Annotated in this window: 46 protein-coding genes and 1 riboswitch (1 of these 47 running past the window's edge); of the genes, 13 read left to right on the top strand and 33 right to left on the bottom strand. The window is 50.1% G+C overall.

Annotation, left to right across the window (positions count from 1 at the left end):
* Nucleotides 1-358, bottom strand: the 5' end (the start) of a protein-coding gene (locus ACFVYJ_RS02495; RefSeq protein WP_419415478.1) for a xanthine dehydrogenase family protein molybdopterin-binding subunit. The gene continues 1850 nt to the left of window position 1, outside the view; the window shows 358 of its 2208 coding nt (coding positions 1-358); its start codon is at nucleotides 356-358; its stop codon lies beyond the left edge, outside the window.
* Between the two features lie 21 nt (nucleotides 359-379).
* Nucleotides 380-841, bottom strand: coding sequence for a (2Fe-2S)-binding protein (locus ACFVYJ_RS02490; protein WP_463254958.1), 462 nt, complete (start codon nucleotides 839-841; stop codon nucleotides 380-382).
* Nucleotides 842-1045: 204 nt separating this feature from the next.
* Here ACFVYJ_RS02490 and ACFVYJ_RS02485 point away from each other — a divergent pair, with 204 nt between their 5' ends.
* Complete coding sequence (locus tag ACFVYJ_RS02485) at nucleotides 1046-1924, top strand: AraC family transcriptional regulator (RefSeq protein ID WP_419415480.1); 879 nt, start codon at nucleotides 1046-1048, stop codon at nucleotides 1922-1924.
* A 40-nt stretch (nucleotides 1925-1964) separates the two neighbouring features.
* Here the strand turns inward: ACFVYJ_RS02485 and ACFVYJ_RS02480 are convergent, their stop codons facing one another.
* Nucleotides 1965-2813, bottom strand: a complete 849-nt coding sequence (locus ACFVYJ_RS02480; RefSeq protein ID WP_419415481.1) for a class I SAM-dependent methyltransferase — start codon at nucleotides 2811-2813, stop codon at nucleotides 1965-1967.
* A 138-nt stretch (nucleotides 2814-2951) separates the two neighbouring features.
* Here ACFVYJ_RS02480 and modA point away from each other — a divergent pair, with 138 nt between their 5' ends.
* Genes modA through modC form a run of 3 tightly spaced genes read left to right on the top strand, consistent with a single transcriptional unit; the run spans nucleotide 2952 to nucleotide 5485 of the window.
* Complete coding sequence (modA, locus tag ACFVYJ_RS02475; RefSeq protein ID WP_419415482.1) at nucleotides 2952-3701, top strand: molybdate ABC transporter substrate-binding protein; 750 nt, start codon at nucleotides 2952-2954, stop codon at nucleotides 3699-3701.
* Nucleotides 3702-3710: 9 nt separating this feature from the next.
* Nucleotides 3711-4412 (top strand): molybdate ABC transporter permease subunit, encoded by a 702-nt coding sequence (gene modB, locus ACFVYJ_RS02470; RefSeq protein WP_419415483.1) that lies wholly within the window; start codon nucleotides 3711-3713, stop codon nucleotides 4410-4412.
* Nucleotides 4409-5485: a molybdenum ABC transporter ATP-binding protein gene (gene modC, locus ACFVYJ_RS02465; RefSeq protein ID WP_419415484.1), complete on the top strand. Its 1077-nt coding sequence runs from the start codon at nucleotides 4409-4411 to the stop codon at nucleotides 5483-5485. Before modB ends, modC begins: the two co-directional genes overlap by 4 nt.
* A gap of 85 nt (nucleotides 5486-5570) precedes the next feature.
* Here the strand turns inward: modC and ACFVYJ_RS02460 are convergent, their stop codons facing one another.
* From ACFVYJ_RS02460 to ACFVYJ_RS02430, 7 genes are all read right to left on the bottom strand, one after another.
* Complete coding sequence (locus tag ACFVYJ_RS02460) at nucleotides 5571-6140, bottom strand: hypothetical protein (RefSeq protein WP_419415485.1); 570 nt, start codon at nucleotides 6138-6140, stop codon at nucleotides 5571-5573.
* Between the two features lie 7 nt (nucleotides 6141-6147).
* A complete protein-coding gene (locus ACFVYJ_RS02455) occupies nucleotides 6148-6861 on the bottom strand; it encodes a HupE/UreJ family protein (RefSeq protein WP_419415486.1) in 714 nt (237 codons plus the stop codon).
* A gap of 163 nt (nucleotides 6862-7024) precedes the next feature.
* Entirely contained in the window at nucleotides 7025-8098 is a 1074-nt protein-coding gene (locus tag ACFVYJ_RS02450; protein WP_419415487.1) for an AraC family transcriptional regulator, read from the bottom strand.
* A gap of 222 nt (nucleotides 8099-8320) precedes the next feature.
* Nucleotides 8321-9496 carry an acetyl-CoA C-acyltransferase FadA gene (fadA, locus tag ACFVYJ_RS02445; protein WP_419415488.1) on the bottom strand — a complete coding sequence of 392 codons (1176 nt, stop codon included), beginning with the start codon at nucleotides 9494-9496 and terminating at the stop codon, nucleotides 8321-8323.
* The gene (fadB, locus tag ACFVYJ_RS02440; protein WP_419415489.1) at nucleotides 9493-11655 is read right to left on the bottom strand and encodes a fatty acid oxidation complex subunit alpha FadB; all 2163 of its coding nucleotides are present in this window, start codon (nucleotides 11653-11655) and stop codon (nucleotides 9493-9495) included. Before fadB ends, fadA begins: the two co-directional genes overlap by 4 nt.
* 243 nt (nucleotides 11656-11898) lie before the next feature.
* Nucleotides 11899-12645 (bottom strand): general secretion pathway protein GspB, encoded by a 747-nt coding sequence (locus ACFVYJ_RS02435; RefSeq protein WP_419415490.1) that lies wholly within the window; start codon nucleotides 12643-12645, stop codon nucleotides 11899-11901.
* A 2-nt stretch (nucleotides 12646-12647) separates the two neighbouring features.
* Nucleotides 12648-14345 (bottom strand): ExeA family protein, encoded by a 1698-nt coding sequence (locus tag ACFVYJ_RS02430; protein ID WP_419415491.1) that lies wholly within the window; start codon nucleotides 14343-14345, stop codon nucleotides 12648-12650.
* Nucleotides 14346-14604: 259 nt separating this feature from the next.
* Between ACFVYJ_RS02430 and ACFVYJ_RS02425 the strand changes: the two genes are divergently transcribed.
* The 3 genes from ACFVYJ_RS02425 to ACFVYJ_RS02415 all read left to right on the top strand — a co-directional run bounded on the left by ACFVYJ_RS02425 (nucleotide 14605) and on the right by ACFVYJ_RS02415 (nucleotide 19104).
* Entirely contained in the window at nucleotides 14605-15981 is a 1377-nt protein-coding gene (locus ACFVYJ_RS02425) for a sigma-54 dependent transcriptional regulator (RefSeq protein WP_419415492.1), read from the top strand.
* A 177-nt stretch (nucleotides 15982-16158) separates the two neighbouring features.
* Complete coding sequence (locus ACFVYJ_RS02420; protein WP_419415493.1) at nucleotides 16159-16350, top strand: hypothetical protein; 192 nt, start codon at nucleotides 16159-16161, stop codon at nucleotides 16348-16350.
* Between the two features lie 341 nt (nucleotides 16351-16691).
* Nucleotides 16692-16770, top strand: a riboswitch (cyclic di-GMP riboswitch).
* Nucleotides 16771-16833: 63 nt separating this feature from the next.
* Entirely contained in the window at nucleotides 16834-19104 is a 2271-nt protein-coding gene (locus ACFVYJ_RS02415; protein ID WP_419415494.1) for an Ig-like domain-containing protein, read from the top strand.
* Nucleotides 19105-19156: 52 nt separating this feature from the next.
* On the opposite strand, the gene ACFVYJ_RS02410 is transcribed toward ACFVYJ_RS02415, so the two are convergent.
* Nucleotides 19157-20467, bottom strand: a complete 1311-nt coding sequence (locus ACFVYJ_RS02410) for a COG1470 family protein (protein WP_419415495.1) — start codon at nucleotides 20465-20467, stop codon at nucleotides 19157-19159.
* A 359-nt stretch (nucleotides 20468-20826) separates the two neighbouring features.
* A complete protein-coding gene (locus tag ACFVYJ_RS02405) occupies nucleotides 20827-21708 on the bottom strand; it encodes a DUF808 domain-containing protein (protein WP_419415496.1) in 882 nt (293 codons plus the stop codon).
* 117 nt (nucleotides 21709-21825) lie between these two features.
* Here ACFVYJ_RS02405 and ACFVYJ_RS02400 point away from each other — a divergent pair, with 117 nt between their 5' ends.
* A complete protein-coding gene (locus tag ACFVYJ_RS02400; protein ID WP_419415497.1) occupies nucleotides 21826-22041 on the top strand; it encodes a dodecin in 216 nt (71 codons plus the stop codon).
* A gap of 34 nt (nucleotides 22042-22075) precedes the next feature.
* Here the strand turns inward: ACFVYJ_RS02400 and ACFVYJ_RS02395 are convergent, their stop codons facing one another.
* From ACFVYJ_RS02395 to ACFVYJ_RS02380, 4 genes are all read right to left on the bottom strand, one after another.
* Entirely contained in the window at nucleotides 22076-24631 is a 2556-nt protein-coding gene (locus ACFVYJ_RS02395) for a sensor domain-containing protein (RefSeq protein WP_419415498.1), read from the bottom strand.
* Nucleotides 24632-25084: 453 nt separating this feature from the next.
* Nucleotides 25085-27865: an EAL domain-containing protein gene (locus ACFVYJ_RS02390; RefSeq protein ID WP_419415499.1), complete on the bottom strand. Its 2781-nt coding sequence runs from the start codon at nucleotides 27863-27865 to the stop codon at nucleotides 25085-25087.
* Nucleotides 27862-30834 carry a PAS domain-containing protein gene (locus ACFVYJ_RS02385; RefSeq protein ID WP_419415500.1) on the bottom strand — a complete coding sequence of 991 codons (2973 nt, stop codon included), beginning with the start codon at nucleotides 30832-30834 and terminating at the stop codon, nucleotides 27862-27864. Before ACFVYJ_RS02385 ends, ACFVYJ_RS02390 begins: the two co-directional genes overlap by 4 nt.
* Nucleotides 30827-31753, bottom strand: a complete 927-nt coding sequence (locus ACFVYJ_RS02380; protein ID WP_419415501.1) for a substrate-binding domain-containing protein — start codon at nucleotides 31751-31753, stop codon at nucleotides 30827-30829. The genes ACFVYJ_RS02385 and ACFVYJ_RS02380 overlap by 8 nt, the downstream gene beginning before the upstream one ends.
* A 208-nt stretch (nucleotides 31754-31961) precedes the next feature.
* Here ACFVYJ_RS02380 and ACFVYJ_RS02375 point away from each other — a divergent pair, with 208 nt between their 5' ends.
* The 3 genes from ACFVYJ_RS02375 to ACFVYJ_RS02365 all read left to right on the top strand — a co-directional run bounded on the left by ACFVYJ_RS02375 (nucleotide 31962) and on the right by ACFVYJ_RS02365 (nucleotide 35975).
* A complete protein-coding gene (locus ACFVYJ_RS02375) occupies nucleotides 31962-32930 on the top strand; it encodes a GGDEF domain-containing protein (RefSeq protein ID WP_419415502.1) in 969 nt (322 codons plus the stop codon).
* A gap of 160 nt (nucleotides 32931-33090) precedes the next feature.
* Nucleotides 33091-34605 carry a hypothetical protein gene (locus ACFVYJ_RS02370; RefSeq protein WP_419415503.1) on the top strand — a complete coding sequence of 505 codons (1515 nt, stop codon included), beginning with the start codon at nucleotides 33091-33093 and terminating at the stop codon, nucleotides 34603-34605.
* A gap of 182 nt (nucleotides 34606-34787) precedes the next feature.
* On the top strand, nucleotides 34788-35975 hold the full coding sequence (locus ACFVYJ_RS02365) for an acetyl-CoA C-acyltransferase family protein (RefSeq protein WP_419415504.1): 1188 nt from the start codon (nucleotides 34788-34790) through the stop codon (nucleotides 35973-35975).
* A 64-nt stretch (nucleotides 35976-36039) separates the two neighbouring features.
* Here the strand turns inward: ACFVYJ_RS02365 and ACFVYJ_RS02360 are convergent, their stop codons facing one another.
* The 4 genes from ACFVYJ_RS02360 to ACFVYJ_RS02345 all read right to left on the bottom strand — a co-directional run bounded on the left by ACFVYJ_RS02360 (nucleotide 36040) and on the right by ACFVYJ_RS02345 (nucleotide 39813).
* Nucleotides 36040-36657, bottom strand: a complete 618-nt coding sequence (locus ACFVYJ_RS02360) for a methylamine utilization protein (RefSeq protein WP_419415505.1) — start codon at nucleotides 36655-36657, stop codon at nucleotides 36040-36042.
* Nucleotides 36654-37544 (bottom strand): DUF4394 domain-containing protein, encoded by an 891-nt coding sequence (locus ACFVYJ_RS02355; protein WP_419415506.1) that lies wholly within the window; start codon nucleotides 37542-37544, stop codon nucleotides 36654-36656. Before ACFVYJ_RS02355 ends, ACFVYJ_RS02360 begins: the two co-directional genes overlap by 4 nt.
* Nucleotides 37545-37614: 70 nt before the next feature.
* On the bottom strand, nucleotides 37615-38136 hold the full coding sequence (locus ACFVYJ_RS02350; RefSeq protein ID WP_419415507.1) for a hypothetical protein: 522 nt from the start codon (nucleotides 38134-38136) through the stop codon (nucleotides 37615-37617).
* Nucleotides 38137-38736: 600 nt separating this feature from the next.
* Complete coding sequence (locus ACFVYJ_RS02345; protein WP_419415508.1) at nucleotides 38737-39813, bottom strand: META domain-containing protein; 1077 nt, start codon at nucleotides 39811-39813, stop codon at nucleotides 38737-38739.
* Nucleotides 39814-39973: 160 nt separating this feature from the next.
* Between ACFVYJ_RS02345 and ACFVYJ_RS02340 the strand changes: the two genes are divergently transcribed.
* The gene (locus ACFVYJ_RS02340) at nucleotides 39974-41227 is read left to right on the top strand and encodes an LssY C-terminal domain-containing protein (RefSeq protein WP_419415509.1); all 1254 of its coding nucleotides are present in this window, start codon (nucleotides 39974-39976) and stop codon (nucleotides 41225-41227) included.
* Between the two features lie 90 nt (nucleotides 41228-41317).
* On the opposite strand, the gene ACFVYJ_RS02335 is transcribed toward ACFVYJ_RS02340, so the two are convergent.
* The 12 genes from ACFVYJ_RS02335 to ACFVYJ_RS02280 all read right to left on the bottom strand — a co-directional run bounded on the left by ACFVYJ_RS02335 (nucleotide 41318) and on the right by ACFVYJ_RS02280 (nucleotide 55696).
* A complete protein-coding gene (locus ACFVYJ_RS02335) occupies nucleotides 41318-41824 on the bottom strand; it encodes a GNAT family N-acetyltransferase (protein WP_419415510.1) in 507 nt (168 codons plus the stop codon).
* 187 nt (nucleotides 41825-42011) lie between these two features.
* Nucleotides 42012-47075 carry a diguanylate cyclase gene (locus ACFVYJ_RS02330; RefSeq protein WP_419415511.1) on the bottom strand — a complete coding sequence of 1688 codons (5064 nt, stop codon included), beginning with the start codon at nucleotides 47073-47075 and terminating at the stop codon, nucleotides 42012-42014.
* 23 nt (nucleotides 47076-47098) lie between these two features.
* The gene (locus tag ACFVYJ_RS02325; RefSeq protein WP_419415512.1) at nucleotides 47099-47815 is read right to left on the bottom strand and encodes an MBL fold metallo-hydrolase; all 717 of its coding nucleotides are present in this window, start codon (nucleotides 47813-47815) and stop codon (nucleotides 47099-47101) included.
* An 11-nt stretch (nucleotides 47816-47826) separates the two neighbouring features.
* On the bottom strand, nucleotides 47827-48621 hold the full coding sequence (locus tag ACFVYJ_RS02320; RefSeq protein WP_419415513.1) for a gamma-glutamylcyclotransferase family protein: 795 nt from the start codon (nucleotides 48619-48621) through the stop codon (nucleotides 47827-47829).
* Nucleotides 48622-49076: 455 nt separating this feature from the next.
* A complete protein-coding gene (locus ACFVYJ_RS02315; protein ID WP_419415514.1) occupies nucleotides 49077-50471 on the bottom strand; it encodes a hypothetical protein in 1395 nt (464 codons plus the stop codon).
* A gap of 177 nt (nucleotides 50472-50648) precedes the next feature.
* On the bottom strand, nucleotides 50649-51386 hold the full coding sequence (locus ACFVYJ_RS02310; RefSeq protein ID WP_419415515.1) for an SDR family NAD(P)-dependent oxidoreductase: 738 nt from the start codon (nucleotides 51384-51386) through the stop codon (nucleotides 50649-50651).
* A gap of 99 nt (nucleotides 51387-51485) precedes the next feature.
* Nucleotides 51486-51803, bottom strand: a complete 318-nt coding sequence (gene sugE, locus ACFVYJ_RS02305; protein WP_419415516.1) for a quaternary ammonium compound efflux SMR transporter SugE — start codon at nucleotides 51801-51803, stop codon at nucleotides 51486-51488.
* A gap of 161 nt (nucleotides 51804-51964) precedes the next feature.
* A complete protein-coding gene (locus ACFVYJ_RS02300) occupies nucleotides 51965-52585 on the bottom strand; it encodes a LysE family translocator (protein ID WP_419415517.1) in 621 nt (206 codons plus the stop codon).
* Between the two features lie 136 nt (nucleotides 52586-52721).
* The gene (gene bla / locus ACFVYJ_RS02295) at nucleotides 52722-53477 is read right to left on the bottom strand and encodes a subclass B1 metallo-beta-lactamase (protein ID WP_419415518.1); all 756 of its coding nucleotides are present in this window, start codon (nucleotides 53475-53477) and stop codon (nucleotides 52722-52724) included.
* Nucleotides 53478-53575: 98 nt separating this feature from the next.
* Nucleotides 53576-54406, bottom strand: coding sequence for a methyltransferase domain-containing protein (locus tag ACFVYJ_RS02290; RefSeq protein WP_419415519.1), 831 nt, complete (start codon nucleotides 54404-54406; stop codon nucleotides 53576-53578).
* Nucleotides 54407-54502: 96 nt separating this feature from the next.
* A complete protein-coding gene (locus ACFVYJ_RS02285; RefSeq protein WP_419415520.1) occupies nucleotides 54503-54901 on the bottom strand; it encodes a VOC family protein in 399 nt (132 codons plus the stop codon).
* A 369-nt stretch (nucleotides 54902-55270) separates the two neighbouring features.
* Nucleotides 55271-55696, bottom strand: a complete 426-nt coding sequence (locus tag ACFVYJ_RS02280) for an N-acetyltransferase (RefSeq protein WP_419415521.1) — start codon at nucleotides 55694-55696, stop codon at nucleotides 55271-55273.
* 179 nt (nucleotides 55697-55875) lie between these two features.
* Between ACFVYJ_RS02280 and ACFVYJ_RS02275 the strand changes: the two genes are divergently transcribed.
* A complete protein-coding gene (locus ACFVYJ_RS02275) occupies nucleotides 55876-56886 on the top strand; it encodes a DNA cytosine methyltransferase (RefSeq protein ID WP_419415522.1) in 1011 nt (336 codons plus the stop codon).
* Here the strand turns inward: ACFVYJ_RS02275 and ACFVYJ_RS02270 are convergent, their stop codons facing one another.
* Entirely contained in the window at nucleotides 56887-57561 is a 675-nt protein-coding gene (locus tag ACFVYJ_RS02270; protein WP_419415523.1) for an HNH endonuclease, read from the bottom strand.
* Between the last annotated feature and the right edge of the window lie 110 nt (nucleotides 57562-57671).

The following is a 57671-nucleotide window of genomic DNA, read 5'->3' as shown; positions in this document are numbered from 1 at the left end:
CCCACAGTAGGTTGTTAAAGCGTTTGGGATCGGCGGGCGCCGGTATTGGATTGATCTGCTCCCAAGCAGCATCCAGCTCTTCTGCTACCAACGAGGCCAAGCCGGTAAACGTACCTTGGCCCATTTCAAGGTGCTTCATAAGCACATTAACCTGGCTGTCGCTACCGATCTGCAGAAAGGCATTCGGGGTAAACTCACCCGCTGCATTGAGATGACGGGAGGCAGGCGTAGCCGCCGCCAGAGCATTCGGGGTGGAAAAGCCAAGCGTTAGACCAGCACCCATACCCCCCATCAGTTTCAAAAAGTCACGGCGGTTAGTGTGCAACAATGGCTGCTCTTGAAAATACATACGACGCATTGAAAATTCCTCTTATCCGGCTTAACCAATCAGTTCAGCAGCATGTTTGATGGCACTGCGAATACGGACATACGTATTGCAACGACAAATATTGCCCGACATGGCCGCATCAATCGCGGCGTCATCCGGTTGAGGTGTTTTTTCCAGCAACGCGATCGCTGACATAATCTGACCAGACTGACAGTAACCACACTGGGGAACCTGATGGTCGTTCCAGGCAGTCTGGACCGCCTGCGCCACCGGCGAGTCCAGCCCCTCAATTGTGGTGATCTTTTTGCCTTCAGCAAGCTGAGCCGGCGTAGAGCAAGAGCGAACCGGCTGGCCATCCAGATGCACCGTACAGGCACCACACATCGCCATGCCGCAACCAAATTTAGTACCTGTCATCTTCAGGCCATCGCGGATCACCCATAGCAAAGGCGTATCTGGTGTAACATCAACTGTTTGATCAACACCATTAATGTTTAACGTCACCGGCATAATTAACTCCCTATCTATGTCTGGCGCAGGGTAAGAGCAAAGAAAAATAATTCAGATTAAAATAGTGGCTCTAAAACCCCTGTACCGTTATCGCGATCATCCTTTTTGTTTGCATAAAACTCCGCACGTTTTCGATTTATCTGTTCCAGAAGTTGTACTAATGACATAATTCTCTGCATATACCACCGCCTATGCTGGAGATATTTAATGCTGCTTCGGTCGCACCTGGCACAATCCATCGCCACCTTCGCGGCAGAAGAAGGTGTCAACATCACCAGCATCGAAGGCCTTCGCCTGTACCGTGCCAAAAAGGATGTGCCGCGCAAACCGGTGGTCTACAAACCCTCCATCTGCGCAGTAATCCAGGGACATAAACAGGTGTTTCTGGGTGATCAGAGTTTTACCTATGATCCCAATCATTACCTGATCAACTCTCTCACCCTTCCCATCGAGGCAGAGGTCAACGACACCTCACCGGAACACCCCTATTTGGGACTCAGTCTGGAAGTGGAACCGAATCTTGTCAGCCAGTTGATCTTGCAGATGGAGGACTTTCCCGCCATTGATAACCAAAACCACAGTGCAGACATTCTGGCATCAGCACCATTGACAGATCGGCTCATCAACGGACTGGATCGACTAGTAAAGCTGCTGAACAACCCTATGGATTATCAGATTCTGGGGGAAAGCATTAAGCGGGAAATTTTCTATGAGGTGTTGAAAGGACCACATGGTGCGCTATTGCGTAACTGTGTTACCAACCATGGCGGTGCGGTGCGTATTGCATCGGTCATCCATTATCTGGAAGAGAACTTTCATCAATCGCTGGATATCAACACCATTGCCGGGGTGGCACAGATGAGCCCTTCTGTACTGCACGAACAGTTCAAAAACTATACCTCGTTTTCGCCAATGCAGTTTGTGAAGAACCTGCGCCTGCATCAGGCTCGCAGCCTGCTCTGCAGTGGCACCAATGCCAGTGATGCCTGCTACCGGGTGGGTTATAACAGCCCCTCGCAGTTCAGTCGTGAATTCAAGCGACTGTTTGGCCACTCACCGCGTGAGATTCAGCATTTTCTGGACTAACTAAGCGGTTCACCCGGTGAACGTGGGCCTGAATGCTGGTTCAGTCCGGTTTGGTAAATTTCAACGTCATACGGTCACTTTCACCAATCGCCAGGAAACGCTCTCGGCCCTTTTCGCCACCGCGTAAAGTCGGCGGCAAGCTCCATACCCCGTTGGGGTGCAGCGTGTTATCTGCTGAATTGGCATTAACTTCACTCTGTGCCTGCAGTGTAAAACCCGCCTTTTCAGCGACGCTGATAACAAATGAAGTATGCATATAACCACTGGATTCCATATCAGCGGCAGGTCGGGATTCCGGCAGGCGATGTTCTACAACACCCAGCACCCCCCCCGGTTTCAGTGCAGCATAAAATGCCTTAAACGCTGCCAATACTCTTGTTTCACCGCCGCCACGCATATACCAGTTATGCACATTACGAAACGTCAGTACCATGTCGACACTGGCCTTTGGCGCAATATCAACATATTGCGGTGGATTAAAAGTGGTTACCTCTACCGCACTGTAGTGGAGCGGGTCAGCCGCCAGCTTATCGATAAAGTGCTGCCGGGCATTGCGGTAAAACGCAGCCGAAGAATCAGCATTAAACTGTGCAGCATAAAACTGTCCGCTGTGCTTTAGATACGGTGCCAGGATTTCGCTGTACCAGCCTTGACTACCCGGCCATATTTCAACGACAGTTTGCGCCGGTTGCAGGCCAAAAAAAGTCAGAGTTTCGTTGGGATGCCGATATTGATCACGCTCGCTGGACACGCCTCTGTGCTCACTGGCGAGCACGCCTGCCAAGGTGGCTTGGTCAGCCAACACAGGTGCTGACTGCAACGCCAGGATACAGATTGCAGACGATAGCGTACGCGCCAATAGTCCTGTTGATAGTGTGTTATTTAGCACCTTAGGTATTCCTCTATTACGCTGGTGTAAGAGTGTTTTACGAACCTTTAAATCGACCTAACAGTTTGTTTGAACTGAATATATGAGATTATAGACTGTGTCTTCCCTCCATCAGATCAACACACTGACAAAACGCTTATGCCGAAAAGCCGCTGGTTATCACTCGCTTTAATGTTGCTCTCACCGCTATCTGTGGCGGAGGAGATCTATATTGCGGTAGCAGCCAATTTTGCCGCACCAATGAAAGCAATCGCCTGGCAGTATGAGCAGCAAACCGGGCATCAGGTTCATCTTTCTTTTGGCGCATCCGGTAAATTCTATGCCCAGCTGTTGCAGGGTGCACCGTTCCATCTGTTTTTGTCAGCCGATCAGGAGAAACCTGCCGCTCTGGAGCAGCAAGGGCTGACCGTTGCAGGCTCGCGTTTCACTTATGCCGTGGGAAGCCTGGCATTATGGACTCCCCGCACGGGCATGACACTGAATGCGGATACGCTGAAAACAACAAACTTCAACCACCTGGCATTGGCTAACCCCAAGCTGGCCCCCTATGGTGCCGCTGCTATCCTGACGATGGAACACCATAATCTGATTACGGCAACTCAGAATCGCTGGGTTATGGGTGAAAATATTGCCCAGACTTATCAGTTTGTCAGTACCGGCAATGCCGATTTTGGTTTTGTCGCCATGTCACAGATTTTTTATCAAGGTCAACTCAAGACAGGTTCTGCCTGGATTGTGCCAACAAACCTATACCCCCCCATTCGTCAGGATGCGGTATTATTAAAACACGCTGCAGATTCAGTCGCGGCTATTGGCTTTCTTGACTTTATGCGCAGTAAAAGCGCAACGCACCTGATGCAACAGTATGGTTACAGCACTCCGGAGTAACAGCCTGACATGACCCTTACGGCAGCGGACTTAGCAACCCTGTGGTTAACCTGCAAACTGGCGATCACAGTAACGCTGATCTTGCTGCTTATCGGTACCCCGTTGGCCTGGTGGTTATCGCAGTCCCGCTCCTGGCTAAAAGCCCCTGTCAGTGCAATTGTCAGTCTGCCACTGGTATTACCTCCTACAGTGATTGGTTTTTATTTATTGTTAGCCATGGGACCGCAGGGCTGGATTGGTGAACTGACCCAACAGCTTGGCCTGGGTACCCTGCCCTTCACCTTCTGGGGGTTGGTGGTCGGCTCAGTTATCTATTCCATGCCGTTTGTCGTACAACCCATTCAAAATGCCATGGAAGCAATGGGGCAGCGGCCTATGGAAGTCGCCGCGACCTTACGGGCCAGCCCCTGGGATCGTTTTTTTACCGTGGTATTACCACTGGCCAGACCCGGCTTCCTCACCGCCAGCGTACTTGGCTTTGCTCATACCATTGGCGAATTCGGTGTGGTGCTGATGTTGGGCGGCAATATACCCAATCAGACCCGGGTGGTTTCAGTGCAGATTTATGACCATGTCGAAGCAATCAATTACCCGCAAGCACATAGCCTTGCCGGGCTGATGGTACTGACTTCATTCCTGATCTTACTGGCACTTTATCTGTTACAGCGGCGCTATGGCCGAGCCACCATGACTTCAGGGTTAAGCCAATGACAGCCGAGCGCATCTCACTGGCATTGCAGCTACAACGTGACGCATTCAAGCTCGACGTTAATCTGTCACTCCCGGGCCAGGGTATCAGTGTGATTTTCGGTCCCTCGGGTTGTGGTAAAACGACCCTGCTACGCTGCATCGCAGGGCTGGAAACCAGCGCCCAAGGGCAGGTGCAGATGAAGTCACAGCAGTGGCAGGATACTGCTCACTTTATGCCTGTACACCAACGCCCGCTGGGATACGTGTTTCAGGAAGCCAGCCTGCTGCCCCACCTTTCAGCAGAAAAAAACCTGCGCTATGCATTCAAACGTAGCGCCAAACAGCAGAGTGGCCTGTGGCCTAGAGTTATTCAGCTGCTAGCGTTAGAGCCTTTGCTGTGCCGAATGCCCGCTCAGCTTTCTGGCGGGGAACGTCAACGGGTGGCTATTGGTCGCGCCTTGCTTACCCAACCCGACCTATTACTGATGGATGAACCCCTGTCCTCACTGGATCTGCCGCTGAAACAGGAGATTCTGCCCTATCTCGAGCAACTTCAGGCAGAGTTTAATCTGCCGGTTATTTATGTCACCCATGCCATGGATGAAGTCGCACGCCTGGCGGACTATCTGGTGGTCATGGATCAAGGCAAGGTCAAGGCGCAGGGGCCGCTTGCTGACATTCTGAGTCAGCCAGAACACAGCCGCTATTTTGGCGAAGAAACGGGAGTGGTTATTCCTGCCAACATCAAACGACGAGAGCCTGAATGGCACCTGATGCAAGCCGAGTTTTCCGGTGGTCGAATCTGGATGGCCGATACCGGACAAGCCTTAGGTGAAGCCGTACGATTAAGAATTCTGGCGCGTGATGTCAGCTTGAGCTGCACTGCCGAACATAGCAGTACCATTCAAAACCGGGTGGAAGTAGAACTGGTTGAGATCAACCCGACTCAGGACCCTGCCACGGCGCTCATCACTCTGGCATGCGGTGATAGCCAGCTGCTGGCACGCATTACACACCGAGCCATTGCAGGGCTCGGACTAGAGCCCGGCCAGAGACTGTGGGCACAGATAAAGTCAGCCGCACTGGCCTACTAAAACTATATTTTTCAAGTATATAGATTATTTTTTTAATGTAATTTAATGACTAATTTACACATGCTTTAATCGCGCATTATCCTATTCATGGCATGTATACCGAGTCATAGTAGCCCTGCAAACTCAGGGTAATGGTGACCGGCTGCTGGCTACGATTTTCCCAGTACCAACCATGCTCTCCGGCAAAACTTGCCTGAAACACGCCCTGTGCATCACTCCAGTTATCTTCTAACCAATAACGGGTGAAATCATTGGCAGCAGCGCCCGGTTTTTGACCATGCATATCAAAATGCACCATACCGCCTTCGGCGTGCCACTGATAGATAAAGCCATCACCCGGCTGCATAATCGCTTTCAATTCAGCGCCCTGCCCCGGCATCAGAACCAGCTGATTGCGATCTTCACGCCAGCTATTAACAACCGGCATATGCAGTTCAATTGCAGTCGCTGTAACCGGCTCAGATTCAGCATCTGTAGTTTGATTTAACGCCAGCATGCCCAATCTTTCACCCATGCCAGTTGGGTCCACCCCGTATTCCGCTGGTAATATTGCGACCACTAACAGGGTGGCAGCAACGCCTGCAGCGGCGATGGTACTGAACACCAGCTGACGGAAAGATGGCAGCTGTTTATTGAGATCCGTAATATCGTGCATAACAACCTCACAAAGTGAGCGAATAACCGGTTAACTGATAACCTACCAACATAAACCCGGCAGTCAGTAGTAACATATTGGCGGCATAGGCGTGGCGGATAAATGCTGGGCGTTTACGCCAGAAATCCATCAGTAGGACAATCCAGACTAACGCCAGTAGCTGGCCAATCTCGACGCCGGTATTAAAGGCCACCAGATTCCATAACAGTCCATCTGCCGGCAATTGAAAGTCCTGAAGTTTGGTTGCCAAGCCAAAACCATGGAATAGACCAAAAAACAGTACCGCAGCTTTCTGATTAGGCGACACCCCAAACCAACGCTGAAACGCCCCCAGGTTATCCAGCGCTTTATACGCCACAGACAAACCAATAATGGCATCGATCAAATAGGCGTTTAGCGAAATATTGGCGAGCACCCCAGTCAACAGGGTGAGGCTGTGCCCCAACGCAAACAACGTGACATAGATACCAACATCGCGCAGGCGGTAGAGGAAAAATACCACCCCAGCCAGAAACAGCAGGTGATCATACCCCGTCACCATATGCTTGGCCCCGAGGTAGATAAAGGGCATCACCGCTATGCCATCAACAGACTGCAGATACTGAGCATCACTGCCTGCCACTCCATGGGCATAAACCTGCCCGACTGATAGCAGACAAAAGATGACGAATAGGCCAGGTAGCCAGATTCTGGGAACAATATTCAATGAACAAACCGCCATTACAGGTACATTTACTGGTGACTGGACATACGCTCTACGTGTTGTCAGCAGACTTGGATGGGGTTGGAGCTAAATTGTGTATCAAAGCAAAAAACTGTACCTGATTTCCATGCCAGCATAAAGGCAACTTCTGCCGCAAACATTTACGCTGTTTCGCTTGCGACTATCGGCGCAGACGAGGCTCAACCAGAGTGCCTTTCTGATAGGCATCACTCTGCCTGTATTCACTGGGCGTCATGCCACTCCATTTTTTAAAAGAACGGAAAAACGCTGATGGTTCCCTGAAGCCCATCAATTCGGCTATGTCATTCAGACTCAGCTGAGGCGCATTCAGATAGGATATTGCCGTTCTTAAGCGGCTCTCATCTTTGATCTGCTGATACGAACTCTGCTCTTGCAACAGACGCCGCCGCAGGGTTGAAGTGGACATATGCAATCGCGTAGCCACCTCTTCTATGCTGGGTATCGCACCTTGCTGGGATTTTGCCAACAGCGCGGTTACCCGTGATTGCAGCGAACTGTCCTGAGCGACTCTGGCGAACAATGGATAGGGGGCCGTTTTAAGAAAAGTACGCAGAGAGGCTTCAGTCTGGACTAACGGCAAGTCAAGAAACCGGGCCGGAAACACCAGGGCATTATCATGCTGCGCGAAGTGAATACTGGCCTGAAATAATACGCCGTATTCTTCACTATCATGCGGTCGGTCAAAGCTAAAATAAACTGCCTTAAGTGACACCGGATAATCGACTAACCAGCAGATAAAACTGTGCCACATGGCCAACGAGTTACGAATGGTTACCGGTGCCGCTTTACTCAGTAGCTCCTGCAGTGGTTGTTCGGCCACTTCAACGGCAGCAAAACTTAGGTGAGCATAACGCCCCTGCCGCACCAATTTCGGTTTTACCTGCACCCCCCTGCAGATGTCATGAAAGGCACTGGCGCGGTAGATCGCCTTTTCCAGAGTTGCGCAGTGCAAGATGGCATGGCACATCATGCGAAATGTGCCCAGCGGCACTTTGCCTCCGCTGAGCATGCCAAAAAATTCATCCTGAGCCAGGTACATTACGCGCTGATACAGATCGCCAAACTGAGCAGCGGGTAGGCGTTGTTTGCGCTCCAGCGTGGCTAAATCCAGACCCGCCTCGGCCAATAACTGCTGCGTATCTATACCCTGCTGCGCAACCTGCTCCAGCAGTTGCCGGACAAAGCTAACCGGGACAGAAAAACGTCGCGACATATACTGCCTCACAACTTACACAGTAATAGGACACCGGGCATATCCGGCTACCCAATACTCTAGTTGTGAATAAAGATGTTAGCGAATTACAGACAATTTAACGCAACATAAAAGACGGCATGTAAATAACAATATGACTATAAACTCATGTTTTTATGTATTTTATTTTTACCACCAAAGTAATTAATTAATTCAGCCGATTTTTATGTCACTGAAAAAACATTAAATCCGTTCGATCAATGTTGCGACCCCCTGCCCCATGCCGACGCATAATGTAGCCACACCCAAGGTGGCATCTTTCGCCTCCATAAGATTTAACAGCGTCGTACAGATCCGGGTGCCACTACAGCCCAAGGGGTGCCCTAAAGCAATCGCCCCGCCGTTCAGATTGACCTTGGCATCATACTGGTCCTGTAACTGTAATTGTTGTAATACCGCCAAGACCTGTACAGCAAAGGCTTCATTGATCTCCAGCAGCTCAATCTGGTTCAAGGCCAGTCCAGTCTGTTGTAATAATTTCTGTACCGCAAATACCGGCCCAAGGCCCATCACTGCCGGATCACAGCCGGCAACAGCCATGCCAGCAACCCGTGCCCGAGGTTTCAGGCTCAGCGCATCTGCCTTGGCGGCACTCATCAGCAGCATGGCGCTGGCACCATCCGACATCGCTGAAGCATTACCTGCAGTGACACTGCCATGTTTCGGCATAAAGGCCGGCGGCAGGTGTCCCAAAGCGGCCAAATTGGCATCGCTACGGATTACCTCATCTTGCTGCAGCAAACAGAGAAAACCCTCTTCATTATGCGCCTCAATTGGGGCAATCTCGCCCTGCCATAACCCCTGCTCCTGCGCAGCATAAGCGCGCTGGTGTGATCTAAGGGCAAAACGGTCTTGTTCTTCGCGGCTGATCTGATGCATTTTGGCAAGCATCTCGGCGGTAACCCCCATCATCATCGAGGCCTTGGCAGTCTGGTGGGCCAGCGCGGGGTTAATGTCGATACCGTGAGTCATGGGAACATGCCCCATATGCTCTACCCCACCAACCAGATATTGATGACCACAACCGGATTGAATTGCCTGTACTGCGCTATGCAGTGCGGTCATGGAAGAGCCACATAAACGGTTCACCGTCTGCGCCGGTATCGTGGCCGGTAAACCCGCAATCAAGGCCGCCATACGCGCAATATTAAAACCCTGTTCAAGGGTCTGATTAACACAGCCCCAGATAACGTCATCAGTTTCAACAGCTTTCACTTCAGGCTGGCGAACAAGCAGTTGCTGCATCAGGTGAGCTGACAGATTCTCCGCACGAACATATTTGAAAGCGCCCGCTTTGGAGCGCGCCATTGGTGTCCGCAGGGCATCAACAATCACCGCATCAGTTGGCTGTAATTTCATGACCGCACCTCAGCTGTAGGAAAAAAGCACCTGCCCTCAGCGGCCATCTGCTGCAAACCTGGCGGTGGCCGGTATAACTCACCCCAAGTTGAAAGCGCTGCTGCCTGGTCGCAGATTTTTTTCGCGCCCAACGTATCGATGGTGTGTAGCGGTCCACCACGAAATGGTGGGTACCCCAATCCCATCACCACGGCCATGTCGGCTTCCACCGGACTGGTGACTACCCGCTCTTCCAGGCAACGCACCGTTTCCAGTAGTAGCGGTAACATCAGGCAAGATACGATCTGATCATCGCTAATGCTGATTGCCTGACCGTCAGAAGTCGGCAACAGTGCTGTCAGATCAGGATCCGGCGCAACCTGTCTGTGGCCTTTTTTATCCACCCCATGACGGTAGAAACCCACGCCATTTTTCTCACCAAGCCGCTCTTGCTGATACAAGCGGTCAATTACACTGTCGCTGAACGCCATCCGCTCCGGATAACCTGCTGCCATAATATGACCGGCATGACTGGCTGTATCGAGACCTACGGCATCCAGCAGTGCTGCTGGCCCCATTGGCCAGCCATAAGCATGCATGACTTTATCGATATGATACGGCGACACACCCTGCCGCAGCAGTTGCTCAAACCCCAGTAAATACGCCATAAGAATGCGATTAACCAGAAATCCCGGGCAGTCGTTGACCACCACCGGAGTTTTGCCGATTGCCAAGGCAAATTGCACCGCCTGGCTGACACAATGATCACTGGTTTGCGGCCCTCGTATCACCTCAACCAATGGCATACGATGTACTGGATTAAAAAAATGCAAGCCGCAGAAACGGTCAGGCCGCTGCAGTGATTTAGCCAACAGGCCAATCGACAGGGTTGACGTATTCGTCGTCAGAATCGTCTGATCCCCCAGACGCGGTTCAACATCTGCCAGTACCTGTTGCTTAATCGCCAGCTTTTCGGTGACAGCTTCGACCACCACATCCAGCTGTCTAAAACCGGCAAATCCCTGGGTAGGCGTAATGCGATGCAGAGTATCGATCATGGCAACCGGTGACATGCGGCCACGTTCAACCCGGCGGCGCAGTCGGCTGTCAGCTGTTGCTAACCCGGTGTTTAATGCTTTGACAGAAATATCGCGTAACAATACAGACACCCCCTTCAGCGCCGCCTGGCAGGCAATCCCACCGCCCATGATACCGGCCCCCAGAACAGCGGCTTGAGTGGTCGAGGACTCCGAGATGATGTAACGCCCTGTGAGCTTACGTAACAAGTGTTCTTTTACGAACAGGCTAATCAACGCTGCGCTGACCTCGCCCTGAGCCAGTGGGATAAAACCCTGCTGCTCAACTTGCTGCGCGGCATCGCGTGGCATAAGCGCATGCTGCTGCATAGTCATCAGTGCTGCCAGAGGTGCCGGATAGTGCCGGCCCGCCTTTTTTTTCACCAATGCTTTAGCCGATTCGAACGCCATTAATTGCTCAGCCGCAGGCAAAGCGATTGATTGTTGTTTCCGCTGGCGCCGAGGTTGAGAGTTCAGTTCTCCTGCGGCGCAGCGCTGTAACAGGTCAACACCTGCCTCCTCCAACCGGTCAGCAGCGACAATCGCATCGGCGGCACCCTGAGCTAGCGCCTCGGCTGCAGTTTTCTCCTCGCCACCACAGATCCAGTCATTGGCATTATCGATACCAATCAACCGCGGCAGACGCACGGTCCCCCCCCAAGCGGGATACAACCCCAGTTTCACCTCAGGTAAGCCAACCCTGGCATTGGCTGCCATCACCCGGAAATCGGTCGCCAGTGCCAGTTCAAATCCACCACCAAGGGCCAGACCAGAGATGGCAGATACGGTAGGACAAGGCAGGTCTTCAAGCCGGTTGAATAACTGATTCATTTGCACCAGTAACTCGCTGACGCGCTCTGCTGGCAACGCAAAAACTTGACTGAATTCAGCGATATCCGCGCCAACGATGAAGGCGGGTTTGCCACTGATAATTAACAGACCAGAGAGCGTTTTGCTGCTTTCCAGCAGATCCAGCACCGCTTCAAGCTCGGCTAAAGCTCGCTGGCTGAGTTTATTCAGCGCCTGCGTTTGGTCATCAATACACAACCGGTATAGCCCGGCAGGCTGTTCGGATAACTGAAGGACCTGACCCTGATAAAGCATGCTGCGGATACCTCCAAGTTGTTCCGTTTAAGTTTAGTGCCTAAGTCAGCGAAACACCCGGATGGGGAGATAAGATAACAGCGTTGATAAAGAGAGTATTTTTGATAGGCACGCTACAGCCCAACCGCTTACCCGATCAACAGACCAAGGCGTGGGTGTTAAACCCTAGACTCGCTGATAAGCCTAGTTGAGGGCATTAGCCGGCAAAATGACATTTAGCTGCGCAATTGATAACAAAAACAATCAGCGGTTGCGGCGCCAGAAACGGTTATTGCGGATCGACATAATCACACCATCCGGCGTAATCTCATCCAGTGTTAACTGGCGATCAACCTGGTCACCTTCACGATAGGTCGTGTTATTGATTCTGACCAGGCGGGAAGCGGGGCTCTCTGAGTAGATATGCACGCTGATCGCCAGATCAGGCAATGAGCGTTGCAGGTCGGATGATAACTGCCGCTGGTGCGGTATACCCTGATAGGGGTCTGGCTTAGGCGTGGGTTGTGGCCGACTTGGCGTTGTTTTGGCCAGCGATCGCGGGGTCTGATCCTGTACAAGATCTGTGTGTTGTTGCGATGCTGCTGGACCGGGCTGCTCAGTTGGTTGTTCGTTGATAGCCATCGGCGCGGCTTCTGCCGGTGCCAGATCGAGCTGCACCCCTTTCAGTTGCTCCAGGGTTTGTTCATTACTGTTCGCCTTAACGGGTTCCAGCTTTGCGGTATCAACCGGCGCTGCTGCCTGAGTCGGTTCAGCAACAGCCTCTAGAGTTGCAGGTTTAAGACCCTGCTGTGGAAACTGCGGTATGCCAAACCAGAGCACAGCCGCCAACAGCACAATAACCATGGCCCAGAATAGCAAGCGTCCAACACCCGTATTACGGGCTGGTGGATGGACGAAAACCGGCGGTTCAGGCTGTGTCTGCAGATCTGGCGTACTCCCTTTGAGCCGATCCTGATCAGAGCGTTTTAAGGCATCCAGAATATAAGACATGCTTACTCCTCGACAGCCGTATACAACAACGGCAGATTATTCTGAGTGGCAGAGTTCAGTTGTATCACGGTGTGTGGCCCGACAGCACCGTCTGGGCTTAAGCCTTGGCTCAATTGAAAACGGCGAACCTGGCGCACTAAACTGTCATCATAAATAGCCGGTGCCTGATTCAGTGGTGAGCGACCCTGAATTAGCGCCAATTGCTCATCCAGCCAGGCCAACATCGGGCCGGTGCCCCCTGGCTGCAAAATCCCCGTGTAAGCTTCAGGTGTATGCCACAAAACGGCGAACTCGCCATCCAGCCAAAGTTGCAAGTCAGCCAATTTTACCCAATGTGTTTTGCCCACCAGCCTGACCTTGGCCCGGTCCTTATGTACCGATTCCAAGGTGACAAAATATTTCTGTCCCTGGGGGTTAAACAGGCTTAGCACTGCCGGGCGGTTAAGCCGGACTAAGTCATCCAGCCGCGAAACAGTAAACATACAACGCAATCCCTGGCTTTCGGCAAACCGACAAACACCGGGATTATCCCGTGGGTTGTAATCAATATTCCATAGTTTAAGCAGGTCCTGATAAGCCAATACCTGTGTCAGTGCAGCATGTTCGTTATCCTGCCAGGTCCAGTTGGACGGGTTGGATAATTCAGGTATAGCCGGTTCGGACTGTGCCGTTTGATGGTCAGAAACTCCGGCGCTGGCGGCGGAGGCAACAGGCATCTGCTGCGCCTCAGCAACCGGTTTATGCTGCACCGGGGCTACGGTCGATGCGGGGGTTAACTGATCCAGTAATGCCTGGCCCTGAGGGGTAAAGGCAACGCCAACCAGAAGCAGCAGACCGAGTGCCAGCCCTGCAACCTTACCCACCCTGCCAGACTTAACTGCATGTGCCTTGCTGCCTTCTCCAAACACTTCATGAGCCGCTTTGCCCAGCGTTTCGGATCGTACCTTATTCTCTCGCTGCACATAGGTGCCGAGCAGAGCCCGGTCACATACGATATTAACCAGCCGTGGGATACCCTTAGTAAGCTGATACAGGCGCTTAATGGATGCTGCAGGAAACAACTGGCACTCAACACCGGCAATGGACAAACGATGAGAGATATAGCCTGCCAATTCATCCTGCCGCAATGCCCTTAAATGGTAACGCGCCGTGATTCGCTGATTTAACTGCCGTAGTTCCGGACGCTGCAATAAGTCCAATAGCTCTGGCTGGCCAATCAAAATGATCTGCAATAATTTTTGCGTATTAGTTTCAAGATTGGTGAGCAAGCGGATAGTTTCCAGTACATCCACCGACAAGTTCTGTGCTTCATCGATAATTAATACGGTGTGCCGGTTACTGCGATAATTTTCCAGCAAATGCTGATTAAGTGCATCAACATATTCCTTCATCTCACTGGAGCCGCTGTAACTGATCGCCAAATCATCGCAGATGGCGGACAGCAGTTCTTTAACGGTGTATTTCGGGTTCAGCACCAGAGCAATTTCCGTCTGCTCCGGCATCTGCTCCAGCAAGCAGCGGCAGACGGTGGTTTTGCCGGTGCCCACTTCTCCGGTCAGCAAGATAAAACCACCATTACTACCGACCCCATATAGCAGGTGCGCCAGCGCCTCTCGGTGCTGTTCACTCATATATAGGAAGCGAGGATCCGGTGCGATGGAAAAAGGCGCTTCTGTCAGACCAAAATAGTTGTTGTACATCGAGGCCCCGGTGCTGAGAAATACTGCATAGACTTAATGACAGTTTACATCCTAATTGTTAATTCGTTGTGTATTAATATACACAGCACCGGGCACCTGTAAGTTTTTATTAAAGTTTTCATTAAATTTTGTTCAGCTTGTGTACAGTTTACATGCGAAGGTTTCAGTCATAATGACCATCCTGTAACTACAATTAGATACATAAGGACATACCGCGACGGAATTACCCGCTGCACCAGCCCCCCCTAATGGTGACGTCATGAATACGGAATTCTCACTTGCGAACCCAAGTGATACGACGGTTCGTAAAGCGCTCTATCTAGATTTGGCTGAGTATCACCAAAACGACATTGATACCTTTGAGTTTTCAAACTGGGCGATCGACCGGGTGACGAACCTGCATCAGGCTAAATCCCATATGGAGCATTACCCCTATCTTGTCGGCATGGTATACCTCAGTAACCTGACACCTGAACAGCACGAGCAGATTATTACCATCATTAATTCCGACTACACCCGTAGCTGGATTGCTCTGATTGAACATCGCGATCTGCTGGATAGCCAATTCCGGCGTCTGATCTATGAGAACTTCTATGACTACTTCACCCTGCCACTAAAAGACAACTTCCGGTTTTTGAAAACCGTACTGGGGCATGCCTATGGCATCGCCTATTTACGCGCAATAGAGCATGATGCTGCAGAGGAATACACCGAATACTCTGAAATGGTGGGTGCCAGCAACAAAATTCGCCAAGTGTTCGATGGTATTCGTAAAGTCGCCGGTGTCGATGCCCCGGTATTAATCAGCGGAGATACCGGTACCGGCAAAGAAATGGTGGCGCGGGCGATTCATCAACGCTCCGACCGGGCCGAGGGACCTTTTATCGCAGTTAATTGTGGTGCCCTGCCAGATACCTTGATTCACGCAGAGTTGTTTGGCTTTGAAAAAGGTGCCTTTACCGGTGCCTATAAACAGAAGATTGGTAAGATTGAAGCCGCTCAGGGTGGCACGATATTCCTCGATGAAATTGGTGATTTGCCGCTAGAACTTCAGGTTTATCTACTGCGGTTTCTGGAAGAGTCCACCATCGAGCGTCTGGGTGGCAACGACAGTCATCATGTGAATGCCCGCATCATCGCCGCCAGCCATGTCAACTTAGAAGAAGCGGTCGATCAGGGGCATTTTCGCGAAGATCTGTTTTATCGCCTGAATGTACTGAATATCCATGTCCCCTCTCTGGCAGAGCGATTTGAAGATATTGAGCTACTGGCGTATTACTTCTTTCGCAAGTTTTCCGATGAATATGGCTTGAACGCTCAAGGCTTTACCCGCAAGGCATTAATGGCGATGAACAGCCATCCCTGGCCCGGTAATATCCGTGAGATGATCAACCGTATTCGCCGTGCATTAGTCATGACTGAAAACCGTTTGATTACCCCCGCTGACCTTGGCCTTGATCTTGGTTATACACCGGTAGATGTTGTGTCATTGGATGAGGCACGGCAAAAAGCCGAAGAGGTAGCGATCAAAAGCACCTTGCACTACGCCCATAACAATATTTCCAAAACCGCCAAGATGCTGGGCATCTCACGCGTTACCCTATACCGACTCATTGACAAATACGGACTGAAATAAAGCAGGCTGGCCAAAAGCCGCTTTTTGTTTCACTGGCTTTACATTTTCAACCGGCCACAAACCTGCATTAAATTTTATGCAATTGTTTTCATTGCATTTTTTTTATATGGCTCAATCTTTGCGATATTCCTTGCACCATCATTGAATATCGCCCATAGCGGGGCTACCGGTTTGAATATGAAAGAATTGCTACCCAGTACCGAGCATCAGGCTGAAGACGAAGAGTCCGGCACTGTAGTTGCCGCGCAGTTCCGTCCTGTTGCCGGCCGCCACCTGCGGCGTACTAACCACAAAAAATCCAACCCGTCTGAAGTCTTCATTGTCCTTTGGGACGAACTGGACAGTGTCCATCCACACGATCATTTCTGAACTTCGCGTCTCCTTCCCTATTTTCTCCCTGCGTTAACAACTGCCCTCCCACTGCATCCCCCGTGCTGTTTACATGTTGTTAATCTATATCAAACAAACGCTTGTTTTATTCCACAATTGTATAAGACTTGTACAGTTGTAAATGCTAGGATGCACCTAAGTTCACAGATGTGACATGTTGTACAGTCGTTGAACAGGTTTGACGCTGGTAGCAGGCGCCCACCGAGCGGAACGGGTTAGGGGAACACATCAAGGCTGATTATGCGGCTACGGCTGTAACAAAATTCAATACAAAACTTATGTAAGGCGGGTGGGAAAACAGTACCACCTTGAAAGATCCTCTTCCGAAAGGGCACAACCCGAGTAATTGGGTGTCGCAAAGCTCCGGATCCTCCTTGTGAGGATGGCCGAACTACCGAAGGAGAGCGTTTCCGACAGATTTTGCGCGTTGGGGATCTTAGCTTAAATGTTGCGGAGATTCCCATGAAAAAGCGGCTTTCCCTTGTTGCTGTCCTTGGCATGTGTGCCACTGTATATTCTGCAGGCTATCTGCAAACGAGCACCCAATCTTCAGTGCCCGCATTGTCTACTGTTGAAGGACAATTGATCCGAATCGTCGAAGACTTTGCCTCCGGTGATTATCGTGAGCACAACTTCGTACAAACCAGCACGGGTGAACGTATCTCCCTACAAGGACTCGAGTTGCCTGAACATCTTTTAACAGGCCAACCAGTCATCCTGAATAACATCACTGCTGATGCCGGACATAAAGCCGTTGCTGCTGACACCAGCCTGATAGTCATGGGCGCTAATGGTGCCGAGTCCGCCGGCAGCGAAGGCATTCTGAGCGGTAGTTTAGGCGAACGTAAAGTCGCAGTACTGATGGTGAATTTTCAGGATCAACCCAGTGACAAACCCTGGTCCGCTGCACAGGTTGATAACAATGTATTCACTCAGGTGAACGACTTTATTCAGGAAAACTCCTATAACCAAACCTGGTTAAGCGGCAATGTGTTTGGCTGGTATACCGTACCCGTTGATGGTTATGCCGGTAGCTGTCCCTCCAACTGGGATGACCTGGCGATGAATATGGCAACAGGTGCCGGCGTTAACCTAAGTGGTTATGATCACCTGATCTTTATGTTGCCACCGGGCAGCAACTGTAGCACCAATGCTGGCACCATTGGCGGCTCCCCCTCCCGGGCCTGGATCAGCTCGGCGCTGGACACCCGTGTTGTCGCACATGAGTTCAGCCATAATCTGGGGTTGTACCATGCACATGCCATGGACTGCGTAGGCGATACTGAAACCACCAGTTGTACCAATCTAATCTACGGTGACTTCCTGGATATCATGGGTAGCCAGATTGGCCATATGAATGCATTTAACAAAACCCGCCTGGGTTGGCTGGACTATGGTGTATCGCCCGATATTACAACTGTGACCAGCTCTGGCACCTACCAAATTTCGCCGATCGCCAGTAATACCAATGAGGTTAAAGCACTGCGTATCCCACGTGGCACTGACGCCTCCGGCGCACAACGCTGGTACTACCTTGAGTACCGTCAGCCTATCGGTTGGGACAGTGAGCCGTTTGAACCAGGACTGTACAAATACCCTGAAAACATTGCCAATGGTGTCATTATCCACACCGCAACTGAAGGCGATGGCAACAGTAGTTACCTGTTAGATATGACCCCGGAAACCGTCACTGTATTGCCTGGTTTTGACCTTTATGATGCGGCACTGGAAGTCGGTCAGAGCTTTACCGATTCAGACGCGGGCATTACCGTCAATGTCGTCACCAATGACAGCAATGGCATCACCGTTGCCATTGCCATGGATGACCAGCCAGCACCCAGCAATACCGCACCTGTTGCGCAAAATGACAGTGCCACCACCAGCGAAAGTGCTGCAGTAAGCATTGCCGTACTGGCTAATGACAACGATGCCGATGGTGACAATCTGAGCATTACCGGTACCAGTGGTGTGAATGGCAGTGTCAGCATCAGTGGTGGCAATTTGATATTCACCCCCAATACCGGCTTTAGTGGCGTTGAAACCTTCAGCTACAGCATCAGTGATGGTAACGGCGGCAGCGACTCTGCCAATGTCAGTGTTAATGTAACCGCCAGTAACAACGCGCCGGTGGCAGTCAATGACAGCGCCTCAACCCAGGCCAATACCAGTGTTTCGATTGCAGTACTGGCCAATGACTATGATGCGGATGGTGACGCCCTGAGTATTACCGGCACCAGCGGAGTAAATGGCGGCGTCACCATCAGTGGTGGCAACCTGGTGTTTACCCCGGCAAACGGTTTTAGCGGCACTGAAATATTTAACTACAGCGTTACTGATGGCCAGGGCGGTTATGCTACCGGGTCTGTTTCCGTCACTGTCAGTGCCTCAGCCAACAACGCCCCGCTGGCACAGAACGACTTGGTAACCATCAGCAGTAAAACCAGTGTCATCATTGCGGTACTATCCAATGACAGTGACCCAGAGGGTGACAGCCTGAGCCTGGTCAGCTTTGATCAAGGCCGCTATGGCAGCGTGTCCCGCAATGGTAACCAGTTGATTTACACCCCAGGTAAACGCTTTAAAAGCAGTGATACCTTCAGTTATACCATCAGTGATGGCAACCTGAGCGCCAACGCCAGTGTGACCATCCAACTGTCTGACAGCGGTAGCGATGGCACCACCAGCGGCGGCAGTAAAGGCGGCGGTAAAGGTGGCAAGGGCCCCAACAAATAATTGCACAACAAAAAGGGCACCTTACGGTGCCCTTTCTTATTGCAGCAGACCTTTAAGGTAAAGGCAGCAGGTATGGGTTGTCATCGGGATGCGGACAAGCCGATGGCAAGCCTGGGGTGCTTGAGTAACAGATTGAGCAATCTGCATCATCAGATGCAAACACACCTGTACCCGAGAACACACCCTGCGCAGTGACACCTGCGGTGTTACTGAACAATGCTTCTGGTGTATCTAACAGGTCAGCCAGTACGGTGTAGACCGAATGGGTACCCGGATCCCACATCATGGTGTCGCCGGTAGGTGCAGCCGGGAAGTAACACAGTGATAGTGGGTAACTTTCACCTGCCAGCAGATTTGGCAGTGGCATTGGGCTATCCAACGCGACTGTATCTGTCAGCATGACATTGGTGAGCGTTTCATCAGCACCTGTATTGGTGACTGTGATATCAACACAGGCTTCAACACCAAGGATAGTGCCACCGTCATGAGGGACCTCAACCAGACGAATCATTGGGTCACCACAAGATTTCACGATGTCGATAGAAGGCGGCGCAAAATCCGGACAGGTAGTATTGCCGTCATCGCTAACTGATGGCTCGTGCGCAAACTCAGTATCCGCACTGACAGTCACTTCGTTATAACCCGAAGCTGGCAGCGGGCTTGGCACCGTACAGGCCACGTTAATGACCGCAGAAGCGCCTTCAGCCAAAGACACCGGTACATTACTGATATTACAACCCGCAATGGACTCATTGACCTGGAAGTTACTTAAAATACCGTCACCGGTATTGGTTACGGTAACTTCATAGTTATAGGTTGCACCATCAGCACCACCGTTAACTAACACCGGTGCTGCAGGACAGTCTTTGACAACATCGATATCAGGGTCACCCGGAAAATAGCAGAATGAGATATGGCTTAAGCCACTGTTTTTGCCATTTTGGGGGTTAACTGGTGAGTGCAGGTTACCATCCGCATTGATGCCGGAACCGTCATAGTCATACAGGTTACCGCCGATCGGACCACCCTTAACAAAAATACCGTGTATCGTGCCCTGAAAGTTCGACCAGGAAAACGTATTGTTACTGCCCAATACGATAGTTACCCAATCATTATTCAGGTATTGGTCCGGGCTAAGTTTTACCTCCAATAACCCGGGTACATCACCGTAGAGATCTAAACAAGTTAGATTACCCTCATGTACCATAGGCGTAATGCCACCCGGAACCGTAGCCGTTCCGGCGTAGTCCTGAAGGTCCGCATACGCAGTCATACTCCACATCAAAGCCAATACGGCACCGGCAAATCCCAGGCCGCACCGCTTAATGTAAGCAGCTATTGCGTGTTTATTAAGCAGGGACATACCGCTACCCTCCTTTCGCTTTGATTGCTTGTACCAGCGACTTTGGCTGGTACAGACGACCGTTTTCGAAATGCCGCCTTGCGGCGTATCTGCTAGCAGGGAGGCATTCCGCTCCCGCTCTCGTGATCAGGGTCCTTAGACAAAGGCCACAAGGAGCTCAGAAATAGCAATGCATAACTCACACCAGACTGGTATGTACATGAAATACCAAGGTTTTATAAAAGACTAAAATCGGCAAATGACAATAACTGTCAGGAAGGTGTTACATATCCCGAGATAACACCACTTTAGTGTTCAGAATATGTAACGGATAGTACGGCAAGTCACTGAAACAACTTGCCAACCAAACGGTATAACCCTCAGGCGGGTTTTAATTTTTGTAATACACTGTAACAGCCAACCAATATGAGTCCAGCCGCTAATCCTGCCATACCCTCTAACACAATGGTGACAACACTATGCACCCCACCAGACAGGTTAAGCTGAAGTAACATAGCCTCCAGCACATGATGTACCAGAGGTACGGTATGGGTAAGGATGCCACCGCCCACCAGAAACATCGCCAGGGTGCCCACGATGGCAAGCAACTTCATGAGTAGCGGTGCAAAAGTAAGAATAAAGCGACCCAAATGGCGGGTAACTGTCAGCGCGCCGGGTTTCTGGTAAAGGTACAGACCGAGATCGTCCAGTTTGACAATCGCGGCCACCAAACCGTACACCCCGACGGTAATAAGCAGCGCCACAACAATTAACACACTGATCTGCGTGGGCAGAGGTGTAGCAGCCACCACACCCAGCGTAATTACGATAATCTCTGCAGAGAGTATAAAATCGGTGCGAATAGCGCCTTTGATTTTACTCGCCTCATCCAGTGGCTGTGGCGGATGGGCAGTTTTATGTTGACGGTGAAACAGCTTCTCAAGCACTTTTTCAGCACCCTCAAAACACAGAAACAACCCGCCCAGCAATAACAGAATACTCACCGCCCAAGGCAGGAAATAACTGATCAATAGTGCCGCGGGTACCAGAATGGCTTTATTCAGCAGCGAGCCTTTGGCCACGGCCCATACCACTGGCAGTTCACGGTCCGCTTTCACCCCGGATACCTGTTGAGCATTCAGTGCCAGGTCGTCACCCAATACCCCTGAGGTCTTTTTCGCTGCGACTTTACTCATAGCCGCAACATCATCCAGTACGCTGGCTACATCATCCAGCAAGGTAAGCAGTGAAGCGATAGCCATAATTACTCCTTCAGCCCTGTAAACACAGGGGTACACATCAGATCTGTCCGCTGGCGACGGTCAGTCATCCCTGCCCTGAACTATACTGGTTCAACGTTACCACGCAAGGAGATAACCATGTCTGATCATCATACCTATAAGAAACTTGAACTGGTGGGTTCATCCCGCACCAGTATTGAGGATGCCATTCAAAATGCGATCACAGAATGTGGCAAGTCAGTCAAGAATCTCGACTGGTTCGAAGTTGTGGAGACCCGGGGGCATATAGTCAATGGGCAGGTTGGACATTTTCAGGTCACACTGAAAATCGGTTTCCGTATTGAAAGTAGCTAAAGCGTAAATAAACACGACTGTGGCAGCGCCCGGTTTACAGGCAAGGATCAAAACCGGGCATCAAGGCTGAAGTAGCAGAAAACTCCTGCATAAAGGTTTCAAACTCAGCAATCGGCAACGGCTTACTGAACAGGTAACCCTGGTAACAGTCAGTTTCTATCAAGTTTAACAATTGCATCTGGTCGCGGGTTTCCACCCCCTCGGCCACAATTTTCATATCCAACTCATGGGCAATCATGGCAATACCCTTGCAGAGTTGGAAGTCGCGTTTCGATTCGGTTATGCCGTTGATGAATGTGCGGTCAATTTTCAGATAACTGAATGAGTAACGGTTCAAATAAGCCAATGACGAGTAGCCGGTACCGAAATCATCAATGGCAATCTCAACCCCCATCTCCTGATACGCATTCAGTATTTTGTCGGTTATTTCCGAGTGATCCAACAAGAAACTTTCGGTCACCTCAACAATCAGGTTACGCCCTCTGACATCAAAGCTGCGCAAGCTGTTATACAGATGGTTGATGCTTTCATGATAATCGAGAAACTGCAGCGGCGATTTATTAATCGAGATCTGGAAATCATCACCGTATTTACGGGTCCATAGTTTCAGCACCCGTAGGGCTTCTGACACTACCCAGCGACCAATGCTTTTAATCAGACCGTACCTTTCTGCCAACGGAATAAAGACATCGGGCGGGATCATACCCAGTTTAGGGTGGGTCCAGCGTAACAGGGCCTCTGCTTTACCGATGCGCACTGTACCGGCATCAATAATCGGTTGAAAATGCAGTGAAAACTCGTTGCGTTCTAACGCCATACCCAATTCAGTCAGCAACTCATGGTCATCAACGTTTGTGCTCTTTTGAATATTACGGAAAAACATACACTGATTTCGGCCATGGTACTTAGCCTGATACATCGCCTGATCAGCCTGCTGCAGTAATACCTTAGAGTCTTTACCATCATCAGGGTATACCGACACACCAATACTGGCTGACAGTGACAACTCAATCTCATCAATACGAACAGGCGCTTTAAGGTTGCGCAAAATATTTTCAGCAATACGTTCAAGGCCAGAATTGTCCAAGACGCCCGGCAACATGATGACAAATTCATCACCGCCAAGCCGCGCGACGGTATCCGTTGCACGGGTACAGCGATCAAATACTTCGGAAACATGACTAAGAATTTGATCACCAAAATCATGTCCGTAGGTATCGTTGAAAATTTTGAAGTTATCCAGATCTATAAAAAATAGCGCGAAGCGGTGTTTGCTCATTTGCGAGCTATTGATCTGCTGCGCCATTAATTTAAGGAAGTGACGGCGGTTAGGCAGCCCCGTCAGCTGATCCATATAAGCCTGCTTCCAAATCTGCTCCTGGGTAAACACTTCCTGCGTAATATCCCGGGCGATTTTTGAAATACCTACTACCCTGTCATCTTCATATATTGGCGACAGGCTAACCGAGACATGAATCGAACGGCCAGATTTATGCAATCGAAGGGTTCTGAAGTGGTTGATTTTTCGACCCTGGATGATCTGACCAAGAAACACCGCCTCCTCTTCGAGTTTGTCATCGGGAAACAACGTAATAATTGACTGCCCCACCATCTCCTCAGTCTTGTAACCAAACATACGCTCAGCACCGGGATTCCAGCTTTGCACGATGCCATCCAGAGATTTGCTGATGATGGCATCATCAGACGACTCAACGATCACCTCAAACTGCCGCGTAATACGTTCCTGTGTCACCAGTTTAGTGACATCACGGGCGATGGTAGATACCCCGACAATACCGCCATCTTCATTGAACACTGGGGAGATAGTAACGGACACTTCAACCAGGTGACCTGACTTATGCTGCCGTTGGGTTCTAAAGTGCTCAACGCGTTTACCTGCCGCCAGCTTAGCGAGAATTTCCGCTTCTTCATGAGCCCTTTCCGGCGGAAAGATCTTCAGCATTGGCTGGCCAATCATCTCTTCGGCCTTATAACCAAACATGCGCTCTGCTGCCTGGTTCCAGCTCTGCACTATGCCATCAATGGACTTGCTGATAATGGCATCTTCGGAGGTTTCGATAATCGACTGAAAATGACTCTGCAACGCTTCGGCCGCTACCTGCTGACTAATATCCTGGGCAATGTAAGATGCCCCTACAATCAAACCATGGGGGTTAACAATGGGCGACAGGGTGATCGCAACCTGTAGTTGCGAGCCATCCTTATGCTGACGGCGAGTCCGATGGTGCACCAGACGCTTACCCAACAACATATTCTGTAATAATTCTTGATGCTCTGAAATCAGGTCGGCAGGAATAATTTTACGCAGGCTTTGCCCAGTCATCTCAGCAGAGACGTAACCAAACAGCTCAGCCGCAGCGGGGTTCCAACTGCTGACTACACTATCCAGAGACGTAACCATGATGGCATCGTTGGCGGACGCGACAACAGCATCAAACAGCTGCGATTCTGCAGCTTGATCAATATTGGGCGTGTGGACATCCATCCTTGAATGGTTCTGATCTATATCCCTATTGTGTGCTTCACTTTGCCCATTTTCATTGTTTTTATTGCGGTCAAAGGTCGTCATATATCGCCACAGATATTTAGGGAATCTACGCACAAGTCCAAGACTTTCTCTGCGTTACCGAGTTTCGACAGGCAACCAGCATGTCTGTAACCGCTGCCTTGATCTCAAATTGTTCTGAAAGCCAGAGGCGTTTTGGGTTTATTCGTAGGTTCTTTAGCAAAAGAATGATCTAAAGCCTAGCGAGATAACAATTTTGTAGCGTGAAAAAATACACATTTAAATTAAGGTTAAACCAATTTATACGTTATGCAACAATAAGATAGACATTTATTTAATGTAAAAAACAGGTTAAATTTAGGCAAAATTTGAACTAAGTGAATAGTAAAAATTCCATGGGAACACCGGCGCCATTACAGCATAGTTAAGTTAACACTTATATAAGGTAGGTCAACTACAGACACTGTGTAAACGTAACCTGAGAAAAGTTGATCTGGTGCAGATGTAATCGTGCAATCAATCTGTAACCCAATTACGGATCCGCTCTAGCACCAGGTCACGACCACTGCGCAGCGAGGCCAACTCATCATCAGGCAGTGGAACACCGGATTCAGCTTTACGCTTCAACAGTCCGGCCGCCCGACGTGACAACTGCTCAAATGCGGGGAGTACCGCTGCGGGCATCACAGCAAGCGCATCCTCATGCCCCAATACGTGCTGCTGCCAGTCATGAAGGGGATCAAGCGGAGGAAGAATATCCTGATCACTACACAGGTATTTATCGATTGCCTGTAACCAGGATCGGTACTCGACCAGACCAAACAGCGCTGGCATCAACTGCCGATCCAATGACTTCTGTCCCAACCAATTCGACTCGGGTTGCCAGGATTTAGTCCAGGCTATAATGTGCTCTGCAGGCATCGGACGGGCAATGCCAAAACCCTGCGCCTGTTCACACCCCAGCCACAGCAACATTTCGCCTTGTTCCGCCGTTTCGACGCCTTCTGCAATCACCTGCCGACGGAAGGCGCGTGATAACCCCATGACCCCTTCCAGAATTGCCAGATCTTCTGGATCATCCAACATGTCCCGGACAAAACTACGGTCGATTTTCAGTATTTCAGCAGGTAACAGTTTTAAATAAGACAGTGACGAATAGCCGGTACCAAAATCATCCAGGGAGACTAATATGCCCAAGCGACGGCAATCACGTATCACCTGTGACGCATGACTAATATTCTCCAGCGCGCTAGTCTCCAGAACCTCAAGTTCGAGCATGGCAGGACAGACATCAGAGAACTCGGCCATTAAGGTGCGGAGCTGTTCGACAAAATTTGACTGCTGCAGGTGGTAAGCCGCGATATTGACACTGACTGGCAGGTTGAGTTGCTGGCTTTGCCAGGTTCTCACTTGTTGCAGTGCCTGTTTCAGCGTCCACTCACCCAGTTCAATAATCGCCAGATGATCCTCTATATCAGGCAGAAAACTGTCTGGTGAAAGTATTCCGAGTTCTGGGTGCTGCCAACGCAGCAACGCTTCAACACCAATCACTTCACCCGTGCGCATATTCACTTTCGGTTGGTAATAAAGCTGAAATTCAGCCGCGGCAATCCCCTGCCGGATACGTTCAATATTGCGGTGCCGGCCGCGAAGGTGTCGGTCCTGCTCGGCGTCAAATAGACAGTAGCGGTTTTTACCTGACAGTTCTGCCTGATACATGGCCTGATCGGCCTGGCGCAGCAGCTGGTCGGCATCCACTTCTTCTGCTTGCGGATAAAAAGTAACCCCAATACTGGCAGATACCTGGAGGGTATTACCGCCAATATTAATATTTTCAGACACGGCATTGAGTAACCGCTGCAGCAGAGGTAAGCAACTGTCGGGCTCGGGCAGATCCATCATGACAGCAACAAACTCATCACCCCCGAGCCGGGCAATGGTATCGCTGTCGCGCAGAACATTTTTCATCCGATAGGCCAGGCTCATCAAGAGTAAATCACCCACCTTGTGACCGTAAGTATCGTTGACCTCTTTAAAACCATCCAGGTCGAGGAACAGCACGGCAACATGCTCGCCACGGCGGGCATCCTGAATCATAGCGTGGCGTAAACGGTCATTGAGCAGTACCCGGTTTGGCAATCCGGTCAGGGCATCATAATGCGCAATATGCTCCAGTTGTTGCTGCTGTTTTTTCAGCTGGGTGATATCAGTGAACAACGAGACATAGTTATCTACCTCCCCCTGCGCGTTATGTATCGCGCTGATGGTGCGCAGTTCAGCATATATTTCACCATTGCTGCGCCGGTTCCAAATCTCGCCGGACCAGTGTCCATCCTGCAGCAAGGTTTGCCATAGCTGCTCATAAAACTCTTTGCCATGCTCACCGGATCTCAACAGCCGACTGCTTTGACCCACGGCTTCGTCATGACGGTAACCGGTGATGTAGGTAAAGGCATCGTTGACATCAAGGATGACACCGGCAGCATCAAAAATCATGATGCCTTCCCGGGCATGGTCAAAAACACTGGCGGCCAGTTTGAGCTTAGCCGCAGCCTGTTGCTTTTCGGTAATGTCATGCACGATGGTAAAGATCAGTGTACGCCCTTGCATCTCCACCGGTGTGGTATATAGCTCAACATCACGTACTGCGCCATCATGCAGGCGTTGCTGAACCGTGCTTCGGCGCTGCTCACTCAGCATGGCAAGCAAAGCGGCCTGTTCAGAATCTTTAGTAAATACCGTCAAGCCGATAAGACTTAGACCTGTCATGCGTTCTGTGTCATAGCCATAAAACAGCTGCGCAGAATGGTTAGAGGCCACAACCTGACCCGTATCAGGATCGAGCAGTAACATCACCGAATTATTTTGCTCAAAAAAGCTTCTGAATTGAGCTTCGCTGCTGGCAACGTCCTTGCGTAAACGCTCCATCTGCACCAGGTTATGGATCCGGCTCCGTGCGATATTCACATTGACCGGTTTGGTCAGGTAATCCACAGCCCCCAGTTCAAGCCCTTTTGCTTCTTCCTGAATATCACTCAGCGCGGTCACAAACACCACAGGTATATGCTTCAGGCTGTCATCCGCCTTAAGTCGACGGCATACTTCATAACCATCCAGCTCAGGCATCATGATATCCAGCAGAATGATATCCGGTTCCATTTCAGCCGCGAGCAGCAGGCCTTTTAAGCCAGAATTAGCAATATACAGATCGAACTCATTGGCCAGAGCCCGACCCAACATGCGCAGATTGGTCGGATTATCATCAACCATCAGGACTTTTGATCGGGTTTGGCTCATGCGCGATCAACCTCAGACAGCAATAACTGACGCACTGTTTGTAAACGTTCCAACGCATCTTCGAACCGAAATGCATCCACCAGCTTGCCCGTTTCAGTTAATACCTCAGCAGCGGCATATCCTTCAGCCATCTGTTTCAGGGTTGCAAAGGAATCTAACGCGATAAAAGCTCCCTGCTCCAACTGCGCGATTAACAGATCGATGGCAGGCAACAACTCATCCGGCGAACATTTCACAACATCAGCCGGCATGGCTGTTGCTGATGACGCGTTTTCAGCAGTCGGCAGCCAAGTGGCCAGAACACTGTATAAATCCTGTAGCATGACCGGTTTGGTAATGATGTTGTTCATACCCGCAGCATAACAAGCCCGTTGTTCTTCTGGAAAAACATCTGCCGTCATTGCCAGTATCGGGATGGCTGGAAGATCGTTCGTTTGTTCCCAAGCGCGTATCGCCTTAGTCGCTTCGATACCGTCCAATTCAGGCATATGCAGGTCCATCAGCACCAGATCAAACCTCGCGTCAGTTTCAGTTATCTGCTGCACAGCCAGTCGTCCGTTACCAACCCACTGACACTGCAAGCCAATTCTGTCCAGCAGCGCGGCGGCAATATCGCGGTTTACCTCAACATCTTCAACAATCAGCACCTGCCCCTGTAAAGGCTGATCAGCGATATTGACAGGGTCTAGACCAGAAGATTTGGGCAGTGTTTGATCTGACAAGCGAGCCTGCACCCGAAACCAGAAACGGGAGCCTTTGTTCTCTTCACTCTCGACACCGACTTCACCCTGCATCAGTTCAGCCAGGCTGCTGACAATAGACAACCCCAAACCTGAACCACCAAACAGCCGGGTGGTTGAATCATCCGCCTGAATAAAGGGGTTGAAAATATTGCGCTGTTTCTCAGTCGGTATACCGATACCGGTGTCCTTAACCGCAAACTCAAGCACCGCAACATTTTCATCCCGGCTAACCTCAGCACAGCTCAGTTCAACTCCACCCTGCCGGGTAAATTTAATGGCATTGTTTACCAGGTTAGTCAGCATCTGACGTAAGCGATGCGCGTCACCCAAGTAGGCTTGCTGCGCGGGTATCTGATTAAACACGTTTAGGGTTAAACCTTTATCATGTGCAGACTCTAAAAACAGCCGCTGACACTCCTCCATAATTTCTGCCGGCAATAACGCACCCTGTTCAAGCTGCATTTTGCCTGCTTCAACCTTAGACAGATCGAGGATGTCATTTAAGAGTGCGAGTAAGGATTGACCCGAGTGAATGATGGTTCTGGCATAATCAGCTCGTTGCTGGGGCTGTAGGTTGTTATCCTGTAGTAATTGCGCCATGCCCAGAATACCGTTTAATGGCGTGCGCAACTCATGAGACATGGTTGCCAAAAAACGGCTTTTGGCAATATTGGCAGCTTCAGCCTGCTGGCTGGCAAGCTCAAGCTGCGAAGCGGTGCGCTTTAGCGCCGTAATATCGGTAATGGTGCCGATCCAGCCAGTAACAACACCCTCCATATCCATTTCAGGATTAGCCAGGCAGATGACCCACACCGGCATCGCTTCAGGTTCTGCAAAACGAAATTCAGCACGGAAAAAAGCACATGTCTGCTGAGCGGTCAGCCAAGCCTTCATCACCGCCGGACGGTCTTCAGGATGAATCAGCGCGGCCCAGTCAGTACCCAGTTTATCGCGGCGATAACCACTGATCTGCATCCAGCGCGGGCTAAGGTAGATAAATTTACCATCTGCATCAATTTGCCAAACGCCGGACGGTGACGATTCAGACAGCCGTTGATAACGTGACAAACTGTCCGTTAGCGCCTGCGAGGCCTGTTTGCGACGGGTAACATCTTGATGCGTACCCTGCATTAACAGAGGCTTGCCATCCTCAGTCCAGGAGGTAACTTTGCCTCGATCCAGCACCCATACCCAATGGCCAGCACGGTGTTTCATACGGGCCTCTATTTCATAATACGGTGCATCACCAGAGAAGTGTCGCTCCAATGCGGCAGTGGATTCTGCCAGATCATCGGGGTGAGCAAGGTTCAACCATGTATCGATGTTGATCGGCTCCAACTCCTGCAGCCGGTAACCGATAATTTCTGCCCAGCGTTCATTAAAATACGTGGCGCCAGTTTGTATATTCCATTCCCAGATACCCACCCGGGTGGCTTCTAAGACATTTTCAAAGCGCTCAGCTTCACGCTCCAGTTTGAGCCGGGAATCACTCACCAGGGATATCATGCGATTCAGGGTCGCACTAAGTAATGAGGTTTCTTGATAGCGGAAGTCGGGTAACGGTGACAGTGGTATACCGTCGTTATCCTGCTCACCTAAGTGATGAGCAAGCTGGTTAACCGGTTCGACCAATATTCGGCTAACCAGACCCAGCAACATCGAAATAAGAAATAATGCAGCCAGGCCGCTGATCAACAGCGTGCTATACAACGCCGTGCTCAACTGGCTTTTCATCTGGGCATCACTGTTGTAAATAATTATCTGGCCTAGAGACTGGCCATGCTCACCCACCAGAGGCTGGCTTGTTTGCATGAACGCCGTTTGTAACAACGTCTGATGCAGCAGGCTCTCAGGGTCATAATCAACCACCGACTGGTCTGGCAAGCGCAACTTGCCGGTCACGAATTCATCCTGCCCCGTGATTTCTGCCATCAGGTTATCTTTTACAACAAGTGCTTGATGGAACTTACTACCCGTCTCGGTTAGCAACAGTTTCTGGTAGTCATTGACCGCATATGCCGATACCAATGGACTGATATTAATCACCAGACGGTTTAATGCCTCGGCCGTTGCTTCTGTCATCTGCTCTATAATTGCTTCGCGTTGCAAAGAGTATTGCAGCACGCTATGCAGGGCAAAAACCAGGATGACAGTAGCCGCCGTAAAGAGACCAAGGTGGGATAGTAGTGACGGCCGCTTGTGCATACGTTCACGCTGTTTAGTCATGATCTACGCTCGGCGCATTTTCCAACAAGTTATCCTTTATCTGATTGAGGTTGTCAGTGGTGATCGTCAACACCGGGACTTCAATTTCAGCTGACACTGGCACGCCGCGCAAATAATCATCAATCACTCTGACGGCTGTTTCGCCCATTAGCTTAGGCTGTTGCAATGCGCTAGCCAGTAGCGTTCCGTCCGCGATCAATGGCAGAAACTCCGGCAGCGCATCAAAACAGATTAACAGGATTTTCTCTCTGCGACCGCTCTCTTCTACTGCCTGCAAGACTGCCTTGTAATGTTTTCCGCCCTGTAGCCACAGGGCACGCAAATCAGCAAAATTCCGTATTAATTCTTTGGCATAACGGTATGTTTCATTGTAAGAAAATGTTTTCTGCTGGCGGATGCCTGCCATTTTAATATCGGCATATTTCAAAGCCTGAACAAATCCTGCGGTACGTTCTCTGCCGTTGAGTCGAGTTTGCGGAATCGCAATCACCCCCACCCGCCCTGCAGCAATATTGCTTGCATGCATGGCATCCGCCAGAATCGTGCCTAAAGTATAACCGCCCTGATAATTGCCTGATTTAATGAAACTCAGGTATTCACCCTGTTCAGTGCCAATATCGGCAATGACAACCGGTACCCCTGCATTTTTTGCCAGCCTGAGTAATGTCACAGCGGTAGAAGACGTGGTGGGGGAAATCACTAATGCGGCCAGTTCCGACCTGAGCGCCTGAACCGTATTTTCCAGCTCCAGCCTGGCACTGTTTTGTGAGTCGAACAGCAAGACCTCATGGCCACTTGCCTGCGCCTGCAATTGCAGACCTTCGGCCATAGACTGCCAGAATGGGATTGATAGATCCGGCGAGATATAGGCAATTCTTGCGGCATAAGACGTGTTGGCAATAACACAAGTTATGATCATCGCAAAAATCCGCATGAGCAGTTTTGACGTCGATGTATAGGCTTTATCAGGCAAACGCAGTACCAGTCGTTGTGGAAAAAGAACAGAATCAATAAAAACGTAAAAGTTTTAGTAAAAATCCTAGCAGTTAGTTAGAGTGACTGACGGAACAGTTAAGTTAAAATAACAACAAAGCCTTGCAGTCGTATATCTCCACCAGAGCTTATATATGAAGTTCAAAGACTTACATACCGCATTCTCGTTATCGGCATCTCTGCTTGAGTCTCAAACCTATTATGACCTGACCAAAGGCTTGGTCGAGCTGTTGCTGCAATTTGATGGCGTCAATTCTGTCCACTCGTATGAGATTCTAGCGCGGAAAGAAAAACGGAATACCGATCCAGATCTTTTAATCCGCCGCTTTCCAATGTCTTTGGATGAACACTATGTTGATCATAACCAAAGCATTATCAACACCATCGCGTTTCAGGGCAGCCACGGGGTTTCGTTTGCCTGTTTTGCAAACAAACCCTTCATCATTATTTACCTGCATGAAGATACCGCGCCAGAAAAGCTGGTGCTGGCTCAGGGTGAGGTCAGTGAGTTTGATGCTGAGGTGATTCGTGGCCTCGGGCTTATTTTTGACCGCCAGGTCAGGTTATTTGATGCTAAAGAGCGAGACCCCCTGACATTGCTGCACAACCGGCAAACACTGGATCACACTCTGCGCCAGGTGATCGACTTTTATAAAACTAAACCATCCAGCACACTGAGCTCTTGGCTGGTATTGTTTGATATCGACCACTTTAAAAAGGTCAATGACACCTACGGCCATCTGTATGGCGATGAAGTGTTAATTCATTTCGCCAACCTGATGAAGCAGCAATTCAGACATTCAGATTTCCTGTTCAGATATGGTGGCGAAGAGTTCTTGGCCATCATCAACCAAACCGACCGAAATGGTTTACTGCTGGCACTGGAACGATTCAGATCGTGCGTTGAACAGTATGATTTCCCCTCCGGGAAAGTGACTGTCTCTCTTGGCTGTACTGAAGTTACCACCCATGCTGCCATCAACAATATGATCGAAATTGCGGATGAAGCGCTATATAAATCGAAGAGCAACGGCCGTAATCAAGTCACCTTTCTTGCGTACAGCGAGAAAATACAGGCCGACTCAGATGTCGAGCTGTTTTAGCCATTACGGCCCCCATATGACCCAGATAATCCGCAGCGTATAGCAGCCGATAGCGCCAACGTTTCGTCTTCAGTCGTTACTATTGTTCAAATTTTAAACATCCTGTCGAAATACTGTTAATCACGCTAAAATAAAAACACATTAACCTACGGACCTGGTCATGACCCCTGACACGCTAGTTCGCTCTATGCTGCTTACGGTTACACTGACAAGCAGCACGCTGGTTTCACTTCCCGCCGCTGCAACACCGAGTGTTCATCCCGACAAAGCTCAGGTAATGAAACACTGGACCCAGGAACGCCGCGCACAGGCCATTCCCCGTGACCTGGTGATTGGTCAAAACGGCCAGGGGTTCCTAAGAAAACCCGACGGCCGTCTGCACCCTTATGGTCAGCCACTGGATATTAGTGCCATGGGGAAACCCTCCGGCACACAAGATACCGAAGCACCTGATATCTCTGAGATGTCTCCATCCGAGGGTTCCGTCATTGGCGGCGAGTCAGTTTTTACCGCCAAGGTGACCGATAATGCAGGGATCAGATCCGTTGCCTTTATCATCAATTATCCAAACGGCACCCAAAGCCAATCTTTTACGCCGACTTTCACCGGGAACGATACCTGGTCACTGCCACTTTCCGGCTTTGCTGACGGTGCATGGAGCTGGCAGGTAACAGCCAAAGACACCGCGTCTCGTGGTGGTAACACCTACACCACTGCTGCAGTGCCATTCACAGTCGATACCAATGGTGGCGGCACTGGCGGTGATACCGGGGGTGACACTGGTGGCGATACCGGCGGCACAGGTTCTGATGTTGTGGTCAATGCCGGCTGGGATGGTGGCACTGTTGTTAAGGAAGCCGCCGGCCGGATCTACTTTGAGATGCCAACCAATCGCAAATTGCGCCGTTGGGCAGGTTATGTCTGCTCAGGCACAGTAGTCGATGATGCCACCAGCGGTCGTAGTATTGTGATTACCGCTGCACACTGTGTCTATGACGACGCCAATAAGGCTTTTGCCCGAAACGTACTGTTTATACCCAATCAAAATGACACCACCGGGTCGGGTACCGACAGAGATTGTAGTAACGACCCTATCGGTTGCTGGGCGCCAAGCTTCGGCGTGGTCGATGAAGAGTGGACTAACAGAACCTTCCCAGACAACATCCCATGGGATTACGCCTACTACGTGATCGATGATAGCGGCGCGCACCAAGGTAGCAGCGCATCAAGTGATGCGCTGGATACTGCAGTCATCGCGCTACCTGTCCAATTTACTGCACCGGTCATAGATGATGGTACAGCGGGTGCCGAGACAACAGACTACACTCATGCACTGGGTTACTCTTACAGTGATGACCCCTTCTTTATGTACTGCGCAGAGGATATGACGACTGAAGGTACAGCCAACTGGTGGCTGCCTTCATGCGGCCTGTCCGGCGGCGCGTCCGGCGGTCCCTGGGTACAACCAATCGATGCCTCTGGCTTTGGCCCCATCATTTCTGTCAATTCCTGGGGTTACTCCACCACACCGGGTATGGCAGGACCAAAGCTGAGTGGCACCACTGCCGCTTGCCTGTTCAATATGGCCAAATCTGCACCACTAAACCAGCCCGGTTACACCACGGATGGTCTTGCTGGCGTGACGGTTTACCCAACAGATTGCCCCGCGCCATAACCGCAATCAGATGAAACAGGCCCCGCTAATAGCGGGGCTTTTTTATTTATAACGATTTATTACCCATATATGGCGAAAAACATGGTTTTTTGCAGGGTTATTAACCATTTTGCTGATTGCCAGCTGTGCCATATAGGTTAATGATTACTATCTTTGACGACCGAACAACCCAGGAGCAACAGATGCAAAACGTTAATGATGTAGTAGTACTCAGCGCCGGCCGCTCGCCTATTGGTTCTTTTGGCGGCGGTTTGAGCCAGGTAGAGCCATCTGAACTGGCCGGACAGGTCATGAAATCCGTTATTGAACGTAGTGGTGTAAACCCAGAACTGATTCGTTTTGTCACCTCTGGTCACTGTATTCCTACCGATTCCCGCTTTGCGTATGTTGCCCGTGTTGCTTCAATCCAGGCAGGCCTGCCGCTGGATTCTGTTGCTATGGCTGTAAACCGCCTGTGTAGTTCTGGCCTGCAAGCTGTCGTCTCTACTGCTCAAACCATCATGCTGGGTGATTATGAATATGGTATCGGTGGCGGTGTAGAAGTGATGTCACGTGCCGGTTACATGTCACCGGCAATGCGCAGTGGCGCTCGTATGGGTGACAGCAATATGGTTGATATGATGGTCGCCACCCTTACCGACCCATTCGGTGTGGGCCATATGGGTGTAACTGCCGAAAATCTAGCAGAGAAGTGGGACATCAGTCGTGACGAACAGGATGCCCTGGCCGCTGAATCTCACCGTCGTGCTACCGTGGCAATGGAAGAAGGCCGCTTTAAAGAACAGATTGTGCCAATCTCAATCAAATCCCGTAAAGGCGAGAAGATTGTTGATACAGACGAGCATGTGAAACCTGAAACCACTGTCGATACGCTCGGCAAAATGCGTCCTGCATTTAAAAAGGATGGCACCGTAACTGCGGGTAACGCCTCTGGTATTAACGATGGTGCAGCTTACCTAGTGCTTGCCTCAGCAGAAGCCGCGAAACGTGATGGCCATAAACCCATTGCCCGTATTGTGTCTTATGCGCTGGCCGGTGTACCTAATGAGATTATGGGTGAAGGCCCTATCCCGGCCTCGAAAGCCGCACTGGAGCGCGCGGGCCTCAGCATTGCTGATATGGACGTGGTTGAATCAAACGAAGCATTTGCTGCACAGGCGATTGCGGTTGCCAAAGGCCTGGGCCTGGATATGGCAAAAACCAACCCTAACGGTGGCGCGATTGCACTGGGTCATCCTGTTGGTTGTAGCGGTGCATTCATTGCGACCAAAGCACTTTACGAACTGCAGCGGATTGAAGGCAAATATGCACTGGTCACCATGTGTATCGGTGGTGGTCAGGGTATCGCCGTGATCTTTGAGCGCCTGTAATCAGGCACTCAAACCAAAAAAAGCGCTCTTAAGAGCGCTTTTTTATTGCCAAATGAAGCCTTTTTTATTCATTCATAATCAACGTCACTTTCTGATTTTGCTGTTCCAGCTGCATCTTAAGCTGGAACGTCGACCTGCCAAAAAGCTGATCCTGATGCCATACATGCAAGGAATACTCACCGGGCTTTAGGTCCTTAAATTGGGCTAACCCGTTTTCATCAGAGCGTGTAAATATTGGCGTATCCAGCACGACAACCCAGCCAATCATGTGATCATGAATATTGCACCCTAAGACCACCACACCCGGTTTATCGAACACAATAGGCGCTTTGGGCTTACCAACGTAGAGCTTTAGTTCAAAGGGCTTTGGCGCTGAAAAAGAATATACATGGTGTCGGAACGAATCCCGATTGGGAAACTCGATGGCAGTGCCCGTGGTCACAACCTGCATTTGCGGGACAAATTGCTTACCCTGCTGGCTAATCGCAACCTGCTGCATCGGCTTTAACAACGGTGCATTCTTGGCTTTAAGATAAACCACGGCACCACTTAACGGGAGCCGTGCAGTGTCCTTGACCTCTACATCAAGGTTGGCACTAAAAGCAGCAGCGCTAATACAGCCAAGAAGCGTACCGAGTAACCCGTTACTCAGTCGTGTACAAAACTTATCAGCCTGCATCATGGCTCAATGGCGAATGCCTTCACCGAGCTGACTGAGCCTATATTACCCATGGCTGTCGCCTCACCGGTTGCCAGATCAAACTGAACCAGCACAGGCGCTGCGCCATTGCTTAACGTCAGAGTACCCAGTGCAACGTTATCAATATCTGAAATATCCATGGTGGCATCGATAACATCACCCTGCCCCAATGCACCGATGGTATACAACACACCCAGGTTCGGTGATACCGAGGGCTTAACCCCTTCTTTAGTGCCTTGCATCACCAGCACATCACGGGTGCGATCAATGGCGAAATTGGTAGTGAGTTTTTCATCATCAGAATTATAGGTGTATGCCGCCGCTACGATATCTGGCATCTGTCCTGCATTGGCATCTTGCGCATCGAAAGCCAGTTTAGGATCGGTTTGCAGGCCATCGGTTTTTTTATCAAAGTCGATAATTGCACCGGTATCAGGGTGCAGCCGCAAGTTCAGATTACCTGCACCGACAACACGCAACTTATCAGCCGCCGGGTTGAAATCAAAACCATACAGACCACCGGAAAGATAACTCACCGGACTGGAACCCTCGATTAAGCTCGCAACACCGCTTTGCGTATCAATCATGTAGATACGGCCTGTATTGGCCAACGCATACATATCACCTCGGGCCACGCGATAATCAATACCAACAATCTCATCGCCTGACACCAGACCAGTTAACGCCACTGTGTGTTTTACATCAGCAGGCATTGCCGGATTAACATTCACCAGGGTGTCATCACCCGTTAACGCCCAGACTGAAGTAGGCATTTTCATTTCTGCAACAGCTGAACCGGATAACACTAACGCACCGACTGAAATAACACTGCGCAAACCACGGCACGTCAAAGCTTCGATTAAGTTCATGGTTTAACCCCTATTATTATTTAGAGAAAAATTGTGCAAAGTATCGTTTGTGCAGGCATTGTTAGCCGTTTCACTCGTATGCCTTAAGCGTATGTTCCCCCACCCGTTCAGATACTTTTGTCAACACATAGTCTGCCAATTGCTGGGTGAGAATATTCTCACCACCATAGGTGGTCAGAGCATAGAAAATAGCACGGACTTCTGGTGCATCGGTTTCCGCTTGCAAGTACATTTTTTGCAGCAATGCGGCAACCTGAGACGAATCATTTACAGAGAGATGCGACTTATACCAATCAGCAACAAACGAGGAAGGCTGATATTCACGCCCAAACAATCGCAATTTAACCCGGTTAATCACCCCTGACATTTCCGGCTCACTCAAATCCATCAGCTGGCCAATTTCAGCATTGGTAAATTTAAAAAAGTTCATCAGCAGAATCAGCAGATCACGGTCAAAATTCTTATCGTTTTTAAGCCATGCCTGAAAATTAGGTCGGGCATATTGGTCGGGCCAGCGGGTTTGTGGAACCATTTTGAGTCCACTGCGAGATTTGCGTAACGTAGCTGAACCGACAATCTGTAATTTTGACATAGTCTCTAAATCTAGGAATTTTTCTTAAATCTAAAGTATAAGCAATCCGCGCGAAACCCTACTTAAGCACTGATTTTAAATGCGCCTATCCGAAAGCTCAAACCGCTAGACAACCTAACACTGAATCTATTGGTCGATATTGCCAGATGCTCAACCGCAAGGGGTTGCTAGTCACCAACCCGGATGCAAACTACAACCTGCTAACGACCAAGTCTGGCAACGAATCTGAACTACCGTTCACTTACGCTGGCTGCCCAAAGAAGGTGCGAATAAGTCCTGTGCTCCCTCGGGTTTTCAGTCCGATGTGGAATCAAGACACTTGTTTGCAGGCATGCTTGTTACCTGTCGAAAATCGGTCACACAGAGATCAGATTGCTCTGAAAGCCCCATGGGGCGGATTCTAAAACAGCCTTCTGCTTTGTCAGGCCACTTGGAAAGGACTTGTCATTCCACTGCGCTGTTTTTCGCGCATAAGGCTGATTTATCGCCCGCAGAGAAAGTCTTAGACTTGTTCGCAGGTTCCCTCAGGGCAGTCCGTTAAGCTCACATCTGCAGGCTTAACGATGCGCTGCGAAGTTATCGGACTTATTCGCACCTTCCTTAACCACCAAAAATAACCGCCGCCGGTATCTCATACCTTTCGGTGCCTAGCCGGATAAAATGCAGGTCATTTTCCACGCGGGTAGAGAACCCCTCCCAGCGATCAGCCTCACTCATATCAGCGCCAATTGCCTGTCCCATGCGAAAGTACACCGCCCGCTTCAGGCCAGAGGGGCGATCGATAACAACGGTAGCATATCCACCGCCACTCCTAGCCACACCAAATAGGCAAGCAGTCGTCGGCTGGCCCGGTTGCTCGGCACAGGGAAGCGTCCCGGTGGCATCGAACTGCTGCTGCCCGGCACGCAGCGCTGAATCATCATATCCATATGCAATACTGCCATCGGGAGAAACGGCTGGCTCAAGGTAATCGGCTGCAACATAACCACGCAAACCACCCCCCAGCGTTTGTACATCGCACCAGAACCGGCCTTCAGCGGTTTTACAGCCTAAATTATCGAGGATAGTGCCTGTCGGATAGGCAGCGATAACCTTGGCGCGGGTCGTAGCAAATTGTCTAAGATTCACGCCACTTGACCCTGCGGCCACCTGCCAGTTACGCGGCCCACCCTGATCTGGCCCCTTGGGCGCGTTCACGTCATGCGCCTCCGGTGCTGTTTGCCGCTGCCAGGTTAACACACCTCCATCGGCCATCAGGCTGAGATGAAGCATGTCCCCCTCTAGCAAGTACGAGCGTACAAACGACACCTGAGACATGATGAATTGATCAAGATGCGGAGGGCGGCATAAAGCGCGGGTGCCTGCAAGCGGCCCGAAAGTAAAGCGCCCTGACGTGCCTGAAGCGCCAGTTTCGGTCTCATAGGCGCCAGTGGCCCTATTACAGTCGAGCTTCATGTTTACACGTCCGTCAGCATTCAGCACCATAGTAAACGCGTTAGGATCTTTAGGGCGTTTAATCCCTATCTGATCACTGGACGAAGTAAACTTGATAAATACCCAGTCGCTACCAGCGAGACTTTGCGCTGCGGCGTTAGAAACACAGGCAGCAACAGCGATGATTGTCAGCTTTGCAACGTTGCGGACATGATTAAAATAACGATATGTCAGTAATATCAAATTGCTACTCTCTTAAATAAGCGGCCTTGTTTATCTCTACACTCTCGACTGTAAAGTGACTGAATTCAATACAGAGACTAGCAGAACGCAGTTAAATCCGATGAAATCATGTTCAATAGTTAAGATTAACCTGCGGCAGCTACACGAAGGAGACCGGTTGGTGAAGAGGTTGCAAACAGCATTTATCATACTGTGGTCGATAGCTCTGCTCTCAGGCTGTGCTTCTATACCTGACAGCAACTCACCTGTAGCAAGCTATAAAGAGCGGCTTGAATCACGTGAAAAAGATGGCCTGAAAGTATCCGTAGCTGCATTGGGTAGAGAAGAATCAATCCGAGTATTCGGTGCGCCACTGAACGATATTGGCATTCAACCCATCTGGCTCGAAATAGAAAACCAATCAACTGTCATGCAATGGCTCCTGCCCATCGGGATCGATGATAACTATTTTCCACCCTATGAGGCATCACGACGTGCCAGTAACGTCTCCTCACGCAATGAACGGGAGCTTTACGCAGCACTTTCTCAGCAGGCCATAAAATATGTTGTCAGACCAGGCGAGAAAACCACAGGGTTTGTCTATGCACATGCCGATGAAGGCATGAAAGCCCTCAATGTACGTCTGCATGGTGAAACCGCTGAGCACAACTTTCATTTTGTGGTGCCAGTGCCCGGCATACCAAATAATTACTTCGACCCAAATCCAGCAACGCTGTACAGCCAAACACCAACGTCACTGACCCTACCAGAACTACGCGAGTGGATTGCCAACCTGCCCTGCTGTGCAGTCAATGCAGAAAGCGCGCCTGGGGACCCTATCAATATGGTGTTTGTAAGTGACCTCGATACACTCAGGGAAGCCTTGATCTCCAACCACTGGGATGTCACAGCACCCATTAGCAGCGCCTCAATCAGACGGATGATATCGGCGTTTATTTTTGGCTCACGTTACCGCTATGCGCCAATCTCACCGTTATATTTTTTTGAGCGGGAGCAGGATATCGCTTTCCAGAAAGCGCGATCGGTTATCGATGAGCGCAACCATATGCGCTTATGGCTTGCGCCAGTCAGTTATCAGGGCCAGTCCGTTTGGGTTGGTCAAGCCAGTCGTGATGTCGGCGTAAAGTTTTCAGGCCGCTTCTGGCCACCAACCACGCATATCATTGATCCTGATATGGACGATGCGCGTTTCTATATTGTGCAAGAACTTGTTGATACCGGTTATGCCGGCAGTTTTGGCTTTGTATTGGGCCACCACCCTGCTCCACCCGAATCCCCTCACTATAACGCGGAAGGCGATCCCTATTTCACAGACGGACATCTGGTGGTCTTTTTCCTGGTAAAAGACCCTGTCACACCCGCAAAAATTGAACTGCTTAACTGGGATTTACCAGAGGGCCTTTTTGAGCGGTAAAACCTGAACCGGAAGTGTCAAAGAGACAAAAATGCTGTTACCGGACAATATTCATCCTAAGGGTAAAGGCTATCGCGGTGCTTGGCCTTGTTAACCCTGAACAAAAAATGCCTCGTGGTATGACACTTCGCCATGCGGAAAGCTGTCGTTAAACGACAGTGCTTGAAAGTACTCAGCAGGCACACCGGTGCAAAACAGCCCATCAATGACCTTGAAGCCGAACCGGCCATAATACTCAGGGTCACCAAGTACTACGCAACCCGACGCTCCCATTGTCTCAAGCGCGGCAAGAGCGCTTTTCATTAGCGCAGTGCCAACACCATGGCCTTGAAACTCAGGAAGAACCGATATTGGCCCAAGTCCAAACCAACCCGCTGCGCCACTGGCAAGCGTGACCGGCGAAATCGCAACATGACCAATAATGCCTCCATCAGCTTTAGCAACTTGAGAGATCGTAAGTGCTCCCGCGCGGCGCAGGGCATCAACAATGAATTGCTCAGTATGATCAGTATGCGGCGAATGTAAAAACGCCTGCGCTGTAACCTGATGCACGCTCGCAGCATCACCTGAGTTTTCATTACTTACTTCAATATTCAAGCTAGCCTCTTTGCAGGGTTAACGCCGTGCTCTGAGATAAAACGAAACACCGCGTCGTTTTATCCCGAGTGGCGCTTGGCGCTGCCATGTTCTTCATGTTCTATACACGCCGGTTGCCTGGAAGTGTTCCCGACTTCTCGTCATCAACCAGAGGCACGACTCACGCTGCAACTCTATTGGCAAGCCACTAGCTTTCTGACGACATCTCTGCCACCTGCACCTGATTCCTGCCCAGTTTCTTAGCCCGGTACAACGCTTTATCGGCTTCCCGCAGCAGCTCTTCGGCCCCCCGCGCCATTTCCGGCACCATGGTGGCGGTACCGGCGCTGATGGTAACCACGTCACAGACCGATGAATACAGATGTTTGATCGCCCTCTGCTCTACGGCGCAGCGGACTCTCTCAGCGACCTGGGCCACGCCCTCATGGTCAGTATCGGGCAGAATCAGCATGAACTCCTCACCACCGTAACGGGACACCAAATCTGCTGGACGGTGAAACTGGTCGCCAATGGTTTCCGCCACGGCCACCAGACAGTCATCACCGGCCTGATGACCATAGTTGTCGTTATAAGCCTTAAAGTGATCCACATCCAGCATGATGATCGACAGTGGCCGTTGTTCACGCCGCAGCCGGATCCACACCTCCACAAAATAGGCGTCGCCTCGACGCCGGTTGGCAACACCGGTCAGGCCATCATGATCCACCAGCCCCTGCAGTTCTGTGTTAAGTTGCTCCAGACGAACAGTTCTCTCGGCAACTTTCTGTTCCAGTGTGCGAGAATATTCCTGCACTTTTTCATAAAGGTGGGCATTCTCGATTGCCACTGCTGCCTGCGCCACCAGTAACCTGATCACTTCCACCCTGGCTTCACTGAACACGTCACTGGTCAGGTTGTTCTCCATATACAGCGCCGCCTCAAATCGCTCTCGCCGGATCGGTACACAGAACACTGATGTTGGCCTGAACCTGCACACATAGGGGTCCTGTACAAAAGGGCCTTCAACTGCTGCATCATGTAATACCACCGGTTCAGCGTCGTGTAACACCTGATTGATCAGCGTGATCGGCAGTGGAACCTGTCCCCCAGCCCTGTCCGGCACTAACGAATGCGCGGGAACGCCCTCAACAGACAGCGGCTGTTCCGGCAGCCGGGCAGATTCGACCGTCAACCGCCCCTCATGCCGGAGCACCAGACAACCCCATTGACCACCGGCATTTTCCAGCAGAATCTCCATGGTGGTTCTGAGCAGCCGCTCCAGTACAATTTCGCCTGATATCACCCGCGAGGCTTTCATTACTGAGGCCAAATCCATATCACTCAATGCTCTCGACCCGACAGCAGACGGTTCCCTCACCAGTTCACGCAGCACCGGGAACTCCTGTTCAAGTTGGTGCACTTTGCGCTGGGCACCCCAGCGGTCATAAAGACGGTGGGCACCGCGCAGATAACCTTCAGCACAGCGACGGCGTTTGGCCTGCAACAAAAACCGCGCGGCCCGCTCACAGGCAGTGGCTTCATCACGCAGGAAACCGCTGTCCCGTGCCGCATCGATAGCATTGTCATAGCGCAGCAGCGCCGCCTCACAGTTGCCATCCAGCGCCAGCAATTCCGCCTCCATCAGATACTGCAAATGACGAAAATTATCCGCGCAGTTGTCGGCCCAGCGCGTCATGCGTGCCAGGTCCCGTGCCAACCGCTGCCGTGTATCAGCCTGTTCAGCCGCTGCCATTTGGGAATAACGCGTACTCAGGGTAAGAAATGCAACGATATAGAAACGTACCAGCTGGGGCAGCGACATGGCCGACTTGATCAGTTTGTCCTGTTGCCGCACATGTTCCAGGGCACAATCATAATCGCCGTACAGCAAACAGATCTCGGCATGGTAGATATGGTAGTTAGCGATGCCGGTCATAAACTGACGCTTGCGCATCCCCGCCAGACAATCCTGTTCATCAAAACTGTCATCACTCAGACTGAACGGTGAGTCAGTCAAGCCCAGCAGGTTACGCTGCAACTGCAGAAACAGAGTGCCCGAATCCAGCGAGTCCTGATAAGCACACTCGCGCACTATTTCCAGATTTTCGGCATGCAGCCGGTGGACAGTTTCCAGATCCAGAGTTGGATCCCAGATCACGCAGTCCTGAGCACTGTAGGCGAGATAAAGCAGATCACCCGTTTGATAACCGGCTTCAATCCCTTTGCGGAACCAGCCTGTCAGGCTAGACCAATGGTTGCTCCAGTGGCTCACAAACATGGCGTAAACGTAGATTACCCTCGCCCGCAGGGTAAGATCATCCAGGCGCTCATTGATCGCCAAACCGACTTTGGCATAGGCATAGCCCAACGCCGGTTCGTCCAGCTCACCACACAACAGCATGCCATAGGCAGCATAAGCAAAGGCGGTTTCCGGGCAGTTACCATGACGCAGGGAGAGGTTAACCGATTTCAGGACCAGATAGGAAAACAGCTTGCCGCTACCGGACAGGAAGGCGGCAGCGAAAATCTCCATTAGCAATCGCATGGCTGTCAGGGTGGCTTCATCCTCGACCACCGGGGCATCCACCAGCCCAGAAATGCTCCGCCCACCCAAGTTATCCAGCACCCGTTGCCTTTCCCGATCGATATCCGCCTCCGTGGGCCGATCGGTAAACTCAACGCCCAGCAACGCCAGCCCCTGAATGGCCGATAAAATAGATGACTCCATACGTCCAAGCGTCGCGTACTGCCTTGTACGCGTGGCCAGTATATTACTGCGATCTAGATCCGATCTGGCATGCTCCAGCATCACGTCAATCCAGTGATCAGCCAGTTCGGCACGGCCAGTCAGGTAAGCACACTGCTGGGTTTCAGAAGACAGTATCTGCATCAGTTGCGGTACTGTCTGCCAGGGATTGTCAGGCAGTAACTCCTCGGCCACCTGCAGGTATTTGAAAGCGGAATCATAGGCCGATGACTGTCTGGCTTTCACCCCGGCTCGCAGGTTCAGTTCGGCAAGCTGAAGTTTGTCACTACCGGAGCCCATCAGCTCCCGCCCCTCATTGAGGTGGCTAACAATATCGATAACCCGCTCATCCGGCACCCGGTCTCCGGCGTGCTGCAACATCAGGCGTCCCATCGACAGGTGTAGTTCACTCAGCTGCTGACTGTCGATCAAGGCATACGCAGCCTGTTGCACCCGGTCATGTTGGAAACGGTAGCTCGGATTGAACGTAATGGCCTCTTCACCTTCACCCATCAATCGGTAATCGCTATGCAGCGGTAACACCGTATGCTGTTTCAGTGCAGGCAGTAGCGCAGCTGCGGTTTCAGCTATTGGTCGTTCATAAATAACGGATAGAGTATGCAGATCGAAAGTGCCGCCGATGCAGGCGGCCAACTGAAGTACACGTTGGGTCTTCTCATCAAACTGGCGCAAGTTATGCACCATGAATTCAACCACGTCACTACTGACCGCGGACCAGAGTACTGCATCCAGATCCCAGTTCCAGCAGCCACTGGCATCGAGGGCAATGGCCCCCTCTTTATGCAACTGACGCAGCAGCTCATTGGTGAAGAAAGGGTTGCCCTGCGCCTTGTCGTGCAACATATCGCTAAGTGAACGAACCTCATCCGGCTTGCGATACAAAGCGCCAGCCACCAGGCTTGCCACTGATGTCCGGTCCAGCGGTCCCAGTGGTAACTGGCGAACCTGTTGTTTCTGACTCAGGTCATCCAGCAACAGACGCAGTGGGTGACCGACTCCGACCTCGTTGGTGCGATAGGCACCGATCAATAGCAGGTGACTGAGTTCATGGGAGGTCACCAATCGGCGCAGTAGTTCCAGGGTCGGAACATCGCCCCACTGCAGATCATCCAGGAACAGCACCACGGGATGCCCCTCACCGGCAAACACCCGCAAAAAACTGGTCAGGACAATCTGCAAGCGGTTCCGCGCCTCGGTCGGTGGCAATACTGCCGCCGCAGGCTGTGGACCAATAATCAGTTCCAGCTCCGGTACCAGATCTATGACCAGGCGGGCATTAGGCATCAATGCCTCGAGCAGGCGCTGTCGCCAAAGAACAATGCTGTGTTCCGGTTCAGCCAGTACCTGCTGCACCAGACTACGGAAGGTAGCGGCCAGAGCCGTGTAGGCCTCCCGTTGCTGGAATTGATCAAACTTACCCTGTACCAGAAAACCCCGCTCACGCACCAGTGGCCGGTCCAGTTCATTCACCAAGGCAGATTTACCCACGCCGGAGTAACCCTGTACCAGACAAAACTCGTTCTGCCCGGCTACAGCGGATTCAAACAACCCGAACAGTTGCTCCAGTTCACGGTCCCGACCATACAGTGTCTGCGGTATTAGAAACTTCTGTACCCTGTCTTGTTCACCCAGAACAAAATGATCTATCTCACGGCCCTGCGCCAATTGATCGGCACAGTACGTTAGGTCATGCCGCAAACCGGCGGCACTCTGATAACGGGCTTCAGGGCTCTTGGCCAGCAACCTGAGGACAATGGCCGAGACCGCTTCTGGCACCTCAGGAACCAGCTCATGTGGTGCCGGCGGCAACCGGCTAATATGACTGTGTACCCACTCAAGCAGACTACCGGCCTGAAATGGCTGCCTTCCGGTCAGCAACTCAAACAGCAGCACCCCTAAAGAGTAATAATCGGAACGGTAATCCAGATCCCGGTTCATCCGACCGGTCTGTTCCGGGGAGATATAGGGTAGTGCCCCCTCCAAACGACGGGAGGTCTGCATTGCCTGACGCTCCTGATCCAGCTCGGACGCAATACCGAAACCGGACACGCTAACCCTGCCTGTGGTGGGGTCATACAGCACATGTTCCGGCGTCAGCGCCTTGTGTACCCATCCACGGGCATGAATATCACCCAGAATACGGACCAGCTGCAGTGCGATATCGAATACCTCTGCCAGAGGCAGCCCATTGATATCCGGCCGTTCAAGGTAAGACCTGAGGGAACATTCAAACAGTTCGGCGACCAGCGCCAGGTTTCCACTACCATGGGGTAGCACCTCATATACCCGGCGTACGCCTTCAATATCAGCTAACCTGCCGGCAATGGTTCCTTCACGACGAATCACCGCTATCTGCTGACGTTCCGGATATTCGCTATCGAGGGTATCCACAGCCACAGCTCTGCCATCCGCCAGACGGCGGGCGCTATACACCACACGGCCATCCGACCGACCCAATACCGGGCCGATCTCATAACCAGGCAGCTGTAGACACACCGGCTCCATCAATTCACTCCAACTGTCGCTGTTCAGACGCCGAACATGCGACTGAAGGTGGCACTGAAATCAGTATGCGCAGAGTGACGCAACGGCTCACCGTGACCACACAGAGCATGTCTGAAGCTCAGTGACTTTAACCGGGTGAAGTCCTCGCCGGAAGGTGATGCCGCCTGCAGCCAGACAGGACCGAGATTGGCCGGTGTAAAGAAGCCCATCTGTTGCATCAAGGCACGGGAATCATCAGAAAAATACGCATCCGGCGCATGCCAGTTCTGCAATGCATCACAGGCAATCAGAATACCGTCGGAACGTTCCAGGCGCAGTACTGCTTCCGGAATCTGTGCGGTACTGAACACAAACAGACTGGCATCGGAAATTGGTAAAGGTTCGTCACTGGTTAGGCGGCGCGTCACGGCAAGGCCGGATTCGTGATCGACACCCGGCAACGCCCAGTATTCTGCACCGTAGCGCTGCACATAAAACGGGTCATCTCGTCCGTGCAGAGCACCCAAACGAACCACATCCGTCACCCGCCCCAACTGATCCAGTTCGGCCAGCCCTTGCTCATCCAAGCGTACACTGTTGATAATGATCAGGCGTTCGCCGTCACGCACCACTGTCATATTGCGGCTGAACTGCCAGTCTAACCCCTGCAGTACGGTTTCCATGGCACCACTGACAAAAAATACATCGGGAAACACCTCTACCAGGGAGCCATGAGATAAAGCCGGGGGACATTGATGCATTACTGAATTCCTCATTCCTCGTTATATTCGAAGCGGCCCACATAACGATACTCACGCGCATACTCGTTAAGGTAACTATTCAGGTAGTGTCGCTGGGCTGGGTTGAATCGTCCTTGACGGATATCATCCATTGATTCATTACCGTCACTGCTATCCAGTCGCTTGATATGGAACAGGGTCATATCCCGACCACCGAAAAAGCCTTTGAGAAATTCATGCAGCGGTCTTGCCTTTGACATATCAAACACCGCGCCGGACAGTGCTGTATATAACGGGTATTGTGCCAGTGTTCTGACGTTGAATGTGGGGTAATCACCCTCCGGTGGCACAAATGACGGGTATTGGTCGGGCTCGTGCACAGACTGAGCCAGCAGCTCACTGACATAGTCGGCATCAATGCCAGCTTGGCGAGCACCATCTACCAGCAGGTTCAGATAACGACGACACGGCTGGCAACGGTTATCGATAAATGCAGGCATCCCGATATAAGTCAGTGCCGGAAGCAGCGCTCCATCCACCTCCACTTCGACCGAAATTCGATCATAACCGTGACCACAGGCTTCTGCTGCATCCAGGGGTGCAAGCGCGGCGTCCGGGCAGTCGTAGACAACCCCCATTACCCGGTCACCGGGCAGGTCGGAACGTTCGATGTTGCCCACGCCACCTTCGTGGCGGAAAAAATGCTGCACATTGAACCGCAGCCGCCAACCATGTAGCACCGCGCGCCGGGCCGACAATGGTTCGACCCCCTTCGCCCGCAGCGACGTCATGTTCATATTGGAGCCGAAACCAAAGTAGCGAAACATATTGAGCCAACCACCGTCCTGAAGTACTAAGCGAGCCTGCAGCGTTTCAAACGTTGTTACAATACCGGGATCAGAGTCGAAATCAAAATATCGTTACAACCGCGCCGGTAATATGTCTGCTAAAGCCGTTCAGGTGGCCAGAACAACCGTATTGCGACTAAAGCTTGCTGATCACTGCGTGACCGATTTTCGATAGGCAACCAGCATGCCTGTAATCGCTGCCTTGATCTCCAATTACTCTGAAAGCCAGAGGTGTTTTGGACTTATTCGCCGGTTCCCTAGATGCCGCCATACATTCATAACTGACTGTCTTTCCCCTGCTGCGAGCAACAGGTGATAAAACGCTATCCCGGCGGCAAGCATTTAAATATCGCGAAGATCCCAGTGGGCATGTATACCCACTCATGGCTTCGCGGACTATTGATCCACAGGGTCAGACCCGCAGTGATTCGGATCTACATTAAACTCCATGTTTTTCCGAAATCCACACTCACCAAATTCTTCTTACCTTCTAATACTCTACATTCAGCAATAACCTTTTCCCCTGTATTTTCAGGGAAGCTGAGCTGACACCCCCTATAAATTAAAATCTCATTTACCTGCCATTGGTCGTCACCATCGGCTTTAAAATAGACCTTATCTGGGTTCCCACTATCAACCCCGTGTAAAAAGATCCCCAAATCTGTGTTGTAGATACTTCTGAGATCGTTAGCGATTCCCTTAGGCAGCTTAAAAGGGCTTACCAGCCCAAGTTCCATATCCACAAATACCGCAGTGGAGTGGCCCCCAATCCATGCATATTGCCGCCCAATTGCGTAAACACCATTATGTGTCATGTTGAAGTTTCCATCTGGCATTTCTTCCCCAGGCAGCACACCTTGTGAATATTTTGTCCAACTTACTCCATCATCGTCTGATACCAATAGATTAAAATTTCTATCGACCAGAACCACGCCCAGATCGGCATACAAGGCACCACGAATAGCAAAAAAATCTTTAGGCACCGCCACTTCTGTAAGTCTATCGCCTGCACGTCTTAGAACTTTTCCTCGCTCTGACAGAAACCATGCTCGCTCCCCGGTAAACGAAAAGCCGGTAATCCGATCTAATGTGCCGGTGTTATAAAATTTAGATGTGTTCGCAGGCCGCGCGCTATCATCCAGCAGTGTCCCAAGTTCTCCCACTAGATATTGGTGATGCTTGTATATAGCAGGATAAAGGAGTGTGAGATCTGGGGTATCACCAACTTTTCCTTTAGGGGGATTATGCATATCAGAGAGCAGAGCAGTTCTAATCACATCAATTTGCTCATTTACATATTGAGCATCTACTAAGCGCATCTGATCTGCCGATAGGTTTTTGGCGAGAACCGGGTGATAGTCCTGAAGGTATCTCCAGCCGGAATCACCATTTTTCAGTCTTAAAATATTATATCGATCTCCTTTGCGGTCCGGATGGATATAGACCATTCCCAAGTTGGTAACCTGTCCTGCTTTTATTTCAAATTCAAAATCAAGCCGCAGCCTTTTATAGTAAGTTGTATTTTTTTGTGAGACACCGTTATAGCTGCTGGCATACCCGGATGTCAGTGTTAGTGACTGCATGACATACTTACCAGGCTTTAGCTCATTAAGATAAAAGCCATTATGGGCTTTGCGTTCTACCTCCCCCTCAATAGCTATTTCTGCCTTACCCCAAGACAAAGTGGGTGAAATTTGTAACATCACCATACCCGACTGAGTTAACTGACTTGGCAAAGTAGCGGGTTTAGTCGTATTGCCCGCGAAACACCCCCCTAACAACCCACAAAGGATTAACAAACACAAACCCGAATATAGCTTTTGAATCATACAAAATGTCCTTATTTTTTGATGTTAAGCGCGGTGCTGACTTGAGCCTTTACAAAGTATGCATATTTTACAAAGGCGGAGATGACGCCGCGCACATGAGCGGCCGAAACGTACTATAGGCCATCCCCACCCAGGCTTTTTTGCTGGACGAATGATGCGCCTTGTTAGATACCATTTTCACGTTAAGTTTAAACCGCCATCTGAAAGGACAATCTCACCCGTTAGATATGAGCTATTGATTAACATGCCGGCCACATAGGCAATTTCTTCTGGTTGGGCACCGCGTTTCATGGGGGCTTTGTTTTTCCAAAGCTCACGGGCTGCTACCCAATCATGACTCATGGGGGTGTGAACTAACCCAGGGGCTATAGCGTTTACTCTAATATCAGGACCCAAATTCAACGCCAACAGCTTCGTCATGTGATTGAGCGCAGCCTTAGTCACCGCATAAGGTATCGATGCGCCTTTGGGGCGGACCCCAGCATGGGAACTGATATTCAGGATGCAGCTAGTCACATCGTCAGAAGATGACTTTTTCAACAGTGGCTCAGCTTCGGAAATGAGTGTCCATGGCGATATAACATTTACCTCGTGTAGCATTCGCCATACTTCTGGAGTAGCCGCTTTTAGGTTTGCGTGATCTATAACGTCGGTGAGTGCTGCGTTATTGACTAACACATCTAAGCGTCCGTACTTGGCGGCAATTTTCTCAATAAGGCCTTTTGATTCTGATTGATTCGATAGGTCGGCCTGGATATACGAAGCATTTTCATATTGTGCTGCTAAACGCTGACCCTCTTCTACCGATGAGCGCGAATGAAAAACAACAGAAAATCCTTCTGCAGCAAGCTGATTGGCAATAGCTTTACCAATGCCTGATGTTGAACCTGTAACCAAGGCTACTCGAGTTGTCATAAATTCCAGTCTTGTATATACGGGCGGCATGGCATCTTACGCTGCGTTCACCGGTAAACTGGGAGCGCCGCGAGTAATTTATCCGCGTGTAGGGCCTTGTCAGGCATGGGCCAATTTAAGACCGACAATGCCTGCACAAATCAATCCTAAACTCACTAGCTTAAGAACGTCAGCTGACTCGCCGAACAATACTATACCCAGTAGCGCTGTACCTACAGCACCAATACCCACCCAAACGGCATAGGCTGTACCAACGGGCAACGTTTTCAGGGCCAAGCCTAACAATAGAAAACTTGCAACCAACGACAATACCGTTGTGACTGTAGGCCAGAGTTTCGTAAAGCCATCCGTGTACTTCAAGCCGATGGCCCAACCGATCTCCAAAAGGCCAGCTACAAACAACACGACCCAGCTCATACATACCTCTCAATTAGCTTTGGGGGCATCCTTTAACGCCGTCAAGAAGTGAGGTCGTCCTTACTTCAGCGTGCCTCACGCCTGTCACAAACGGTGCCTAACACAGGCGTCCGGTGAAGTGCCGAAGGCTCGGCACAACCTTAATGACCTTAATGACCTTATTAGGCCTTGAATACCAAGTAACCGCCTGTACCAAGCATTACACCACCGATAGTTTTCTGATACACCCCAGAAAATCTGTGGCGACGTGCGATATTGGAAACGTTGGCACCCAACAATGCATACGCAATTTTAACACCGCCAACGCTTATGATGGTGATTGCAACTACCACTGACATTTCGTAAAAACCGATGTCTGCCAGATCGATAAACGCTGGAAATAGACTTGCGTAGAAGAAAATAGCTTTTATGTCTCCGAGGGTTAAAACGAAGCCAGACACCAAACTGGCCACCAGATTCTTGGGCTGAAGCGAATTAGGCGGCGCTTGAAGAGGAGCGGAGCTCGCAATCAATAGTTTCATTCCGAAATAGATTAAATAAAGCCCACCGATCACTTTTACCACGACGAAAAAGCTACCTAGCACTTCAGCTGCTGCAGACATGCCTGCTATAGCGAGGCCGACAAAGAGCAGATCGCCGAGAACGATGCCAATACCTACTGCTATTCCATTAGCTGGACCTAAAGAGGCTGCACGAGCAACCACCAAAGCAACACTGGAGCTCGGCAATGCAGCGAGCAAGACCATGATGCCTAACAACGTGATTGATTCGGTGAGGGTCATATGAGTTCACGTCTATTTTTAATCAATAAGCGGCTAAATAATGGGCTGAAACCGAGCAGAGTGAATGCGCTGCCTTTCGCGCATAAGCGCTGATTTGGCACCCGCAGAGAAAGTCTTGGACTTGCTCGCAGGCTCCTTAGTGCTCGTTTGTCTTTAATTTATCGTGTATTAACTTTTCGGTATGCTCAAATAACTCAACACCCCCAACCTCTCCGTGGCCAGGCACGACAATATCAGCATCCTTATATTGACCTTTTAATTGCTTGGTTATTTTTAACCAAGAATTAATATCGCCATGTACTATATTACCAGCAGATTTAGCGTCTAAAGATCGTATAGCACAACCACCAAATAGAATTTTCCTTTCCGGGAGCCATACCATTAGGTTATCCATTGCATGCCCAGCTCCGGGAAAAAACACTTCCAAAGAGCCAAACTTAACTGCTGCACCTGCCTCGTTAAGTTCATGTATGACATTATCAGGAACAGGAGCTCCTTGCTCAATAGTGAGTTGTTTTGTCAAAGGGTGTGCAAAAACGTTAACCCCTGCAGACTCTAAAACATCAACACCCGACGCACGGTCACTATGTGCATGAGTAACCAATGCTTGTGTCACTGGTAGTTTTATGTGTAATTCAATAGCACGCAACAAATTTACTGTTTGCAACTCTCCCCATGCAGTATCAATTAAAGTTAAGCTTTGGCCTTCTTTGATAATTAATCCATTTGATGGAAACTTAATACCATTAGGATAAATATAAAATGATGTATGAAGCCAAACGCCGTCATCTATTTTTTTAATTTGAATATCTGTACCTGAGCTAGATGCAGCCATACTATTAAAACTAAAAAGAATGATTAAGATACTGCTTAATATAAATCTAATATTCATTAATATTCCTAGAGCACTAACGCGATGGTTTGAGGCTGGATTGAAGCGCAGCGTAAAGCCTGCCCCAGCCACCTGGCGGCGAATAACACACCACCTTGTTATATTTTTTTCGCTATTATTTCAGTTGGTGAAACCAGGCCGTTCGCGATATTACTAATCATATTACGCATTTTTTCTGGTGAGGTATGTTGCATCAGCAAATGTAAGCCCAATGCTGGAGGCCCTTTACTGGCTTCACTTTTTTCCTTGAGCTGCTTAAAAAATTCAAGCGCGAACTCCCGTCTGTCATTTATGGCTTCGATTGTGAAGCCGGATGATTGCAAAAGCGCCGAATATTCTTCCGGAGAAGACAAAAAGCTGAAACTCTCATCTGAAGCCCAAGGAACAGGGTAGGACAAATTGCCCTCCTTGGTCCGCATTACATCATACACGCCAAATTTAGCCCCTGGCTTGAGGACTCTGGCTGTCTGGGTGAATAAAGCACCTTTCGCCTGAATATTCATTCCCACGTGCAGCATATACGCACCATCAAATGACATATCATTGAATGGCATATCCAGCGCACTGCCTTGATGTAATGACACTAGGTGTTTTAGGTCCACCCAGTCCGTTAACGTTTTGCCAACAGACACATAAACATCTGTTAAATCGATACCAGTAACCTTATTGCCATAATGCTTCGCTATGAATCGGCTGGCCCCACCCAGCCCACAACCAATATCTAGCAACTCAGCAGATTGGCTGAATGTGAGCTGATTCATAAGGTGGTCGGTGGCTACACGGCCACCGATGTGAAACTCATCTACTGGCGCTAAATCTTCTACCGTAACGGTTTTGTTTGATTTTCCCAGTTTACTTATGCCCGCATGAATCAATTCAAGCAGCGAGCTGTTGTCATAGTGATTAGAAACGATAGTCTCATCAACCATTTCAATCTCCTTATGAGCCAGAACAAAAAAATAGAACGCCGGAATGCACTGACTGAGAACACGCGTGGCGGTTTGTTAGTCTGGCGCAATGACGTGTCAGCTACGTGCTGGCTGATGAAATTCGATAACATTGTCATCAGGATCTCTGATAAAGAAAAATTTTGCGCCGTCATGTTCAACCTCACCTGTAATCGGGAAACCTAAGCTTTCGATACTATTTTTGGCTGAATGATAGTCTGTGATTTCCAAGGCAATATGGGTATAGCCCGGATATTTCATATCACCTTCCATTAGAACATTTTTCTTTGCCGCGCCAGCGGACACATTAAGAATAAGATTGAGATTTATTCCCGCCGGGTGTTCGAGGATAGCCACTGGCTCTGGACCAACTGGACCTGCAAGAAATACAAAACCAAGTTTCCCATAGAATTCACGAGAAACTTCCATATCCCTCACTCGTAACCCAACGTGATGAATTCTTGTGATTTGTTTCATCATTAATTCCTTGATGTTAACTATATAGGCGCAGCTAAGGAACCTACGCATAAGTCCAAAACGCCTCTGGCGTTCAGAGCAATGTGAGGTCAAGGCAGCCGTTACAGGCATGCTTGTTACCTGTCGAAAATCGGTCACACAGAGATCGGATTGTTCTGAAACCCCCATGGGGCGGATTCTCAAACAGCCTTCTGCTTCAGGCAGCTTGGAAAGGACTTGTCATTCCACTGCGCTGCTTTTCGCGGCATCAGGCTGATTTATCGCCGGCAGAGCAAGTCTTGGACGTGTTCGCCGGTTCCCTAACGCAAAGCACAGCGGCACGAGTATACGAGTGCCCAACCGGTAACGGCCGCGTATTGCAGCGCCTTATTACGAGTGATACTCCATAATAAGCTCCGGGTGCCCGGTGTGCTCATCGATTTGTTCTCCACATAAAGTGAATCCGTGTTTCTCGTAAAACGTGATACTCGGAGTATTTTCTTTGTAAACAGTGAGCTGTAAGCGCTCTCGCCTATTCTTAGCATCAGCCAGTAACACTGAGCCCAACCCCTTGCCCTGTGAGCCCGGTGCTACAAAGATCGCAGCAAGACTGTTCTCATATAGGCTATAAAACCCAACAACTTCCCCCTCGGTTTCATACACAAGCGTCTCCGATGCTGGGATGTATACATCACGTATCATGCTGATGTTCGATTTCCAAAACGCAGATTCGATGAAGTCATGGGCCTTAATCGATGCCGATAACCAGATTGCGACAATCTCATCAATATCGTTTAGCCGATAATCACGAACCATTTGCTTGCTTCCTGGTAAACGTAACGCCCGCATTTGCGGCTGGTTTGGAGCGCAGCGGAAAACCAGTCCGACAACATGCGCTTGTTAAGTGCTGGTGAAACCGTAAAAATAGCCAATTATTTTCTTGATTTTAACCAGATACACTGTACATTTGAACAGTATATTTCTGGAGGTTTACCATGGCAAATGAGTATACATCAATAGAGCTCTGTGCTGGAGCTGGGGGACAAGCTCTAGGATTACACCAAGCAGGCTTTAAGCATAAGCTACTGATTGAAATAGATAAACCAGCTTATAAGACCCTAGAGTTTAACAATGCCAAACACTCTTTAGGCTGGGAAAAAATTATTGAAGGGTGCGTCGAAGACTTTGCTGAGAATCGAGCTCATGAGTTTCTTGGAGTTGACTTGGTTGCAGGGGGCGTGCCTTGCCCACCATTTTCGAAAGCCGGAAAACAACTGGGTAAAGATGATGAACGCGACTTATTTCCAGCAGCACTTAAGATCGTTGAGAAAACTCAGCCTAGAGCAGTGATGCTCGAAAATGTTGCAGGATTACTAGAGCCAAAATTTGACGAGTATAGGTCAGAAATTGATCAGAAACTCAGTGCGCTAGGGTACAAAACATTTTGGAAGCTACATAATGCGTCAGATTATGGTGTGCCTCAGTTAAGGCCTAGAGTTATTTTGGTCGCACTCCTTCCCGAATATGCAGATTTTTTTTCTTGGCCTAAAAAAGTGATTACGCCCCCGACTGTTGGCGAAGCCTTACATGATCTTATGGCATCAAATGGTTGGGAAGGCGCTGATGAGTGGAAGGTGCGAGCAAATAAAATTGCACCTACTTTAGTTGGTGGCTCGAAAAAACATGGCGGCCCTGATCTTGGGCCAACTAGGGCTCGAAGAGCATGGCAAGAGTTGCATGTTAACGGCTGCATAGTTGGTAACGAGCCGCCTGAAAAAGGCTTTACCGGTTATAAAGATAAAGAAGAATATAAGGGTATGCCGTTACTTACTGTACGTATGGCTGCCCGAATTCAAGGATTTCCAGATTGGTGGGAGTTCTACGGGAAAAAAACCCCTGCATATAGGCAAGTTGGCAATGCATTCCCCCCGCCAGTTGCAGAAGGTATTGGCAAACAGATACTCAAAGCACTAAATCAGGCATTAAAAAATGAAAAGGCAGCTTAATTAGCTGCCTTTTTCATCTAGATAATACTCTGCTGCATTTTCCATTACTTTATCCCTGCTTTCCCCAGAGATATCACTATAGTGATAAATTCTTTTGAGTGTTCTTTCACTAATAGATACCATTGTTTTAACACCGACCAACTCAGGGAAAGCCCAAGAGCAAGTTGCGCATTCTATTTCACAGCCTTCACAAGCTCTGCGCTTACCGACATTACAATTGTTACACATAGGCTGCCAGTTTTCTAAATCATTTGTTCCACCTCTTGAAAGCGGAATTTTATGGTCAGCCTGGAGCCCTCTAATACCTGCGTCTATTTGCAGGCCACAAGTAGAGCAGCAGTAATCGTTAGATTCAAATAGCTTTAATTTTTGTGTTTGCGTTAAATAGTCTCGATCTTGTGGGGGAGCTAGATTATCAGAGTTAATTCTCCAAGCGTGACCAGAAAACTCTTCACGATAGGACGATTCTAAATCACATCCCAACTGATCACGCAGTTCTCTTGTTCTTCGATCAAAGTATTTCTGGCCTGTTAGTTCAAGGAGTTCTGCAGAAGAAACCCAAGGCTTAGGAAATGAATCAACCTCATCATTCCATAATCTTTCTAGAATTTTTAATTTTACATCGCTTAGCTTACGCTTAGTTGGTAACCGATCTAGGTACTCTTGAAACTTCATACTACGTTGTATTCTCCATCTATGGTAAGCACTTAACGCTCAAAGCAGCCGCGCAGTATGCGTCGGATGGCTTTTCTTGTTATATGATTGATAAATACCCAGTTAATTCT

Origin of the sequence: Pontibacter sp. JAM-7 (genome assembly GCF_048548695.2) — a bacterium.
In the GTDB taxonomy this organism is placed as follows: domain Bacteria; phylum Pseudomonadota; class Gammaproteobacteria; order Pseudomonadales; family Balneatricaceae; genus Neptuniibacter.
This window is presented reverse-complemented; position numbering and strand designations above follow the sequence as displayed.

Coding starts and splice junctions, on each gene's coding strand:
- ACFVYJ_RS02410 (WP_419415495.1), bottom strand. CDS start 20,467: ATGTCCCTGCTTAATAAACACGCAATAGCTGCTTACATTAAGCGGTGC.
- ACFVYJ_RS02320 (WP_419415513.1), bottom strand. CDS start 48,621: ATGTTTCGCTACTTTGGTTTCGGCTCCAATATGAACATGACGTCGCTG.
- fadA (WP_419415488.1), bottom strand. CDS start 9,496: ATGAAATTACAGCCAACTGATGCGGTGATTGTTGATGCCCTGCGGACA.
- ACFVYJ_RS02425 (WP_419415492.1), top strand. CDS start 14,605: ATGAATACGGAATTCTCACTTGCGAACCCAAGTGATACGACGGTTCGT.
- modC (WP_419415484.1), top strand. CDS start 4,409: ATGACAGCCGAGCGCATCTCACTGGCATTGCAGCTACAACGTGACGCA.
- ACFVYJ_RS02350 (WP_419415507.1), bottom strand. CDS start 38,136: ATGTCAAAATTACAGATTGTCGGTTCAGCTACGTTACGCAAATCTCGC.
- ACFVYJ_RS02370 (WP_419415503.1), top strand. CDS start 33,091: ATGACCCCTGACACGCTAGTTCGCTCTATGCTGCTTACGGTTACACTG.
- ACFVYJ_RS02400 (WP_419415497.1), top strand. CDS start 21,826: ATGTCTGATCATCATACCTATAAGAAACTTGAACTGGTGGGTTCATCC.
- ACFVYJ_RS02485 (WP_419415480.1), top strand. CDS start 1,046: ATGCTGCTTCGGTCGCACCTGGCACAATCCATCGCCACCTTCGCGGCA.
- fadB (WP_419415489.1), bottom strand. CDS start 11,655: ATGCTTTATCAGGGTCAGGTCCTTCAGTTATCCGAACAGCCTGCCGGG.
- ACFVYJ_RS02315 (WP_419415514.1), bottom strand. CDS start 50,471: ATGATTCAAAAGCTATATTCGGGTTTGTGTTTGTTAATCCTTTGTGGG.
- ACFVYJ_RS02435 (WP_419415490.1), bottom strand. CDS start 12,645: ATGTCTTATATTCTGGATGCCTTAAAACGCTCTGATCAGGATCGGCTC.
- ACFVYJ_RS02355 (WP_419415506.1), bottom strand. CDS start 37,544: ATGAACTTAATCGAAGCTTTGACGTGCCGTGGTTTGCGCAGTGTTATT.
- ACFVYJ_RS02385 (WP_419415500.1), bottom strand. CDS start 30,834: ATGACTAAACAGCGTGAACGTATGCACAAGCGGCCGTCACTACTATCC.
- ACFVYJ_RS02360 (WP_419415505.1), bottom strand. CDS start 36,657: ATGATGCAGGCTGATAAGTTTTGTACACGACTGAGTAACGGGTTACTC.
- ACFVYJ_RS02280 (WP_419415521.1), bottom strand. CDS start 55,696: ATGGTTCGTGATTATCGGCTAAACGATATTGATGAGATTGTCGCAATC.
- ACFVYJ_RS02290 (WP_419415519.1), bottom strand. CDS start 54,406: ATGGTTGATGAGACTATCGTTTCTAATCACTATGACAACAGCTCGCTG.
- ACFVYJ_RS02395 (WP_419415498.1), bottom strand. CDS start 24,631: ATGACGACCTTTGACCGCAATAAAAACAATGAAAATGGGCAAAGTGAA.
- ACFVYJ_RS02390 (WP_419415499.1), bottom strand. CDS start 27,865: ATGAGCCAAACCCGATCAAAAGTCCTGATGGTTGATGATAATCCGACC.
- ACFVYJ_RS02330 (WP_419415511.1), bottom strand. CDS start 47,075: ATGGAGCCGGTGTGTCTACAGCTGCCTGGTTATGAGATCGGCCCGGTA.
- ACFVYJ_RS02300 (WP_419415517.1), bottom strand. CDS start 52,585: ATGACCCTCACCGAATCAATCACGTTGTTAGGCATCATGGTCTTGCTC.
- sugE (WP_419415516.1), bottom strand. CDS start 51,803: ATGAGCTGGGTCGTGTTGTTTGTAGCTGGCCTTTTGGAGATCGGTTGG.
- ACFVYJ_RS02420 (WP_419415493.1), top strand. CDS start 16,159: ATGAAAGAATTGCTACCCAGTACCGAGCATCAGGCTGAAGACGAAGAG.
- modB (WP_419415483.1), top strand. CDS start 3,711: ATGACCCTTACGGCAGCGGACTTAGCAACCCTGTGGTTAACCTGCAAA.
- ACFVYJ_RS02405 (WP_419415496.1), bottom strand. CDS start 21,708: ATGGCTATCGCTTCACTGCTTACCTTGCTGGATGATGTAGCCAGCGTA.
- ACFVYJ_RS02275 (WP_419415522.1), top strand. CDS start 55,876: ATGGCAAATGAGTATACATCAATAGAGCTCTGTGCTGGAGCTGGGGGA.
- ACFVYJ_RS02455 (WP_419415486.1), bottom strand. CDS start 6,861: ATGGCGGTTTGTTCATTGAATATTGTTCCCAGAATCTGGCTACCTGGC.
- ACFVYJ_RS02460 (WP_419415485.1), bottom strand. CDS start 6,140: ATGCACGATATTACGGATCTCAATAAACAGCTGCCATCTTTCCGTCAG.
- ACFVYJ_RS02375 (WP_419415502.1), top strand. CDS start 31,962: ATGAAGTTCAAAGACTTACATACCGCATTCTCGTTATCGGCATCTCTG.
- ACFVYJ_RS02450 (WP_419415487.1), bottom strand. CDS start 8,098: ATGTCGCGACGTTTTTCTGTCCCGGTTAGCTTTGTCCGGCAACTGCTG.
- ACFVYJ_RS02415 (WP_419415494.1), top strand. CDS start 16,834: ATGAAAAAGCGGCTTTCCCTTGTTGCTGTCCTTGGCATGTGTGCCACT.
- ACFVYJ_RS02325 (WP_419415512.1), bottom strand. CDS start 47,815: ATGCATCAATGTCCCCCGGCTTTATCTCATGGCTCCCTGGTAGAGGTG.
- ACFVYJ_RS02430 (WP_419415491.1), bottom strand. CDS start 14,345: ATGTACAACAACTATTTTGGTCTGACAGAAGCGCCTTTTTCCATCGCA.
- ACFVYJ_RS02310 (WP_419415515.1), bottom strand. CDS start 51,386: ATGACAACTCGAGTAGCCTTGGTTACAGGTTCAACATCAGGCATTGGT.
- ACFVYJ_RS02285 (WP_419415520.1), bottom strand. CDS start 54,901: ATGAAACAAATCACAAGAATTCATCACGTTGGGTTACGAGTGAGGGAT.
- modA (WP_419415482.1), top strand. CDS start 2,952: ATGCCGAAAAGCCGCTGGTTATCACTCGCTTTAATGTTGCTCTCACCG.
- bla (WP_419415518.1), bottom strand. CDS start 53,477: ATGAATATTAGATTTATATTAAGCAGTATCTTAATCATTCTTTTTAGT.
- ACFVYJ_RS02270 (WP_419415523.1), bottom strand. CDS start 57,561: ATGAAGTTTCAAGAGTACCTAGATCGGTTACCAACTAAGCGTAAGCTA.
- ACFVYJ_RS02380 (WP_419415501.1), bottom strand. CDS start 31,753: ATGATCATAACTTGTGTTATTGCCAACACGTCTTATGCCGCAAGAATT.
- ACFVYJ_RS02365 (WP_419415504.1), top strand. CDS start 34,788: ATGCAAAACGTTAATGATGTAGTAGTACTCAGCGCCGGCCGCTCGCCT.